Origin of the sequence: Enterococcus sp. DIV0691, from assembly GCF_051711145.1 — a bacterium.
Taxonomy (GTDB): Bacteria; Bacillota; Bacilli; order Lactobacillales; family Enterococcaceae; genus Enterococcus_B; species Enterococcus_B hirae.
In genome coordinates, this window is record NZ_JBIOLY010000001.1 from 1,476,543 (window position 1) to 1,534,213 (window position 57,671).

Genomic DNA, 57,671 nt, shown 5'->3' on the forward strand with positions numbered 1-57,671 from the left:
TTATTGATTCCGGTGCAGGATTTACCGTTTCGGTTAACTGAGCAGCCATCATTAAAGGAAGCTCTAAATCAATTCCTTTTCCTTCAGCAATATGAATTTTAATAGTCTGACCACTCGTTACAGAAGATGAAGCAGTTTGAATTGGCGTCGCAATTGTTTCAGAAGTCTCAACTTCTTTTTTTTCATTTAAATGAACTTCTTTCATTCCTTCAGATACACCTTCTAGTAATTCTTTTGTCAATGGAATCAACGCATCCGTTGTTTCTTTTAATGTTGTACCAAGTACTTGTTCAATTGTTAACACATCTTCAGAAAATTCAAGTAACCCTGATTCTTCCAGATCAAGAAAAATTGCGGGGTCCTCTAGATTTTCTGGCGTAATCACTGTGCCTGCTTCCGCACGACAACAGAGTACAGCTAGATCTTTTGCATGTTCTTGGGCAGTTTCAGCCGTAATAGACATTCGTTAAATCCTCCTAAAATTTAAATTTATTTCGTTGTAGGTAATTTACGATATAGTCTGTGCCCATCTGCCCGAAGTACATGATCTGTATGATGATAAACCGGAACTCCTAACCTAGGAGCTACACCAATAACGGTGTTCGTTCAATCAGAACAAGTTCCAGTCATCACAACTTCAGCACCTGCTTTTTTCAAAGCAAAGACTGTTTGTGCTTGTCCTGGACATATACCTGGCAAGGTACATCTATATCTTCCATTCACTTTTACCATTCGCTTACAGCGTTGTGTAGCAACAACTTCAGCACCCATGTTTTCAGCTATTTCAGTCATTCTTTCTTCTGAACCGCCGCATTCACAAAGTAATAGTCCTATTTTTCGATGTTCTTGAGGAAATGGCATAGCAACCAATACCCCTCCGCTGGTTTTCGTAATGGGGGTTTCTTCCGTGCCGCTATGACCAGTCATTGGTCCACCGATCACAATTTCTCCATGGGGCTCAATAAAACCTCCAACTTGATCAATTAATTGCTTGACAGGTGTTCCAATTGGGACATCTTTAAAGACTGTTTTCTTTTGTTTTACACGACCAGATACCGTAAGATCTTTATCAATAAATGGTTTTCGCTGTTCAATCGCTTCGACAATGCGTTTAATTGTTTCAACATTATCCACTACTGCTCCGATTTCGATTGGTAGTTGACCAGGGTCTAAAGTGATGTTCAACACTTCACGAATCACTACACGTTCATCGCCTGCAGGATAGATGTCAGGTAATTGGTAAACATCTATTGTCGGTTCATTGTTGGTAAACTTTAACAATTGTATGACTAACTCTCGATGTTTTCCTTTAACGGCAATGATTCCTTTGGGTGCTTTCGTAATGCTCATGCAATACTTTATTCCACGAATCAATTGTTTGATTTGACTTTTCATTTGCTTTACATTGTGAAGTAATAAAGCTTCACATTCTGCACCATTTGCGATAAAGATGCCTTCTGGTATTTCACAAGATAATTTTATATCTGTCGGAAACCCAGCTCCACCAGCTCCGACAATTCCGGCTTCTTTGATTGCTTGAATATAAGAGGATGTTTCTGGAATAGGAAGATAACTTGAAAAATTTTGCTTTTCATCAATCTTTAGCACAATCTGATCGTTGGTTACTTCTGATACAACGCCTGAAAAGCTAGAATGAATGTTTGCTCCTAATCCATCTGGTTTAGCAATTTTTTGTCCACGTTGCACATATTCGCCTATTTTTACCATACTCTTTGATGAAGCGCCTACATGTTGTTTTAATGGTATAAGAATTTTTTCCACTCTTTTCACCTCCCTCGTTTTACTTGAACTTGAGTAAACTAGCCACCCACAGCTCATGTTTATAATATCACAATATGGAGGTTTGATGAACGATTTATTTATAAACAATTGTTATTTATAGTTCTATAAACGCTTGTATAACAACAAAAATATATGTATTGTTTTTTATTTAAATATAGATAAAAAATAACAATATGTACTTAATGATTATATACATAGAGTGAGAACTGATGGAAAATCTTTTTTCACTTTATTGAACGACACATATAGTCTATGCAATTTTGATTATCATAATTTTTTCATTTTCATCCATCAAAAAATACAGTTTAGCACGGTTGCTCTTTCAATATCTGTTCTATTCTATTGGCAAAATCAGCTCGATAATCATCTCCTTTTTAGCTAATAAAAAATCAAAAAAATAGGTTGGCCAGCATTAGATATTTTCACAATAAAAAAGGGACTGGGACAAAAGTTGTCTCAGCCTCTTCTAGTATCTCTAAAAACGAATAAACGGTGTTCAAACATCAGCTCCTTGAAATAAGCCTGAATTTTTCAAAACATGAAAAGCTGTTTCAAAAAATTCTTTCTTATTGTCATCAGAGCTACCCGATGTTTTTACGACCTCTGATTCACGGCGTTCAAGAAGCAACTCCTCAATAATAAGGGAGGAGCTAAACGCTTCTTTCACAGCCTCTTTTCATGCGAATCTTAATTAATATTTTTTATTAGGTTTCTCCCCTTATGCACGATGCATTGGAAGATCATTATTACTTGGTTGAACAAGTAAGTATTGGATAACATCAATGTTACTTGATTCAAAAGATGCTGCACAAGCTTGAAGGTAAAGATCCCACATTCGATAGAAGGAATCGCCCATAGTTTCTGTTACCTTGTCTTGTACTTTATGGAAATTATTTGTCCAATGTTCTAAAGTAAGCTGATAGTCCCGGCGCAAACTTTCTAAATCAATTAACTGTAAATCATTATCCGTAATATCTGTTACGATTTCTGCTAATCCTGGAATGTATCCACCCGGGAAAATATATTTGTTGATCCATGCATTAACTGCCCCACCTTGCTGACGAGTAATACCGTGAATCAACGCTGTTCCTTTAGGAGCTAGTAATTTTTGGATGACACCAAAATACTCTTTTAAGTTGTCTGCTCCCACATGTTCAAACATCCCGACACTTGTAATATGATCAAACGTTTCATCTTTAAGATCACGATAATCCATTAATAAGACCCGACATTTATCTTCCAGATGTTCTTCTTTGATCCGATTAGTAATATGGTTATATTGTTCTTCACTCAAGGTAATACCAGTTGCTTTTACATTGTATTCTTTGATAGCTGTAAACATCAAGGTTCCCCAACCACAACCGATATCTAATAACGTATCATTATCCTTGATGAAAAGTTTATCTAAGATGTGGTGGACTTTATTGATTTGGGCTTGTTCCAATGTATCTTCAGGTGTCTCAAAATAAGCACAAGAATAGGTTAATGTTGGATCTAGCCACATTTCATAAAAATCATTTCCTAGATCATAATGTGCATGAATATCTGCTTGATTTTGTTTTTTTGTGTGTTTTTGCTTTTTAGGAAGCCATTTTAAATAGTCGCTCCCTCTTAAAAAGCTGTTTGCTTGTTGGTAAGCATCGTTGATCAACGCTTGAATACTTCCCTCAATCTCAATACGATGATCCATGTAAGCTTCACCTAGAGCTAGAGAGGCGTTATTTGTGATTTCTTTCATTGGTATTTCTTCATGGATCTTAATTTTGATTTGGGGAGGATTGTCAGTATCTCCATAGCGTTTTGTCGTACCATCCCAGTAGGTAACTTCAACTGGAAGGGAGAAAGAACGTGAAAATAATTGATTATATACTGTTTTTTCTAACATGATTTTCCTCCTTAGAATTGCTACTATTTAACGTTAATACTAAAAATTAAAAGAATCAACTCAGAAGGGTATTTTTCAGAAAAAAATCTTTGTTACCTATCAAATTTTCATTATTTTCACATTTAATTTCTCATAATTAGTTGATGATCTTAGGCCTTGACTTCATCTTTAAAGCCAGTTTTAGCAAAAATCCATAGCAATAAAAGAACTGAAACAGTTGATTGAATACCTAACATCAAAACAAAATCAAAATAAAAGAATCCAACAATCGTGGCAATAATGGAGCCAACTCCAATCACATTCAACATTAAATTGGCACTTTCTTTGAATGTTTGGATGGAAGAAAAACGACTCTTTCTAGTTAGCCATAAAAAGAAAGAAGCACCAAATAAAATGAAGCTAGTCATTATTAATAAGATGATTCCTAAACTCATACTATAAGATAAAATAATCATTGGACGATTACTGGCGTAAAATTCCTGTTCTAAAAATGCTTGAAACTCTTTTGGCGTTCGGACTGATTCGGGATTGAAAGACGCTTGGTAATTCATTTGATAGGTTCTTATACGCCCCTGTTCTTTTTGCTGGATTGTCCAATGATTTTTTGCGAAATCAATAAAGGCGTTTTTTTCGTTTTTTTGTTCTTTCGTCAATCCTGACCCAATCAGTATTTCGTTATTCTGATAAATCGTTATTGGTGAGTGATTTATTTGCCCATTCTCCATGGGTAATTCTGAAAATTTATTTACTCCATCTTGATCAATTAGTTGGTGAACTGTCAAAAATTGCTCCATAGGGATTGCTTTTACCTGATTGGTATAATACATGGTAATCGGCATAACCATCAACGCGACCAAGAAAAGAAAGATCAGACTCAATTTAGGCCATGACAACTGTCTTCTACCAGCAAATAGACGTCTAGGACTATTTAAATGAGAAAAGTAATTCAAAGGAAATGTTTGCATCAAAACCTGCTCCTAACCTTTTGTGCCACCAGAAGTCAAACCAGTGACAAAGTTTTTTTGTAAAAAGAAGAACAATAAACAAATCGGTAATGCAATGAGGATCGCTCCTGCGGCAAATAATGAAACCCGTTGATTTGTCACATCAGAAATGAATGTTTGCAAACCAACTGCCACTGTTTGATTTTCTGGTGTGCGTAGTAAAAATTTAGCGAGCATGAAGTCTCCAAACGGTCCCATAAAGGCCCATAATGCTTGAACGGCAATCATTGGTTTAACTAACGGTAAAACGATTTGTAGAAAAATCCGGAAATGACCAGCTCCATCTAATTTAGCAGATTCATCTAAATCAAGTGGAACAGTATCAAAATAACCTTTCATTAGCCAAGTATTCATCGGAATTCCCCCACCAATATAGATCATTGTTAAGAACCAGTATCGATCTAAGGCGTTAAGTAGAAAAGCCATGACGTAAAAAGCGGTCAATGCAGCCATCGTTGGAACCATTTGAATCACCAGGAAAAACATCAAGCTTGATTTGCGCCCAATGAAACGGTAACGACTATAAGTGTAACCAGCCAAAGTTACAACAGTCACTTGGATAACCATTGTTAAAATGGAAATAATCAAGGTATTTTTATACCAAGTACCATATAACGTTTCTGAGAATAGCCGTCTAAAATTTTCTAGTGTCCAGTCACTGGATAAATCCAGACTAAAAGCAGCGATATTACCTGATTTAAATGCTGTACTGGCTGTAATCAACAATGGATAGATAATGATGATCGACAAAAGAATCAAAAAAACATAGGTCAAGAATTGTGACAATCTTCGTTGGAATTTAGCACTTGAATTAAATTGTTTCATCGCTTAGTCCTCCATATTAAATGCATTAGTCTTTTTAAACACAAGTAAAGAAACACAAATGACAATTGCAGAAATAATTAGTGTAATGGCTGAAGCCATGGAGTATTGTGGCGAGGTTCCCGTCGTTAGTTTATAGATCCAAGAAATCAAGATGTCTGTTGAACCTGCGCCCCCTCCTACACTTCCAGGACCACCGTTGTTAAATAAATAAATCATCGAGAAATTGTTGAAATTACCAGTATACTGAGTAATAAACGTTGGCGCTGCTACTAGAAAAATAGCCGGTAACGTGATATTAGAGAAACGTTTCCAAGCATTTGCACCATCGATTTTTGCTGCTTCATATAAATCTTCAGAAATGGATTGTAAAATACCTGTTACCATGACATAGATATAAGGGAATCCTAACCACCCTTGAACCATAATGATCGCAACTTTCGTCCAAAATGGATCTGTTTTCCATGAAATCGCGCTAATGTCTACGAATGGCAGATGATTGATAAAAGGAATCACTTGGGTGTTGATCGCCCCCACACTATCATTGAAGATATTAGAGAAACTCATAATTGTTATAAATGCTGGTACCGCCCATGGTAAAAGGAAAATAATACCAAAAAAACGTCTAAATTTAATAAATTTTTGGTGAGCAATAACGGCTGTAAAAATACCTAATGTGATTTGAAGTGTCGTTGCACATAGTGTCCAAATAACAGTCCAAGAAAACACAGAGAAAAAGGTATTACGGTAAGAACTTAAGAAGAAGATACTAAAAAAGTTTTTTACTCCGATCCAATCAATCAAACTAGCAGGTGGGATATGTTTGAAATCATAGTTGGTAAATGCTGTAAATAATGTGACTAGAACTGGAAAAATAATCGTAAAAATCATCAAAAGATAGGCTGGAAGTGTAAGCAAATAAGGAAAACCCTCATCACCAATATTATGTATAACTTCCTTCATCGTTCGGTTGATTTTCTTACCTTCTTTGCGTAAAACTGCGACACGTTTGGCATCTAACAGATTCAGTCCATAGAAAATAAAAAAAATAACCGTAATGATTAGTTGCAGCGTTCCTTGAATCAAAATAAATAAGGAGTGATCCTCCATCGGAACCGTTCCCAGTGTGACTAAGCCAATCAAAGAGTGGAAGCCACCAACTATCAGTTGCAGAATAAATGCTACGAAAATACCTAGAAATACGATTCCTTTGAACGCTTGACCATTAGCAAATTGCCCTAAGCCAGGTATGAGAGACATAAGTGTAATTTTTCTTACATTGATATTATTTTGTTCGTCTTGCATAACGATACCCCCAGTACTACTATTTTATTCTTTGCGCAAGGAAATGAATCAGTCGGCTATCCATAATAGCCATCTATAAGTAACTATTCATAGCAGTTATACATAGTAACTATAAATAGTAGCTATCCATGACAGTCATCAATAATTGCTATCAAAAACCATTTTCCATTCATTTGTAGTCCTCACTCAGTTGCTATAAAAAACTCTGCTCGTAGATGTTATTCACACGAATCAATGTGAAACAGTTAAAGAAAATACACCGTTCAACTGTTTCACCTATTGATCCATGACTTGTTTTATGATTTGGTTGACCAAATGAGATTTAGTGGTCTACTATCACCACATCTAGTAAAAATATCCATTTGATCGTGAATAGAGATCGCTTTGTTACTTTTAATACTTTTGCTCAATCGCTTCTTTTATGGTTTTCACTGCTTGGTTAGCAGATTCTTTTGGCGATTTAGAACCTGAAGCTGCATCAAACATTAAGTTTTCAGCACCAGTCCAAACTTCAGCCATTTCTGGAATATTTGGCATTGCTTGCGCAGTTTCATACTGATCAATCACCGCAGTTGTCAATTCATCATTTTTTGATTTAGCTGTTTCACGTGCTGCTTGATTGGCTGGAATCTCATTGACCATTTCAAAGAATTTTTCTTGATTTTTTGTGTTTGTCACATAGTCTAACCATTTTTGTGATAATTCTTTGTTTTTAGAATAGTTACTTGCTACCCAACCTTTTCCTCCACCAAACGGTTGATAAGATTCGCCGTTGTTCAATGTTGGAATTTTTGCTACCCCATAATTGATTTTGTTGTCTTTATAAGTTTGTGCTTGCCAAGGACCATCAATGATTGCTGCTGCTTTGTTAGACATGAATTGTTGGCTAACGAAATCGCCTGCACTCTTGATATCTTGCATCCCTTTTGGCCAAACATTTTGGAACCAGTTTGTAGCATAAGTGATTCCTTCGATTGATCCTGCATTATTTAGACCAATATCTGATGGATTAGTTCCGTTGTCACCAAAAACATACCCGCCATAGCCTGCTAGTAAACCATAAGAATAATAGAAATCAGTCCATTTTGCTAAGAATCCAGTATTTTTTCCTGCTTCTGATTCAAAGGCAAAGCGTTTGTCTTTGGCTAGATTTTCTAATTCTTTGAAAGTGGTTGGTGCTGCATCTACTAGATCCTTGTTGTAGTACAAGACTAATGTTTCGATCACCGCTGGTTCGCCGTAAATTTTTCCGTCATAGGTCACTTGTGCTTTATCTGTTTCATCATAGTCGGCTTCATTTCCTAATTTGACTTCCGCTAAATGGCCTTGTTGTCCTAACGCACCAATTCGATCATAGGCTGCCATCATCACATCTGGTCCTTTACCGGCAGGTCCATCCAAAGAAAGCGCTTCTAATTGATCGAACATATCTTTTTCAACTAGCTTGATTTTGACATCATTCTCTTTTTCAAAATCACCCTTGATCTCATTGATGTAATCTTTATAACCAGAATCTACCGATACAGTTAATGTTTTTTCATCATTTCCACCGCTAGCTGTATCAGCTTTTCCATTACCACAAGCTGCTAATCCACCTAAAATACCAAGTGACAATAAACCCAACCCTAATTTTTTAACATAGTTTTTCTTCACTTTTTGTTCCTCCACTTCCATAAATGTTGTTTGTATAAAGAGTATACTGTTATAAAACGACAACTTGCAAACGCTTTCTGCTTGTTACCGGTAACAAGTTATTCACACATCAAAATGAATCCGAATTGTTGAATTTCAGCTTTCCCATCATTTAATAATTCACTATTTTGGCTTAAGATAATTTCATTTTTCTGATCAACCAAATAACTTGTGGAAGATTGATTAAAAATAGCATGGATCTTTTGGCCGTTCAATTCACGAGAAAAATGAATCACGTCTTGACTATCATCAATTAGCTCCCAGCAAATCGTACCTGTGATTAAAATTTCAGATAATCGTTTCCGAAGATAAATCAATTCTTTAATAAAACCGTATAATTCCGTATCTTGTTGCTCTTTCTCCCAGATCATACATTTACGACAATCAGGATCATCTTCTCCAGTCAATCCGATTTCCGTTCCGTAATAAATACAAGGTGCGCCTTTTTGTAAAAACATGAAAGTAAGTACAGCTTTCATCAACTCTTTATTTCCATTACACAAGGTTAGGATTCTCGCAGTATCGTGGGAATCTAATAAATTAAATGTTCCTTCGTTTACTTGATCTTGGTACAGCATCTGCTGATGGTTCATGCCACTTGCCATTTGTGAAGCAGTGATTTTTCGTTTGACAAAATAGTCTTTGATTGAGTCTGTAAACGCATAGTTCATTACAGCATGGAACTCATCTCCTTGTAACCAAGCTTGGGATGAATGCCAGATTTCGCCTAAAATATAAATATCTGGTTTGATTGCAGTGACTTTTTCATGGAACAATTTCCAGAAATGATGATCGACTTCATTAGCGACATCTAAACGCCACCCATCAATATCAAATTCTTTCACCCAATAAGCAGCAATATCTAGTAAGTACGATTGAACCTCAGGATTTGCTGTGTTGAGTTTAGGCATGAAAGGTGTAAAAGCAAACGTATCATAAGATAAATTTGCTGCTGTTTCGGGTAAATTCGTCATTTGATAGGCATCCACAGGAAAGGAATGAATATGGAACCAATCTTTATAAATTGATTTTTCGCCATTTTTGATCACATCTTGCCATTGGGGCGAGTCACTACCAATATGATTGAAAACAGCATCTAACATAATGCGGATACCCTTTTTATGCGCTTTTTCGATTAATTCTTTTAACAGACGTTCGTCACCAAAGGCTGGATCAACCTTCAAATAGTCGATCGTATCGTATTTATGATTAGACATAGCTTGGAAAATCGGGCAAAAATAAATACCATTGATTCCCAAATCGACTAAGTAATCGAGGTGATCAATCACACCCTGTAAATCACCACCAAAGAAATCATCTCGGTCAGGTGCTTTACTTCCCCATGGTAGCGTATGAGCTGGATCGTTAGTTGAGTCGCCATTCGCAAATCGTTCAGGAAATATTTGGTACCAAATCGTTTCTTTTGCCCATTGCGGCACTTTGAAACGATCAATTTCATGAAAATAGGGTATCCGGAAATAGTAATTTGCTTCTGCTAAGTTCGCTGGTTCATACGCAAAAATCCCTTGATCCCCGTAAAAACATTCTGTGCCATCAATCCCTACGATATGAAACCCATATTGTAACCTTCTAGTCGAGCTTGTTTGTTCCACTTCCCAGTAATCATGAACTAAAGTACTCAGACTTTTTTTCATTGGTATTTCTTCCAGATACCATTTTTGTGAATCAATCGTATAAGGATCGCCACTAATAAGATAAACTTTTTTTACATCGTCTTTACAGGTACGTAAACGAATTCTGAAAGTATCAGCTGTATATAAAAAAGCATATTCACTTTCCGGTCGATGATAAATTGCTGCGGTGTTCATGTATTTCCTCCTTCATATTTAAGATTACGTGTTCACTATAAAAGAGTGAACAACAAAAGACAACGCTTTCATTTATGTTATCGGTAACAGAATTCTGTTTCCCATGATTATCTCATCAAAAGGAGAAGTTTGGTCAATGGCGACATTAGCTGAATTATCGGTATTGTAGAAAGTGTAATTTTATACTCGCTACTTGCTGATTCATATAAAAAAAGTTCAACAAAAAGAAAGAATCCAAAAGAGAAAGAGCTGCTTTTGGATTCTTTATGATTACTTGGTGTATCTCTCTACGACGACCACAGTGATCATATTATTTGTCAAACGTTTATTATTAAGAAAAAAGGAGTTCCTTTTTGTAGCAATAACGTTCGATTTTTTCTTGATCAAGGACTGCCCCATTTCCTTTTCCTAAGGGAACTGCAAGTTTCCCATCAGTGAGGCAAGCTTTATTTTTGACGATATCATCGTAGTAATAGCGATCTGATGCCGATATATCGCCAGGGAAAGTAAAGTCATTTTGGCTGGCAAATTGTATATTTAAGCAACGTCCTACTCCTGATTCAAACATTCCACCTAGCCACACCGTCAAGTTATGTTCACGACAAAATGTTACGATGGATAATGCCTCAGCGATCCCACCCACTCTGGGGATTTTTAGATTAATCCCACGACAACTTCCCAAGGTATGAGCGGTTTTAACATCATTTAGTGTACGAATATTCTCATCTAAACAAATTGGTGTTTTTAATTGTTTCTGTAAATACGCATGCTCGATAAAATCCCGTTGATTAAAAGGCTGTTCAATCATCGCTAGGTTTAATCGATCCAATTCTAACAATATCGGTAGATCCTTTAATGTATAAGCAGAATTGGCATCTGCCATCAAAAGCAAGTGAGGAAATTCCTTTCGTAATAAGGTTAATGGTTCGATATCGTAACCTGGTTTGATTTTTAACTTCAACCGCGTATAGCCTTGAGAAACATACATTCGAGCTTGTTTTAACAATTTTGCAGAATCTGTGTGGATACCTAAACTAATCCCAACTGCTAATTCTGTTTTCGTACTTTTGAAAATTTCTCGGAGACTGACATTCTTTCTTCTGGCATATAAATCCCAAATAGCAGTTTCCATGGCTGCTTTTGCCATAAAATTCCCTTGCACTTTCGTCAATCGTCGCTGAACTTCGAAAGGCTCTTTGATTGGAGACATAGTAAGTAAAGGAATCAATTCATTTTTGATGATCAAGCGACTCATGTCGATCGTTTCTTCAATATAGTCCGCTTGTTGGAAAGAAACCAACTCTCCTACTCCTTGATTGCCTAATTCATCCTCGATTATCAATAAATCAAACGCTTTTTCAGTTAGAATTCCATAACTCGTTTCAAAAGGGGTAGTCAAAGGTAATTTAAGTTGTAATTGCTCGATTTTTCTAATTTGTATCACTTTTTTCTTTCTCCATTATCCATTGATTTACTAGGGAAACAAATTTCGTTGGCTGTTCTAGATGAATACAGTGTCCACTTTTGGGAACCAACGCCATGGAAAACAGACTATTTTCTTCAACCAATTTTTTTCCGATTTTTTGAAACTTATCATCATATTCTCCTGCTAAATAAAGGATCGGTCTTTGGATATTTCTAAGCGATGGCCAGTAATTCGTCTGTTGCCCAGTTCCCATGTACATCAAACTAAGCGCCAAACCAATTGGTTGTTGCATAAGTCTTCCTTGGCGAATCTTTCTTCTTGTCGAATCAGGTAGTTCTTTTTGACTTTCAAATAATGGAATCGATTCCCAATAATCCACAAAACCAGACAATGGTTCAGTCATGATCTTTTGCGCTAATAGAAGATCTTTTTTTTGACGTATGAGTCTTTCGCTAAGCGAACTGACGCCTGGTGTACCACTTTCCATAATGATGCCTAAAATTCCTTTTGGTTGTTCAATCAGCCAAGTTAACGCGGTACGGGCCCCCATGGAATACCCCAACAAATAAAAGGCATCGATCTTTAATTGCAGAACCAATTGTGCTAAATCTTGAACAAGTAATGGAAGCTTATAGCGATAAGGATGAACATAAACATCCGTCTTACCATGCCCGATCAAATCGATTGCTAAAACATTTAAATCTTGAAAAGGCAAAGAAAAGCTCATGGAAGTTCCGGTAAATCCGTGTAAACAAATGATAGTAGGTCTCATTGGAGATGTTCGCTGTAACCAACGATAAGCATAATTAACACCATTGATTTTTATTTTTCCCTCACTCATTTCGATTACCGCATCCCTCAATCATGTGTTGCCAAAGCTCTGCTGGTGCTTTTTGTTCGCCAACGACTTCAATCAACGTCCAAGTTGAATTTTTTTTCTCTTCTCTGTTGTCTTTACTGTCTATTCTTTCTCGACTTTCACAAACTATTTGTTCAAATTCAGTCAGCGATTTGGGCTTTTTATAAGCGCCGCAATACAGATCTGCCACTTTCTCCAAGTCTAGATGTAAGGGTGTTGAAAACAAAGGATCAAAAAAGGAGTTATCTAGTTCCCTTTGAGGAAGGAAAGAAAAGATACCTCCCCCGTTATTATTCAAAACGATCACAGTCACCGGCAGCTCAAGTTCTTTGATTATTTGTAATCCATTCATATCATGAAACAAAGCTAAGTCACCAATCAACAAAAACATCTGCTGTTTCTTAGCCGCACAAATACCTGCAGCTGTTGAAACAATCCCGTCAATACCATTTACTCCCCGATTCCCATAGACTGAAAATCGTTGTTTTGAAAAACCAGCGTAGCGATCAATAAAACGAATAGCATTACTATTGGACAAGAAGAGTGTTTCGTCAAACTTTAACAATTGAAAAAGACGCTTACTGGCATTGCTTTCGTTATAGGCATCTAAGGGTAAGGTTGTTTCTATCGTTTGTCGGGCAAGCTTTGCTCTTTCTTGCCAATAGGATAACCAGTTTCTATCTGCATGAGTATGAAATGCTTCATCGCTCATGTTCTTAACCATGCTACAAAACGTCAGTGGATCAATTGGTAAAACATAATTACTTTGATGTAACCAGTCTTTCCAAGATTCGCTTTCATCAATGATGACATAAGTCAGGTCTTTTGACTGCTTTAAATAAAGCATGAGGTTTTTGGCCAATGGCAAGTTACCAAACTGCCAAACGATTTCGGGTGTTTCTAAGCGTTGATCGGCAAAGATCAAATCAACATGAGAAATATAATTGTCGCTTTCTTTCCCGCAATTTCCTAAATTTGTAAGTGGATCACCAAGAATAGGCCATCCTACGATTTCAGCTAGTTCAATCATTTTCGTTGCCTGTTGTGTGGTCAATTCTCTTCCAACAATAATCAACCCTTTTTTGGTCAACCAAGAATCAAGTTCTGGTAACGAAAAGGAAGTTACTTTATTGATCGTTTCCCCTTTTCTTGAATAATGACGTGTAAATGATTGTGATAAATCCGGCAGTAAAGGTTCTCGAAAAGGTAGATTCACATGTACAGGTCCTTTAGGAATTTTTATTGCAGCAGCCGCACTCTCCCAACCCTGAAAAAACGCATATCTTTCAAAAGATTCTCCTTCTTCTGGCAAAGCCATTCCGATATACTTTTTGACATGGCTTCCATACAAATGTTGCTGATCCATCGTTTGTGGTGCTCCTACGCCTTGCGCCTCTGGTGGACGGTCAGCGGTCAACACAACAAGTGGAACATTTGACGCCTCAGCTTCACAAATGGCTGGATAATAATTTGCTGCAGCAGTTCCTGATGTGCAAATCAGACCCACAGGTTCCTTTTGTGCTTTTGCTAAACCAAGCGCAAAAAAAGCAGCCGAACGCTCGTCCACATTGATATAGCAATTGATTTCCGGGTCACGATAAGCCAATAAGGCCAGTGGTGTCGAGCGTGATCCTGGGCTAATGATCATTTCTTTTAATCCACTTTCTTTCAATCCATGGATAAATGCTAATAAATAAGCAGTCAGCTCTTTTGTGTTCGTCATTCTTTTACACCTCGAATCATCGGTTGAAATTTTAGAGCAGTTTCTAAGTATTCCGCTTCAGTCGTTGAATCTGGCACGATTCCACAGCCAGCATACAACTGGACCTCAGTATCACTCACTACTCCAGAACGAATACCAACTGCAAATTCACCAACATCCTCAGTTAAACTACACCAGCCAATTGGACCACCGTATAACCCTCGCCCAATAGGTTCTTTTTCCGCTATCCAATCAATGGCTGCCTGTTTAGGAACACCGCCTAAAGCTGGTGAAGGATGTAGTTGTCGTATGACTTCTAAAAATGAGAAACCGTCCTGACGGCTCCCTTTCAACGTCAAACAAAGATGTTGAATATCTCGGTTTTTTAAAAGACTTTTGTCTGATACTGTTAGTTTCCCCTTAATAAATGAGTGCATCTGTTCTGTTAAACGTTCGACGACTACTTGGTGTTCTCCAATATTTTTAGAGTCTTTTAAAAGTTTTTCTCCCAATGTAACGTCTTCTCTTTCATTTGAACTTCTAGCGATAGAGCCAGCAATGCTAGCGGTCAAGAAATGGGTATCAGTCGCCTGAAGCAAACGTTCAGGTGTTGCGCCAATAAACGCTTGACCTTTTGCTTCTAAAACAAAGAGATAGGTGTTTGGTTGTTGACTAATCAAATGAAGTAAGATTTTTTCAACAGAAAATTCTTTGCCAACTAATTGCATCTGTCTTGCTAAAACCACTTTTTTAAGTGCTGATTTTTTATTTGCTGTGACTTCGATCGTCTCTTCAACAGCTTTTAAGAAATGAGGAACAGCTACTTCAGTTTCTTTTAATATTTGACTTGGCGAAAAATCTGGGACACATCGCTCTTTCATTTCATTAATGAGTCTCATTTTTTCTTTAATAAACTCATCGAGTTCTTTTAAAGATTTAAAATGATTCCTTGCGGTTATTACAACGGTTAGTTGCTGATGATTTTGCTTGATTAATAGTTCGGGTAGAATAAAACAGCCCTCTGCCAATTCTCCCCAAATAGGCGCTTGTTTTTTGTTTTCAGCATCGAAAGGTAATCCTCCAAAAAGAATCGGAGTCTCTTTTTCAGGAACCAGAAACGAAAGTTTTTTAAAAAACTCTTGTTTAGTATTTATCAGGTCTTCGGTGGACCAGTTTCCACGCTTCTTTAAAAGATTACGCCCAAACCCCAAGAAACCGACATTTTTGTCTGGCGTTTGCCAAAAGAAACGTGTGCCTTTAAAGTCACTCGCTTTTGCAAAGAGATTTGCTAACGGTTCATAAGGAATCTTAAAGCTATAACATACATAGTCAGCTTCAGGTACTTCCTGTAGATTTAGATTAAATAAGTTGGTAGTCAATATAGTTCACTCTTTCTTCTGTTAAAAAAAGTCGTTTTAATGGTTTTCCTGAGGCTGTTTTTGGTAGATCATGGATGACAAAAATTTCGTCAGGATGTTTGTAGGAAGCAAGTGGCTCCATGAAATTGTAAATTTCATTAACGCTGACCTTATCTATTAATTTCAAATAAGCTACTGGGCGTTGCCCCCAGTTAGGATCGGCTCTACCAATAACAATAGCCTCTGCAATTTTCTGACTTTTTAAAAAAATTGCTTCAATCTCAGCAGGGTAAATATTTTCTCCGCCAGAGATGATTCGCTCACTCATTCGACTAAGAATTTTTAGTTCACCAGTATCTGTTAAATAGCCCCAATCACCAGTACAAAACCAGCCCTCTTTCGTCCACGAATGTCGATCTCGTCCGTTGAGATATCCTTTAACGATCGACGGACCTTTCAAAAGAATTTCTCCAGATTCATTCGCTTGATCTGTCCCATCGATTTTAATTTGCACACCCATTAGCGGACGACCAACCGTGTCTTTAAACTTTGAATGCATATTGATTTTACCTGCGACAACTTGGGAACATGTTTCTGTCATGCCATAAGACAACATAACGGGTAGCTTCAACTGGCAACAGTCTTCAAGTAAGGTAGATTCAATCGGACCGCCACCTAATAAAACTTGCTTCAAAGAAGAAGGATAACCGTCTTCTGGTACAAACGGCAACAGATCTTTTAACATTTTCGTGACTAACGACAAATAAGCGGTTTTTTCGCTTAAAATCAGTTGGTTGACTTCTGATGGGTGAAATTTTTCACATAAATGAACGCTAATTCCTAAAACAAGGGAACGTAAAAGAATCGATAAACCACTGATATGGTACAACGGGACGCAACAAAGCCAATTCTCGCCAGACTCGATAGCCATACTTTTTTGTGTAGCTAGGCTACTTGCTTGATGGTTTGAAAAAGTTTGAGGTACTCCTTTTGGCTTTCCAGTAGTCCCAGATGTATACATGATCGAGGCTATTTGCTCCAATTGATAGCCGAAATCAATTGGTGGTTCATTAATTCTCCCGATTAGTTCCTTTTTTTTCGGGAAAGAAATGATGGTTACATTTTCAAAGGAAAAATGTTCAGGATGCTCAGTGATCAATAGTCGTGTATTGGCATTTTTTAACTGATAAGCTAGTTCTTCACTGGTTAACCTTGTATTTAGAAATTGGATCTCCATTCCTAATTCCCATAGAGCTAAGATCGACTGATACATCATTGTCTGATTGTCGCTCAAAATGGCTACTCTTTTAATAGTTTTTTGTTGATTGCTTATAAAACGTTTGAAATAATAAGCAAGTTGCTGTACATAGTGATTCAATTCACTAAACGTTAGACAAACATCTTTCGTATAAAAGGCTGGCTGATCTGGCTGTTCTAATGCTTGTCGTTGCAACCAACTATTTGGTTTTTGTCTAGGGAAATTTAGGAAATTGGTCAAAGTCAGGATCTCTCTTTTCTTTGAATGCATCTCGTCCTTCTTGAGCTTCAGCCATCGTGTAGTAAAGTAAAGTGGCATCCCCTGCTAATTGTTGGATCCCCGCTAGTCCGTCTGTATCTGCGTTCATTGCAGCCTTGATCATTCTTAATGCTAAAGGACTTTTCTTCAACATTTCTTCTGCCCACTCTATCGTTACGTCTTCAATTTCGGCTAAAGGTACCACTGTGTTGATCCAATTCATTGCTAAAGCTTCTGTTGCGGAATACTGTTTCGTCATAAACCAGACTTCTTTTGCTTTTTTATGACCGATCACTCGAGCTAGATAACCTGATCCATAACCGCCGTCAAAACTTCCTACATTCGGACCTGTTTGTCCAAATTTCGCATTTTCAGCGGCAATTGTGATGTCACAAACAAGTTGTAAGACATTGCCTCCACCGATCGACCAACCTTTGACCATAGCAATCACAGGCTTTGGAATGACCCGAATCAAGCGTTGGAGATCTAGCACATTCAAGCGAGGGATTTGATCATCACCTACGTACCCGCCATTTCCTCGAACTTTTTGATCTCCACCAGAACAAAATGCTTGATCTCCTGCCCCGGTTAAAATAATCACACCAATATCTTGCCGCTCTCGACAAATAGTAAAAGCTTCAATCATTTCAAACACTGTCTTTGGAGTGAATGCATTGTGTACTTGAGGTCGATTAATTGTTATTTTTGCTATTTTACCATGTTTTTCAAAAAGTATTTCTTCATAGTCTTTAATTGTTTGCCATTCTCTCATTTTATTCCTCCTCTAAGTTGAACATTCTTATTATACACAAAAGCCAAAGAAAACGTTTGTAATTTTATATTTTTTAAGAATTTCTGTTATACTATTCAAAAAACAAAAAAAGGAATGAAACCTAAAAATGAATTTAATCGAATATTTACAGATTGAGACAATGTCTATCTCAAAAGAACAGGTTGAATTGTTACTACCGATTTCTGACATCCATCTCCAACCTTTTGGCTTCCTTCATGGCGGAATCAACGGTATCTTGATTGAAACCGCTTGTAGTATTGGTGCTAACCAACATTTAAGCTCGCCACAATATGCGGTAGGTGTAGATTTACACGTCAACCACCTTAACAGCGCTCAAAATGGGCAATTACGAGTGATCGCACGTCCGACTAAAATTGGACGCTCTATCCAATTTTGGGCAGCTGAAATTTATTTAGAAAAAGAAAACAAACTAACCCCTGCTCATCTTATTGCCAATGGTTCTTGCACACTAACTGTTCGTAACGAATCGACATGACGTTGCATTTATGTCCAACCTTTCATTCATTAAATTTCCATCTTTATTTGCTCTTTATCGAAATAAGGAAAAGCAAAAGACATCTTTCATTTTTATTTCAATCGATAAAAAATATTAATATTCACTATCTATAGCAACATAGTGAACTCATAGCTCCTCTATTTCTCGACCCGAAATGTTAGACTAACCTAACATTTTTTTAAAATATTAGTTAACTTTAGGTGAATATTACGTTATAATGAAAAAAGCACCAAAAAATTAAAATACAATAATGAATGGATGTGAATGGATGAAGCAAATGAAAACGATGATTTGGACATACATAAAAATAATGTTTGCCTTAACCATTTTAGGCGTAGGTATCAATATGTTTTTAGGGCCTCACCATATCGCAGCAGGCGGTGTGAGTGGTTTAGGTATTCTCTTAGAATCGGCTTTAGGTTTTGATCGTGCAATGGTCATTTTAGTATTAAATATCATCATGTTGGTATTAGCTCTGGTATTTCTTGGAAAAAAACCTTTTTTCAAAGTGCTTTTTGGAAGTCTTGTCTTTCCGCTGATTATTGCGGTCGTCCCTGAAATGATGGTTACGTCGGATCGTTTACTTTCAGTGATCTTTGGTAGTGCGATCTTTGCTCTGGGTGTCGCTATTTTATACAAAAATAATTCTTCAAGTGGCGGAACAACTATTCCACCACTGATCTTCAAAAAGTACTTTCATTTGAATACTTCGATTGGTTTATTGGTAACAGATGCGTTTGTTGTATCACTTAATTTATTTATTTTTGGGTTTGAAGAATTTTTATATGCCATTCTTTCGATCGTCATTACCTCGATTGTAATGTCTTATATTGAAACAGGAATGAATCGTAAAAAATCGATAATGGTGATGAGCGAAACTTCTATCGAAGAAATCCGCCAACGTTTAAGTGCGGAAATTGGTCGTGGCTTAACTTTATTAGAAGCAAAAGGTGGCTACAACCGCAAATCTAAAGAAGTTTTATTGATCGTCGTAACAGACCAGGAGTTTTCAAGAGTCAAACCATTGATCGAAGAAATCGACCCTACTGCTTTTGTGATTGTCAGCAGTGTAGCTGAAGTAACTGGTAGTGGCTTTACTTACCATCCAATTGAGTAATAAGAAGCTTATTCATAAATACTTCCTCTTCTATTTTTGTATTTCTTCTAAAAATTGATTCTGCTTAAATAATTTATCTAAAACGAGTGATGCCATAACGCGTAGTCGCTCGTTTTTTTATGCCCATGCTGAAACGAATTAGTTGCCTTTCTCAATTAAGTTGTATACAATTTAATTGTACAAAATCAAATTTAAAGGAGTGTTTTTTATGAAAAAAATGTATTCTACAAAAATGATCAATACTGGTGGTCGTTCAGGTGAAGTTCATAGTCCAGATCATTCATTTGAACTTGCAATTGCGGCTCCTGGACGTCGTGTAGCCGATGCAACGAATCCTGAGCAATTATTTGCAGCAGGTTTCAGTGCTTGTTTCAATAGTGCGTTAGAATTGATCAAAAATCAAAAAAATATCTCTGGTGCTTCTACCATCAGTGCTCAAGTATCTTTGTATGCTGAAAATGAAATGAGTTTTGTTTTAGGCGTTGAAATTGAAGGTCATGTTGAAGGTCTCTCTTTAGAGGAAACACAAGAATTATTGGAAGCAGCTCATAAGGTTTGCCCATATTCTAAAGCAACTGCAGGTAATATTGAAGTGACATTGACTGCTGTTAACAGCTAGACATTTATTATAAAATCAGCTATGCTAACAAGGAACTACGATAATCGAGGTGGAGAAAATGGAAGATTTATATTTAGAAAACCAGTTGTGCTTTCCTTTATATGCCACCTCTAAAGAAATCATTCGCTCGTACAACCCTTTGCTGAAGCCTTTAGATTTAACTTACACGCAATACCTGGTAATGCTTGTTTTATGGGAAAACCAACAAGTCACAATGAAAGAACTTGGTAGCTTACTTTGTTTAGATTCTGGAACCTTGACGCCCGTCATAAAAAAAATGGCTGACAAAGGCCTACTTCAAAGAAGAAGAGCAGATAAAGACGAGCGTATTACGATTCTATCACTGACTTCTAATGGAAAAGCTTTAGAAGAAAAAGCAAAAGATATTCCTGCTAAAATATTAGCGAGTCTTCCACTTGAACCGGATGAGCTTGTTCTTTTGCAAAAACTCAGCAAGAAAATGCTAACTAATTTTCGGGAAAAACACTAGGAACTAAACAGTCAAACTGCAGACATTGCTCATCAATGTCTGCAGTTTTTATTTTTTTCTTCCTAATTCCCTATTTCCGCTTTATAATCAAATATGTACGCTATGACTTAAATTACTTGGAGGTTGTTGATTTGTCTGTTTACCAACGCTTTTTGGCGAATGAAAAAATTCGTCGTATGACTGTTCTATTAATCATTATTGTAGTCCTTTTTCTTGTAAGAAGCATGATTACAACAATTTTACTAACTTTTATTTTTACGTATTTAATGATTCACTTAGTGCAAATTATCCAACGATTCATTAAGGTTCCAACCGGAGTATTAACCATTATTGTTTATGCTCTTGTGGTTTACCTAATCTATTTAGCATTTACAATTTATATCCCCGTCTTGGTACACCAAACATTTGACATGGTCAAATCAGTCATCAATTTCTATGAACATCAACCCAAAGACGCTGATCCGGTTTTACTTTATATCCATAATTACATTGAAAGAAATGATTTCTTTGAACAATTACAAAATGGTGCATCAATTGCTTTAGGCTATTTGCAAGACTTTGGTAAGATGGCTGTCGCCTTTACTATGTCTTTTATCTTAAGTTTCTTTTTTATGATCGAAAAGAAAAAAACAATCCTATTTTCCCGCTTATTCTTAAAAGGCGAATTTTCTTGGTTCTTCCAAGACATTTATTACTTTGCTGATAAATTTGTCAATACCTTTGGATTAGTATTAGAGGCACAGTTCATTATTGCTTTATTAAACACGATCCTCACAACGATTGCTTTAGCTGCTTTTGGTTTCCATCAGTTGCTTAGTTTAGCAATTATGATCTTTATTTTAAGTTTGATCCCAGTTGCTGGTGTCATTATCTCTTGTGTGCCCTTATCCTTTATTGCATATTCTCAAGGTGGCATAAAAGATGTGGTTTACATCTTATTAACGATTTTAATCGTCCATTTACTTGAATCTTATGTTTTGAATCCAAAATTGATGTCTAGTAAAACAGAATTACCGATTTTCTATACCTTTATTGTATTATTGATCAGCGAACGCTTTTTAGGAGTATGGGGTTTGATTGTTGGTATTCCAATTTTTACATTCTTATTAGATATATTAAAAGTGAAAGAAATTCCCAACCATCCCCTCAAAGAGTGACTTTCTTTGAATCAGAACCTGTAAGATTTACTTCAGTTTAATTGTCATAAAAATTTTGTGACGTCTCTAGCTCTGAGAAATAAGTCGAAGAATCCCTTCTAGTTAGGGCATTCTTCGGCTTATTTTCCGCTAAAATTTTCTAGAACACCGCACACTTGTCTTGTTAATCCTTACAAAGTAAATCCATCTTAGAAAAGATCTTTTTTTATAACAGGAGTTTTTTTAATCAAAAATCAGTTCTTCTGGTAAAAAATTAAAATTGGTATTATCATTAATTTATATTAATAAAAGGAGGAGATGTATCATGTGTACATCCATTGTTTATGCAACTAAAGATCATTATTTTGGACGAAACTTAGATTTAGAGCTTTCTTATGGACAAGTAGTGACAATTACGCCTAGAAACTATCCTTTTAAATTTCGTCGAACGGATCCTCTACCCTCTCACTATGCGTTAATTGGTATGGCTGCAGTTGTTGATAATTATCCGTTATATTTTGAAGCAACAAATGAAAAAGGACTTAGCATGGCAGGTTTGAATTTCCCTGAAAATGCTCATTACTTTGAAGAAGACTCTGGTAAAACCAATATCTCACCATTCGAATTTATCCCTTGGTTATTAGGAAAATGCGCAACAATCGATGAGGCAAAAAAATTACTTGCTGAGATCAACTTAGTAAATATCAATTTTAGTGAAGAACTTCCACTTTCTCCTCTTCACTGGATGCTTGCTGACCAAAATGAAGCTCTCGTGATCGAATCAACCATTGATGGTTTGAAAATTTACAATAATCCAGTCGGTGTATTAACAAATAATCCACCTTTTGATTATCAATTGTTCAATTTAAATAACTACCGTCATGTTTCTCCTACTGTATCTTCCAATCATTTTGCGAAAAATCTAGAGTTGGATGTGTATAGTCGTGGAATGGGTGGATTAGGCTTACCAGGCGATTTATCATCTGCTTCTCGTTTCGTAAAAGCTGCCTTTACAAAATGGCAATCAGTCTCAGGAGATTCAGAGATGGAGAGCGTGAACCAATTTTTCCATATATTAACATCCGTGGAACAACAAAAAGGATTGTGTGATGTAGGAAATGGGAAGTTTGAATATACGATCTATTCGTCTTGTTGTAACATGGACAAAGGGATCTATTACTATACTACTTACAACAACCACCAAATCACCGCAGTTGAAATGCATAAAGAAAATCTCGAAGGCACTGAATTGATTACTTATCCAGTGGTTGATCAAGAACAAATACATTATTTAAACAAATAAAAAATAAGTGATTTAATACTTATGGTTCATCACTTATTTTTCTAGTAATTTTCTATTTTATAAAGAAGAGAATGAGGATGTGCTCCTCATTCTCTTCTTTTAATAATAATGTTATTTGTTTGCTTTAACTTTGTTTTTCACTATTTCGTAACTTTCTCACTCCGAAAATAGAGAAAATGATAAGTGTAAACCCAAGATACATAAAGCTTGGTGTTGCTTTATCTGCTGTTTTAGGTAATTGACCACTTATACCATTACCAAGAGATTTTTCATTATCTGAGAAATTATCATTGTTTATTTCATAATTGTTTTCATTTTTAGGCGTTAAACTACCTGATAAAGACATCTGATGCGATTTTTCTTTGATCATATCTGGCAAAATTACTTGATTTTTCGTATTAACGTCAATTAAAGATTCCCGCACAGTTGGAAATTCTTCTTTCTTAGGAATCTCGATTTCCACTTGAGGTTTTTTAATTTCATCTGGTGTTGGATCAGTCGGTTCAACTGGATCTGGTTTTTCCTCCGGTGTTGGATCAGTCGGTTCAACTGGATCTGGTTTTTCTTCTGGCGTTGGATCAGTCGGTTCAACTGGATCTGGTTTTTCCTCCGGTGTTGGATCAGTCGGTTCGACTGGATCTGGTTTTTCCTCCGGTGTTGGATCAGTCGGTTCGACTGGATCTGGCTTTTCTTCTGGCGTTGGATCAGTCGGTTCGACTGGATCTGGTTTTTCTTCTGGCGTTGGATCAGTCGGTTCGACTGGATCTGGCTTTTCTTCTGGCGTTGGATCAGTCGGTTCAACTGGATCTGGTTTTTCCTCCGGTGTTGGATCAGTTGGTTCAATTTCTGGTAATTCGGTAAAATTATCCTCATCAACATTAAGCATTTCTTCAACTGTCTGACGTTGACTATAAGGCGTAAGATGCTGATTATCTGTCGGACTGCCATCAGCTACTTTGATCGTAAATAATGCTGGCTTTGTTAAATGTTGATTTAATGTTACAGTAAAGGTAAAACTAGCCTTATGTCCATTAATCTGAAGCGTAGTTGGATCGTACCCAATCGTCAATGCTGGATCAACATTCTCAAATACTACATTGGATTGTGAGATTGGTTGTCTATCGCCTGAATAGCTGACACTGGCTTTGACTGGTACCGTTTTTCCCACCGGAAATTTCATGATTCCTGAATTTGTTGTGGAAAATTCATCCTGTAGTGTGATACAATTCACGTTTGCCCACCCAGGCTCTTTCGTTTTAGTAACGATTGGGTGGTGCTCTTCAATCTTTACTTGTTGCGTTGCTTCGGCAGTTACCGATAGGCCTGTCAAAGCAACAGTAGCCATTATAAGTTTTAAGTGATTCATTTTTACATCTCCCCCGTTTCAAACACTTTTGGCTTGCAATACATAAGATAATACAAACGGCTAAAATATTATTACTGTTTTTTTGTTCAAAATAGCTAATTTTTTAGTAAAATGCTGGATGGAAAATCAAATGGAGGAATAACATGCAAACACAAGAAGCAATCAAAAAGTATCTTTTAAATAAAAAAAGTGTTACCAAGCTCAATATTTTTCTTTTTCTTGCAGAACACCCATTCTTCATTACCACTCACTACCTCGCTGATTATTTTGAGATGTCTGATTCTAATTTTTTGCTTTATCTTCAAGAATTAGAACAGGATTTTATGACACTTGATTTAGAAGATGTTTCTTTGATCAGGCAAAAGAAATTTGTCCATTTAGATTTAAAGAATACAGATAGTGCAAAATGTTATTATGAATTATTTGGTAAATACTGTTTAGAATCGACAAATTTTAAAATTTTAACAGCCCTGTTAGAACCAACTGGTCATTCCATTGTTAGCATTAGTCAAACAACAAATTACAGCTCCTCTTATCTTTATTCCAAAATGAAAGCTGTCAATCAGTTCCTTAAATTGTATGGGATTGCATTTAAATTTACAGCTAAAGGAAAAAAAATCGTAGCAGGAACGGAAGTACAGATCCAGTATTGTTTTTTAGATGTTTATTGGAATATTTTTTCAAATACTTCTGTCCCCTATGGCATTGAGACCCCACAATCTATTACGTATGAACTAACAACTTATTTTAAACAAGAATTACTTGATGCCCTAAGTGGAGGGATGAAAGAGAAATTATTTTTACTATTAAAAATCTGTGTAGAGAACTTTCCAGTTACATCGTTGAAGAATGTCCAAAGAGAGTTTAAAGAATATGACTATATTGAATACTTGGTTACTCCAGAATTTGATTTGCTTAACGATCATTTATCTATTTGTCATGAACAGCGGGTTTTAATCAACCTGTTAGCAAGATTAGCGATCTCAAAACTAGAAAGTGACGAGCTTAGCTTTCAACATTACCAAATGTTACTAGAAGCTAATGTTCCTTACATCGTTTACTCTAAAAAGCTAGTGGAGTCTTTTAGCCGACACTTTCATTTAAAAGTACCAGTCAACCAACAAAAACTTTATGCCTTGAACTTTGCTCGAAATAAACTTTTCAGTACTTTTTTGAATCCTGATCAACCCAATACTCCTTTACCTACCTATACTTTATATGAAGGAAAAGAAAATTTTGAAAACTTACAAAATGAGATCAAACAATTCTACGTCACTTTTAGACAAAAAATCAGTAAAGAGCTGCCAGATCTATTGATCAAAGAAAATATGCAATGGATCGTTGAAGACTTACTTCATTTGTATGATCGCTTTAAACCTCAACACTCGATCGTCATAGGTATCAATTACACCAAGGATTTTTATGTGAGTAAAGATTTGATGGTCAAAATCGAGCAGATCTTTTCTTCCGAGTCGATCATCATCCAAAAAATTATATGGAAGAATGTGATATCATCGTCAGTGACTGTCCCTTAGAGCATCTGCCGTCACATATCAAAAAAATCTATTTATTGGACAATTATGTGACACCGCAAGAATGGAAAAAAGTAATTACTCAAATTGCTGGATATATATTTGAATTAAAACAAGAAAATGATTATACATCTTGCACACCATTTTCTAATAAATGATCCAATGCAGCCGTTCATGAAAAAATAGTCGACGAATCCTACTAGACAAAGGAAGCAGCCACTATTCCCATGTACGGCTTTTTCTATTGCACCTATAAATAACCTCCTATTTTTACGAGACATTCTTAAAATAACCAAAAAACCTTTGACTTTGCAACCGTTATTAAATTATATTAATTATAAATAAAGTAAAATAAATTGGAGGTTTTCATATGTCATTGATTGGAAAAAAAGTTGGAGAATTTACCGCACAAGCTTATAAAAACGGAGAATTTATCGATATCAGCGATGCTAATCTTACTGGTAATTGGAGTATTATTTGCTTTTATCCAGCAGATTTCACTTTCGTATGTCCGACAGAATTAGAGGATTTACAGGAACAATACGATGAATTAAAATCACTAGGCGTCCAAGTCTTTTCTTGTTCAACGGATACCCACTTTACACATAAAGCATGGCATGACTCATCTGAAGCTATCGGAAAAATAGAATATGCCATGATTGGCGACCCTTCTCACCACATTTCTCGTCTATTTGATGTATTGAATGAAGAAAGTGGACTTGCACAAAGAGGAACTTTTATCATAGATCCAGATGGTATCGTACAAGCAATGGAAATCAATGCTGATGGTATTGGACGTGACGCAAGTGCCTTGATTGACAAAATCAAAGCCGCACAATACGTACGTACGCATCCTGGTGAAGTTTGTCCAGCGAAATGGAAAGAAAGTGGTGAAACACTAAAACCTAGTTTCGATCTTGTTGGAAAGATTTAGAGGATGAGCCGATGTTAGATAAGGAAACGAAACAAAATTTAGCTCAGTATCTTGATTTAATGGAAGCACCAGTCGTTTTTTCGGTTAGTACAGATGACACAGCCAATTCCCAACAACTATTCGAGTTTGTAAACGAAGTGGCAGATATGACTGATAAAATTACGGTTGAACAAAAGACGTTGCCACGTACCCCTAGCTTTGAAATCAATTCTTTACAAAAGACTAGCGGGATCACTTTCGCAGGTATTCCTTTAGGCCACGAGTTTGCATCTTTCCTCCTTGCTTTATTACAAGTAAGTGGACGACCACCTAAAATAGCTGATACTTTGATTCAATCCATTTTAGAAATTAATCAACCTCTACATTTTGAGAGCTATGTCAGTTTAACTTGTCACAACTGCCCTGATGTTGTTCAAGCGTTAAACATTTTAGCGGTTTTGAATCCGTTGATCACCCATACGATGATCGAAGGTGGGATGTATCAGCATGAAATCACTGAAAAACAAATCATGGCCGTGCCAACCGTTTATTTAAACGAAAAAGAATTTGCTAGTGGACGAATGACGATTGAACAAATTTTAGCAAAAATAGCTGGCCCGAATCTAATGGAACAAAAGGAAATCAATACAAAAGAATTATTTGACGTTCTAGTTATCGGTGGCGGTCCAGCAGCAAGCAGCGCAGCGATTTACGCAGTTAGAAAAGGCCTCCGTACTGGACTCGTAACTGATACACTTGGCGGTCAAGTCGTAGAAACGTTAGGCATCGAAAATCTAATCGGTACACCTTACACAGAAGGTCCACGATTGATGAAACAAGTCGAAGAACATTTACGGTCTTATCCTGTTGATGTTATGACAAATCAACAAGTTGTATCACTAAACAAAGGAGCAGATCTCTTTGAAATCAATTTAAAAAGCGGCAATCAGCTGAAATCAAAAACAACGATTGTTGCAACAGGAGCTCATTGGCGTTCAATCAATGTTCCTGGTGAAAAAGAATTTAAAAACAAAGGAATTGCCTATTGTCCTCATTGCGATGGTCCCCTCTTTGCCGGAAAAGAAATCGCAGTGATTGGTGGCGGAAATTCAGGGATTGAAGCTGCCATTGATTTAGCTGGGTTGGCGAAACATGTATATATTTTAGAGTTTCTTCCGACACTTAAAGCAGACCAAGTATTACAAGATAAACTAGCTACTTTAACAAATGTCACTGTCATTCTAAATGCCCAGACGAAAGAAATCAGTGGTCAGACAAAGGTTGATTCGTTGAGTTATATCGACCGTTCCACCCAGGAAGAACACACAATAGCTGTTTCAGGTGTGTTTATTCTGATTGGTTTGGTTCCTAATACGGATTGGTTAGTTGGAACACTAGAGTTAAATGATCGAGGAGAAATCATCACTGATGCCCATGGTGCTACCAGTGAAGCAGGACTTTACGCTGCTGGTGATTGCACAGATAGTGCTTATAAACAGATCATTATTGCTATGGGTTCGGGTGCTACAGCAGCCCTTGGTGCATTTGACTATTTGATGAGAAAAGAATAACTTTGCTACAAATCTCAAAAGGTTAAGACAAGTTTATTCATCAACTTGCCTTAGCCTTTTATTTATTCTTTTTTTACAATTGCGATAAGTACACATTTATTGAACAAACGAATATAATAAAAGAAAACTTATCGTAGGAGGTGCTATCATGAATCAACGAATTTTCACCATGAGTTTCTCAAGTGTCTACCCTCTCTATGTAAAAAAAGCTGAGAAAAAAGGACACTCTCGGTCAGAAGTGGATGAAATCATCCGCTGGTTGACTGGTTATACCGAAGAAGAATTACAAAAACAACTGAAAAATGAAGTAACGTTCCAAGTCTTCTTTGAACAAGCACCCAAACTGAATCCAAACAGACAGTTGATAACTGGGGTGATTTGTGGTGTGCGAGTGGAAACGATCAAAGACCCACTGATGCAGGAAATACGTTATTTAGATAAGCTAATTGATGAACTTGCAAAAGGCAAGAAAATGGATAAAATATTAAGAAGCTAAATAAAAAAACAGGTTTTTGTTTGGTAGAATAACCGTTTACCGTTACAATAGAATAAAAGGAGGTTATGTTATGTTTGAAATGATACGAACGAATTTTCAGCGTTACGCATTGCTAAGGTCAGCCATTTACATCATTGCCGGACTTGCAATTGTGATCAATCCGACAGCTGTATTCCATTTTATTGGCTACCTCATTACAGCGTATTTTGTTTTATTAGGAGTTTTGAATCTTTTAGAAGCAAATAAAAACCGAAAACAAACGGGTGCATGGGGATTTGGTTTAATTAGCGGGATTGCCTTTTTTATTCTCGCACTAATCGTGTGGGTCTTTGCAGCAGCAATCGTCTCGCTCTTACCAGTTATCTTAGGTTTAGTTATTATCCTAAAAAGTCTCTTTCAATTATTCGTCGGACTTAACACCCGTTCGAAAGGTTGGAGTGCTTATAGTATTCTCTTATTGATTGGTGGTTTGATTTTATTATTCAATCCATTCAAAAGTGTCATGATACTCTTCCAATTATTTGGTGGGCTATTAATTTTCATGGGTATCTCAGAAATCATTACCTATTTCAAAGTGAACAAGAGATATTCATAAGGAAAAAAGAGGTTGCATGTGTATTAGTTTGCTTAACTAGAAGATAGAAAAAGCTAATTTTCTAAAAGCTTTTCATTTCTAAGAGTAAAACTTTCTGAATGCTGCCTCTTTTTATTTGCTCTTAAAAATTTTTCATTTTCGAGTCTCTTTTTGCAGTTTTCTAGATAATCTCTTTTCACCACAAATAAAATAATTAATGTTATTATATATTTGAGACTATTGAATAAAGAAAGGTTTGACTATCTTATGGAGTTTATTGGTATTTTATGTTTAATCCTTGTTGCAACTACAATTGGTTCGCATATTTCAAGAAGATTTGGGATTCCGGCTGTTATTGGGCAATTGTTAGTTGGTGTATTACTAGGACAAGCAGGACTTGGCTGGGTTCATCCAAATATTTTAGTTCATGATTTTTCTGAAATTGGTGTCATTTTGCTGATGTTCTTAGCAGGTTTGGAAAGTGATTTATCCTTATTGAAAAAATATTTTAAACCAGGAATGTTTGTAGCACTTTTAGGAATCCTCTTCCCTGTCTTTTTCGGTTGGCTTACTGGCGAGGCGTTTCAAGTAGCGAACAATGAAGCAATCTTTTTTGGGATTATTTTAGCTGCGACTTCTGTTAGTATCTCTGTCGAAGTACTAAAAGAACTGAATGTTGTGAATACGAAGGAAGGATCAACGATTCTAGGTGCCTCTGTCGTTGATGATATTCTGGTGGTTCTAGTGCTAAGCTTCAGTTTATCTTTTTTAACAGGTAAGTCTACGAGCAACCTACCTCTTCCTTTACTCTTGTTGGAACAACTATTCTATTTCTTATTTATCTTTTTATTAGTGAAATGGATCGCTCCATTTTTAATGTCTCTAGCAGAAAAAATCTATGCGAATTCAGCCATTATCATTATGTCATTAGTCATTTGCCTAGGAATGTCTTATTTAGCAGACCTGATTGGGTTAAGTTCAGTAATTGGGGCATTTTTTGCGGGGATTGCAGTGAGTCAAACAAAAGTAAAACATGAAGTTTACAATAATGTTGAAGCTTTAGGATATGCAGTATTCATCCCCGTCTTTTTTGTGAGTGTTGGTTTAGAAGTAGATTTTTCTAACTTTAGTGAACAGATACTATTTATTTTGATTTTGACACTCGTAGCGATTCTGACTAAACTTATTGGCGGATATATTGGAGCAAAATTCTCTGGTTTTTCTTCCAACAGTGCACTAATGGTAGGAGCTGGTATGATTTCTCGTGGTGAAATGGCACTGATTATTTTACAGATCGGACAACAAAGCAACTTGATTGAAAATCACTACTACTCTCCTTTAGTGATCGTTGTTTTGTTAAGTACTCTGATCTCACCTCTGATTCTTAAATATTTCACTAAAAAAGTATACGCCAATTAACTTACTATCTATCAATGAATGTTGTGATGATAATGTCCATTCGTTATACTAGAGAAAAAGGACGGTGAAAAATGGACTCAAGACTTAAATTGATTAGTGAGATGGTCGATCTGACTAACGAGATCACTTGGCGTAATAAACCAAAATTAGAACAAGTACTCGAAGGCTATTCTTTAAATGAGATCGACTTAATCGAAAAAGTAGCATCAATTCCAAATCCAAATGTAACCAAATTAGCAAATGCTAGTTACATGACTCGTGGAGCGATTAGTAAGCTAACTAAAAAAATGATCACTAACGGCTTACTTGAAAGCTATCAGAAACCTGAAAATAAAAAAGAGCGTTACTTTCGCCTGACAGCTGAAGGTCAGCGTATTAACAAAATGCATCAAAAGCTCCATGAAGAATTTCTTAAAGAAAATGAGGTCGTTTTTCAACAAATGACTAAGGAAGAGTTTGATACTGTTTTTCGTTTTATCGGTCGCTTTAGAGAAAATTTAAAAAGAACAAAACTAGAAAAATAAAGTGCATGTGTAATCAACCGTGATCTTAAGATCACGGTTGATTTTTTGCTCTCTGCTTCGTTAGATTTCATTCTTCTATCGTAGTATCTCTCTGTTTATTGTTGACAAGGAAACAATAAACGTATACCATATAAAATGTTTCCTGGGAAACATTTTATAGCTAAGGAGTTTTGATATGAATACAACAATCAACAAACATGCACTCGTTTTTGGTTTCACTTCGGTCTTTTTGATTGGATTAGGGTTAACAATCGTTAATCCGGTCATCCCATTTATGGTAGAGCAATACACAAAAAACACACAGCAACAAGCAACCACGGTGACACTACTCAGTGCGATCTATGCTTTTTCCATGTTTTTAGCCGCCCCTATGTTAGGCGCACTCAGTGATCGATTTGGTCGGAAAATTATTTTGATCAGTAGTTTGTTTGGCTCTGCGATTGGGTACTATTTATTTGGCTTTGGTGGAGCTTTATGGATACTTTTTCTTGGTAGAATAATTGAGGGGCTGACCGGCGGCGAAATCTCAGCTATTCTTGCCTATTTTGCTGATTTGACGCCAATTGAAAGTCGAACAAAATATTTTGGATGGATTAGCGCGACTGTTGGGATTGGAACTGCAGCAGGTCCTTTGATTGGTGGGTTCTTGGCACAGTACGGACCAGCAACTCCCTTATACGTTGCCTCCTTTTTGTCTTTGAGTAATGCGGTTTACGGTTATTTTTTCATGCCTGAAAGTTTGACTAAACGTGAACGTACAAGAAATCTTTCTCTTCAGCAAATCAATCCCTTCAAGCAATTCCAATTGGTTTTCACTTTTCGATCAGTCAAATGGTTATTGATCACAGGTTTTTTGATTTGGCTACCCAACGGCTCATTCCAAGCGATTTTTGCACAATTTTCAATTGATACTTTCCATCTATCGCCAATTATCATCGGTTTTACTTTCTCGTTAATTGGCATTATGGACATTTTTGCTCAACTGTTGATTATGCCGATTTTATTAAAATTTTGGCGAGAAAACCAGATCATCACTATGGGTATTATCAGTGAAATGATTGGTTATTCTGTCATCATCCTTTCTGCTTTTTATAGCTCGATCCCCTGCTTTATCATCGGCATGGTCTTTTTCGGGCTAGGAGATGCGATTTTTAGTCCTTCCTATAATGGTTTGATTTCAACGTATGCTAGCAAAGAGGACCAAGGAAAAATCCAAGGGGCTTCACAAAGCATCCAAGCATTAGCTAGAGTGATCGGTCCGATGATTGGTGGTCAACTATATGCTACTTTCCATCATACGATGCCATTCATTATTGGATTCATTTTATTAGGTTTAGCTACTTTTATCGTTAAACCAAAAGTAAAAAGATCATTCTAAAGCATCCCTATATAAAAAAACTAATCGAGTGACTGTAGTATTCTAAATAATTTAGGTTTCCTAGCCCAAATGTAAGTAGTGACTACAGTCATTGATTAGTTTTATTCATTCGTCTATTGATAGTTTTGATTCAAGTATTGGAGCAACTCAGGTGCACGTTTCGTTGCAGAATCACCTTCTGCTTTATCTTCTAACATGCTGATCATGAGATAACCATTTGTATCAGGATTCACAGCAAATAGGAAGCTATTTTCTTGTCCTTTTTCATCTTGTTTTTCTTTGATTTCCGCTGTACCAGTTTTTGCTGCTATCGGTATGCCTAAAGCAGCTAAAGAATGAGCGGTACCATTCGTATCTTGAACAACATCTTTCAAATCTGGCAGAATCGTCTGTACAGCTGTTGAAGCAATGACATTTTGTTTGACTTTCGTTTCTTTATCTATCTCTAATTTTGGATAAACAAGATTTCCATTATTAGCAAAAACAGAATACATCGTTGCTTGTTGGATCGGATTGATTAACAGTTCTCCCTGCCCATAACCAGTATCTGCTAATAAGATTTCTGACTTAAAACTATCCTTATTTGAGATTTGTGCGGGATTCATGCTGATCGGCAAATCTAAGTCTTCCCCAAAAATGAATTTATTTAATCCTTCGCGGAATTTCTTCTCACCCATTTTCAAGGTTTCTTGAGCCATATAGATATTATCTGAATAAATCATTGCGTTTCTCAGATTGACTTGAGGCACATCGCTGACACGAGTAACTTGATACGATCCCCATGATTGGTCTTTTTGCCATTTCAATCCATTGATCGTCAATACTTCGTCTGGATTCAGCGTTTGATTATCTAATCCGATTGCGGCAGTAATCATTTTAAATGTAGATCCGGGAGCGTAACCGGTAGCAAAACGACTAATAAATGGTTGATCTTTATTTTCAGTATAGGCTTGATAATCTTCTTGGGAGATCCCATTTGTCATTTTGTTTGGATCATAACTTGGAGAGCTCGCTAATACTAACAACTCACCCGTTTTTGGCGAAGTCGCTACTGTTGAACCCGCTTTTCCACCTAAACTATCAAATGCGATTTTTTGAGCATCGGCATCAAGAGTCAATTTGATATCCTGACCATTTTTCACTTCTTGATCGATCAATACTTCTTTTTCTGCCCCATCAGCATCCGTAATACTCAATTTCCCCCCATTGGTGCCACGTAGTTCTTTGTCATAAGTCATTTCCAGACCAGAACGACCAATTTTACCATTACTACTTAATTCAGCATTCTTTTTGATATCTTCTGCTGAGATATCACCAACATAACCAATCAATTGCGCTGCTGCTTCGCCTAACGGATAGGTGCGACCATCAACTTCTTGGATCGCTGCTCCGCTTGGCAATTCGGGGGTTTGTCCATCAATGATTTTTAGAGGAACAAAGTAGTCCGGTTGTACCCAACTTTGAGAGATAGCTTGATTGATTTCATCTTCTGAAAGATCGAAAGCTGCAGCAATTGCTTTGATGTTTGCTGTTTTCTCTTCTTTTTCTCCTAGCTTTCTAGGAACGATCCCTAACTGTTTCAATTTGCCCGTCGTTGCTAATTTCTTTCCATTTCGATCAAGGATATCGCCTCTTTTAGCTTCCTCACTAGTCAGACTTACTTTGTCCGTATCTTCCATTTGAGGAAAAATCAAGTTCGGCTGCCAGTTGATTTTGATCTGATCATTTTTATTTGTCAAAGTTCCTTTATATGATAGGTCTTTTAATTCGCCTAAGCTTGTATTCATTTTAGCTTTATAAGAAAAAGAATAGGTTTCACTATCTTTTTTCGTCACTTTTAAATTAGAGATTTCCAAGCCTTTTATGGCCACAGCTCCGTAAATGTTTTGGTATTTTTCAAGAGCTTCTTTTTCAGAAATTGTCTTCTTAGTCTGTGAATCAATTTGCGTGTATGACATCGCCTTTTTGTAATCGCCAGTACTTAAACGTTCCGCAAACTGTTGGATCGTTTTTTCTCCTGCTGAAACCACTTGCTCTTCTTGCGTTTTTTGATAGTAAAAATACCCGCCACCAGCCGCAAGAACCAAAACAAGGGCGCTTGTTAGATAAACACCAGTCTTGTTCCTACGATGATTGTCACTTCGTTTCATTTTGTCCCTCCGCTCACATTTTCTTGATTTAACTTCTATCCATTTTACCATAAGAAAAGAAGCTAGAACACAACGACAATCGCTTGTTTCTAACTTCTTACACTTTAAATAAAATGTAAATCTATTGGTCTAAAAACTGATTGATTGCTAATTGATTTTTTTCTAAATCAAGTTCTAGTACACTACCAGAAGGTGTGTAATCATTAAAATTCCAACTACCTTCAACTGGTACAGATAACGTATCAATTGGTTTGTCATCTTTTAAGAAATCAATACCACAATCAATTAATACACTTTCAGGTAAATTCGTTTTAATACTTCCCAAGAGTTGACCGATTGCTTTTGGTAATTTAAGGATGGAAGTCACATCTTTTAATTGCTTAGAAATTGCTTTGATCACTTGTTGTTGTCTTCTGATCCGTCCAAAATCTCCTTCAGCATCTTCTCTAAAACGCGCATATTGCAATAAGGTATTCCCATCCATCGTTTGTTCACCTTTTTTGATGTATACACCATCCAAGTCTAAATCTTTCTCAGCATTGATATCTACACCGTTAGGGAATAGCTCATTGACACAATCAATGAAATCTTGGAAGGTGATACTTGCATAATAAGGTGTTTCAAATTTGAAATTTTCTTTCAATGTTTGGTTCAAAAGATCAATCCCGCCATATGAATAAGCTGCGTTGATTTTATCTTGACCATGCCCAGGTATATCTACATAAGAATCACGCATAATCGAAACCAATTTTGCTTTTTTAGTTTTTTGATTATACTGAGCAATCATCAAAGAATCTGAACGTCCATTCTCTTCTTTCGACCGGGCATCAGAGCCAATCAATGCCACATTGATAATCTTAGGAACACTTTTGGCTTCTACTTTTGGTACAACGTCTGCTCGACTCGTTGAAGAATAACCATGAACAAACTCAAAAGAAAAATAGCCGATGACAATGACGACTGCCGTCAATAGACCTAAAATCACTTTTTGAAATGTTTTCATTTTCGATTCCTCTTTCTAACCGAACCTCTTACTTGAAATATAGCCATTTTTTTATTATGATAGTCCAATTGAGAGATTCTTAATTGTTCTTGTTTAACAGTTCAGGTTTCTTGAGTTGTAACCTCTCAACCTGCTTATTTTTCTCTTTCACTTGTCGAGACGAGATATTCAAAGCTAATCCAATAGCAAAAGACAAGATTAAATAGCTTGTTCCTCCGTAGCTGACAAATGGCAATGGTACACCTGTCATTGGAATTAAACCAAGGATACTTCCAATATTGATACTTGTCTGAACGAGTATCCATGTCCCTACACCAATTAAGATCAAAGTTGCCTGTTGGTTCTTTTGTTTCGTACTCTTTTGGAAGATTCGCATACATAATAAGAAAAGCAAAAACAAAACAAGTAATGCGCCTATCAACCCAAACTCCTCAGCAATGACTGAGAAAATAAAATCTGTTTCGGATTCAGGGAGATAACCTTTTTTAGTAATACTATTCCCCATTCCTCGACCAAATAGGCCACCGTTGTATAGTGCATAGTAAGAGTTACTCATCTGGTATCCTGCACCATGTTCATCTAAAAAAGGATTATGAACCATTGCGATTCGGTCATAAGCGTGTTCAAAAAATGAAGGTAACAAATGATGCTTTTCAAGTAGTAAAACTAAGCCAGCTACTAAGATCAAGCTAGCAATCGCTGCTCCGATAATTATCAGCCCTTTTTTAATGGGAATAGCTGCAGCCCAAAAGATAGCTCCAGCAATAGCTAAAATCATCAGTGCTCCCGCAATTTTAGGTTGAAACAAAACAAGCACGGCAATTCCGCCCACGATTAACACTGGTATATGAAGCTTCTCAGGAACACTGCGGTCATTTCTAAAAAAACGACTTAAATATAAAATCAAAAAAATGGTTGCGATTTCTGACGGTTGAAATTGGATTCCAGCGATTGAAACCCACCGCTGGGCACCATTAACTGTTACAGCAAAAATCCCGAGTTTCATCATCGCTAATAATAAGCCCGATACAATCAATCCAGCTTTTATTATTCTTGGTTTCAGTAGAACTTGTAATCTGATGGAATAGGTCAATACAATTACGCCCCAACTAAGAATAATAAACAAAAATTGCCGAATAAATAAGCTTTTAGGATCACTTCCTGCTACCAATAAACGATAGGAACTAGCACTATATATCTCTAAAAGACCGACAATTGACAAAGCCAAATAAGGGCCTAAAATCAACCAGTCGATCTTTCTGTTTTTCCACATCGCATATCCCCCTCCTCTTACACAAGTTAGGCGAACACGAGCAGTTAAATATAGAATCAGTTATAGAATATAAGAAAAGGTCAGAAACCTTTTCGAACAAGAATTCTGACCTAGCATCATCTCATCGTCCGAGTTTTAGCACTATACAACGTAAAGAAACACTCTTAGCTATTTGAAAAAGCCTTAATCCGACAATTCCTGTTTGACTCATTGGCGTCTTTCGACGTTTCTGAGCAATAGCATATGTTTGTATAGGAGCCTCACCTAACAAGGTTATTACTATTTTTATTTTTTACAGAGTTAATAGTAAGCTTCTTTAACTATTTTAGCAATCATTTATTTGATAAAAAAACAAAATTAATCAATCTTTAATATATTTCCCCTTTTTAGGAAGTCGTTTAGTATGAAAATACCTTGCTGACTTGATTGATTTTTCTGTTTTATTTTTCTCGTTTTCACTTTTCGGAATAAATTTTCAAGTTATCTTAACATTTACATACCAGTTAATTCATACATTAAAAAGTCTCATATTTGCCTTTTTACTTGCCTATTTTAAATAAAACTTTAAATCATTCGGTTTACCTAAAAAAACTTTATTGTTTTTTATAACTAAAAAATGTTTTAGCTAAATTTTATTTCTTACTCCATTCATGAAAGAAATGAACTTACGCCAATATTATAATAATATTTTTAGGATTATACATCCTCTAAAAATAACATATTTATCGTCATGTGGTTCACTTTGGCCTAGGAATGGTAAAGATTTTCCCTAAGGTTGCATAATCATTCCCTGCTAATCGACTAACTGGTTGTAGTTTCTTGGGATCGATCTTCCCGGATACTGGATCATATACCTCTTCATTTAATTGATACGTATGGATTTTTAATAAGAAAAAATCGGCAGTAACTTCTTGCTCATTCTTAATTTCGAGATGGTCATATAAATCTGTTTCAAAAACAATTTTTGACTCATTGATTGGTGGAATTGAACCATTCCTATTTATTTTCGTAGTCAAGTTAGTCAAGGTTAGTTCACTTTCTTCTTGCGGAAGAGTTGCTGCTGTTTTATTGACCTCCACCACATTTTGCTCATCTAAAACTTGGATAATTGCTTCTTTCCTTATTAAGATATTTTTAGCAGTATCTTTCATCTGCTCATTTTTTCTTTGGACAGCCAACGAAACGATGGGTGGATTTGAACTAACGATATTAAAATAGCTGAATGGCGCAATGTTTAAGTTCCCTTTCTCAGTTAATGTTGAAACAACAGCTACTGGTCTGGGAATAATTGAACCAATCAGTAATTTATAATTTTCTCTTTCTGTTAATTGAGATGACAAACGTGTAAACATCTACTCCCCTACTTTCATTTGACAGAATCAAAAGCTGTTCTCCTGTCTAGATTTAGTCAGACACTATTTTTTACTATCTATCATTGTTCTTTTTTTGTCAAGAATCCGTCTTGGAAGCGTTGCTTATTACGTTTTTGCCTCTATATAAAGAGCTGTGCATTGTTTAGCAAGTATTTATTTTGCTGTTTATGGCTATTTCAACTAAAATAATATGGAGGAGGCGTTTTCATGAAACCTTATTCAATCCTATGGTTATTCCCTACGTTATTGGTATTTGCAGGATGTGCCGATCATTCCTCTCAATCAAATGGTACTAATACTAGCACGAATTCGATTGTTTTGGATTCTACAACTTCTGCGCCTTTACCAACTAATCCCAACCATCCATCAAAGGAGGAAACACCAATGTCAATTGCTCCAGGTCGCTTGTTACAAGCTGTTAGTGCCGAGGATTTAAATCTAGTTCAAACGTTGTTAGACCAATCAACTGCGATGATTGATGAACAAAATGAAAAAGGAGAATCCCCATTATTGATTGCTGTCCACCATAATATGATCGATATTGCAAAAATCCTCATTGATCACGGTGCGAACATCAACTTACAAGATCATATTCAAGATAGCCCTTACTTATATGCTGGCGCACAAGGAAAAACTGAGATTCTTACTTATATGCTTGAAAATAGTGAACCTGATCAGTCGATCGTTAACCGTTTTGGTGGTAATGCATTGATACCAGCTGCCGAAAAAGGACATTTAGCCAACGTCAAACTTTTGCTAACTGATGGTCGTGTTGATATCGACCATCAAAATCATTATGGCTATACTGCCTTGATTGAAGCTGTGGCTTTGCGAGATGGCTCAAAGATCTACCAAGACATCGTCCGAGAATTATTGGCTCATGGTGCAAATAAAGAATTGCGTGATAATCAAGGAAAAACTGCCGAAGATTATGCCAGAGAATTAGGATATGATCAACTACTATCTCAATTAACTTGATTACAGGGTAAACAATAATTTCCAAATAAAAAAGCTGATGATCGATGTTTTATAACAAAATGACACTTTTGTTTATAGCTTAGACATTTGCTTTTTTGTTTTACTTTCACGATCGTCTCATCGTTTTTGTCTGAACCATGTTCGGTTTACTTTCTGATCAGCTAAGCTTTTTGGTATGGAACGTCACATCTGCGCCTTTACTCATACGCAGTTTTTCTATCACGAAACCTTCGTTAAACAAAAGATTTCACTTAAGATGAACCTGTTTCATTATGGTTACAGGTCACTCCACTGCTGGTAATACATACGTTTTTATTTCTAATACTTGAATGATATTATCTAAATCTGCCACTTTGACTACCATGGTTTGATCAGGTCTACCAGGTGCAAATACTAATTTTTCCTGAGCGAATATTTCTTCATCAATAATGACAGGAACAGATGATTCATAACCAAATGGTGAAACAGCACCTGGCTTTTGTCCCGTTTCCGCTTCCATTTCTTCAGCCGAAACAACTGACACTCTTTTACCAATCAGTTTGCTTAATTTTTTAAAGTCGCTTCTTTTAGTCGTGAAGGTTAAAAAAATGTAGCGATTGTTTTGTTTATCTTTTAGATACAAGCTCTTCGTCTCAGTACCACTAAACCCTTGTTCCTCTTTTACAACTAACGCATCCTCATTGGTAAAAATTGGGCGATGGCGATAAAGTTCAAACGCAATCTGGTTTTGTGTAAATATTTCTTGCAAATCAATCAAAAAAATACCTCCTTAAAAATAGATTATTTCTTTACTTTTCTATTTTATGGGATTTTTATCGATAAAAGCAATGTTTATTTCATTACTCGTTCGGTTTATCCCTAACTTTGTTTACATAATATAAATATAGTTTATTTAAGTCGGATTTCTTAAAAAAAACAGAGTAAATTCGTTTGATATCACGAATTTACTCTGTTTTTTTCTATTGATTTAAACTGCTAAGACTATCTGCTACGATTTGTTTTGGTGTCAAATGATAACGTTCATACAATGTTTGAACAGGTACACTATCAGTAAATTCTTTTTGAGAACCAAAGTTTAGAACTTGGATTGCTGAATCTCCATAATAACGACTGATTTTTTCACCAAATCCGCCCGAAAGACTACCATCTTCTAAAGTGATAATCAATTGGTGATTTTCTTTTAATTCTTCTAAAGTTTCATGATCAAGTTCGGTGATCGTTCCAGGGTTAATCAAAGTGCCTGAAATCCCCTGATTCGCAAATTCTTCTAAAGCTTGTTTACCTAATTCAAGGAAGCCACCTAGTGCTAAGATTGCAACTTTATCTCCAGCAACCAAGCGTTGGTAACTTGGAATAGCGTTGGTAACTTGGAATAGCGTAGTCTTTTGCGATTGCTTCACCAGATGTCACACCATGAGCAGGGATTCTAATAGCAACCGGTGAATCGGTTTGCGCTAAACTCCAATCCAACATCGAAAGTAAGTCTTCCTTCGTAGCTGGCGCTAAATATTTAATATTAGGAATACTTGAAAGATAAGGAATATCAAAAGTTCCTTGGTGGGTACGATCACTTCCTGAAATGCTTGCTCCACCAATTAGAATGACTACTGGATTTTCGTTGATCGCTAAATCATGAGATAATTGATCATATGCTCGTTGTAAAAACACACTTGAATGGAATACCACAGGTCGAATCCCTTGAGATGCTAAAGCAGAAGCAAATGTGATCGAATGTTGTTCTGCAATCCCCACATCAAAGTAGTGTTCTGGATGTTTTTTTTGAAATTCCTTTAAGCCAAACATTCCTGGAATCGCAGCATTCACAGCCACGATAGGCGTTGCACTTGTTTTCGTTTTTTCATCAAGATAGTTCATCATTATTTGATTAAAACTTTCACTAGTAGGAGCATTTTTCGCTTCGCCTGTTTCTAAATCAAACGGTACATGCCAATGATATTTCATTTTGTTTTCGACGGCTGGCTCATAGCCATGACCTTTTTCGGTGTGAACATGTAAAACGATTGGATGGTCAATGTCTTTAATTTCTCTGAAAACCTCAATTACTGTTTCTAAATCATTACCATCCGCAATGTAGCGATAATCATACCCCATCGCTTTAAATAAATTATCATTACTTGTCCCATTGCTTTCACGAAGCTCTGCTAAATGACGATATAAACTTCCCTGATTCTCATCAATGGACATTTCATTGTCATTCACTAAAACGATCAAATTAGAATTGATTGTTCCACCATTATTCAAACCTTCAAAAGCTAAGCCTCCACTTAAGGAACCATCCCCGATAAAAGCAATGATATTTCCTTTCTCCTGTTTCAAATCACGGGCTTTTGCAAGACCGACCGCTAAACTGATCGAAGTTGAAGTATGCCCCACAGTAAAATAATCATGTTCACTTTCATGTTGATTGGAATAGCCACTAATTTCGTGGTAGCTTCCCTCCTCAAATCCATTTTTACGACCAGTTAATAACTTATGTCCATAAGATTGATGGGAAACGTCCCAAACAATTTTATCCTTGGGCGAGTCAAACACATGGTGGAAAGCAATTGTTAATTCCACGACACCCAAATTTGGTCCGACATGTCCTCCGATCGCACTATTTTTTTGTAAAATCTTTTCTCTCATTTCTGTAGCTAATTCAGACATTTCGTCTATCGTTAGTTTTTTTACCTCTGTTGGACCATTGATTTGGTCTAAGATGTTTGTCTTTATACTCACTATTCTCTCTCCTTTTGCAATAACATGTCCGAAAAGAATAACTCATTTCGGTCTTACTAATTCTTACCACAAAAGATATTGTACTACTTGGAGTCAACTCTAAGTCAAGAGGATTTTGAGTAAAACTTCACAATAACAATGATATTTTTATTCTAAACAGCTTACACGAATAAACTTTACTAACTGGACCGAATTTTTTTAAAGTAGATAAAAAAAGCTGAGACAATAATTGTCTCAGCTTCTGATTTTATTTATGATCGATCAAATGATCCGATCAATTTCTTACAGTTTACGAGCAAAGAATGATACGACCAATACAAGAATGATTGCACCAATCAATGATGGAACGATTGCCATGCCCCCGATACTTGGTCCCCAAGTGCCAAGTAAAGCTTGTCCGATCGCTGATCCAACTAGACCTGCGACTACGTTAGCAATGATTCCCATTGAAGAACCTTTATTTGTAATAGCCCCTGCAATTGCTCCGATAATACCACCGACGATTAATGACCAAATAAATCCCATTTTAATTTCCTCCTAATTTCTTTTACTAACAATCAATTACTGAACACGTGGTTCAGTGTTTTCTTTCACTTTTTGTGTTCCTTTATTCATAGCTGCTTTTGCTTTATCTGTTTGTTTTGAAGCAAATTGACCAGTTGATTTAGCAGCATCTGTCACTTTGTCTTGGACAGTTTCTTGATCTTTTGCATATTCTTCTTGTGTTTTGATATCAACTACATTCACATTCACTTCGATTACATCTAAATGTGTCATATCATTCACTTCACGGCTGATCAAGTCTTTAATTTGATCATAGATATTTTCAATATCTTTTCCGTATTCTACAACTACATCTAAGTCAACAGCTACTTGTTTTTTACCAACTTCTGCATTGATTCCTGCTGTGACATTATCCGTGTTCACTAATTTTTCAGCAATGTTTGAGAAGAAACCGCCATCTAATGTTAATAAACCGTCAACATCTTTCAAAGCATAACCGATGATTTTTTGGATTACTTTATCTTCGTAAGTTAATTCTCCACGTGAAATATGGTTATTCTCAGATGTCATTGTATTTGTGTTTTTGATTTCTTTGTTTTCCATGTCCAGTTCCTCCTAAGATTTAAAAAATTGATCAAATATTTTTGTTTCTTTCAAATAAAAACCAATGCCTGCACCTATAGCAGTCATGATTAATATTAGAAGTGTTTTAAAAAATCCAACTGTTATCCATAAAACAGCTAACAGTAAGCCAAGTCCCCCGAAGATAATAGGGAGCTTGTACGCTGAAAATATCTCTTTCATGATGGGCCCCTCCTATTCTACTCGAGCGTGCTTGTGTGCATTACTGTCGTAATCTTCAAATCCACTATAAGTAACAGCTACAGCGATGTTTTGTTCAGTACCAAGTACTCGTGCCACTTGTTGTTCAATGTCACGCATCAATTCTCCTGTTTTACCAATTAAAGAGGATGTTCGTTTTAAATCCCCTTTTACATGGACATTGATTTTATTTTTTGTTGAGCGTACTCGAACTTTTGGTGAACCAACAAATTCTTCTTCATGTAATTGTGATCGCACAAGCCCTTCGATTGCTTTCTTGTCTAAAGTCAGTTTTCCATCTTTTTGTTTTAAAACAAACGTTCCTTTGGATTTTGGATAGAAAAGAACAACTAATAACAAAATAAGCACAAGTATAGCAAAAACGACAGCTGTCCAAAATAGATATTGTTGCACGTAGTAGTTCGTTATGACAAAAAATCGAAAACGTTCCAACTGTTCTGGCATCATATACGGTGCGTTGATCAACGCAATCCCTAAAAGCACCGTCAGCAAGAATAAACTTGCAAGAATACCGACGATCTTCCACCCTTTATTCATTCTCCACCTCCTACTTCTAATTGACCGTGATCACACATGTTATTTACAAGATTTAATAGAAAGCGCTACCATGCCATGCTAATACTAATAGCCTTTTTTCACTTTCTATGACAATCATTCATAAATAACGTTTCCCTCCAATAGACTGTGTTGCCTTTTTTCTATTGGGTATATTTAAAGGATAGTAGTCTACATTAAAAAATGCAAAGATAATGCTCAGTTATTATTACAAAAAACTATCAGTTGCTATGAAAATTTTCTAATATTTATCGTTTCCTACTCTCTTTCTTCTTTCTTATCTGTAAAAAACAGATAAAATTTCTTTCCAAATATCTTTTAAATGAATTATACTTAAGTAAAGATCATTTGAAGAAATGGAACGCTTTAGCCATGTTTTTGAAAAAAGGGGTGTTGTGAGATTATGGTAAAGAAAATAATTTATGCTCTAATAACTACCTTAATTTATTTAATCGTTTCTAATGCAGGGAATTTATTTTTTGGAATTTCAAAAGAATTTAGTTGGACAACGACATTATGGGAATCTTTTTTCTTTTTTATATTTGTTTTGCTCTTACAAAATTATCGAAAAAAATAAGTCTTAGGGTCAAAATAGCAACTACTATTTTTGATCCTAAGACTTATTTCGTATAATGAATTCTTTTTATTCCACTAGTATTTCGATTTCCAAGTTTATTTTTCGATTTGTTTCAATGCATCAGGTACTTTTGGTTCATAAATAATTCCTGTACACATTGTTCCTTTACCTATAGCTTCTGTAGCAACAGCAATAGCAACAGTTGCTAAAATTCGCATATATTTTAATTTTCTTGAGCTAATTTTTTTTAACATTTTCTTCATCCTTTCTTTTTTGAACAAACATTAAAAGGGTTGAGATCATCATGCCTAACAACAGTAAGGTACGAATACGGTTATTTGATTGAATCCCACCAAAAATAGTAAGGAACAAACTGACCACTATCATCTGGCTCTTTCCATTTAGCAACGAACTTTTCGCCGGTTTTTGTGCGATCACTATCCCTTTGAACCACAAGATCAAGCAAATCATGAGACTGCAGATCACAAAGCTGGCTCTTGTGACATCTACAGCAAAAGTAGTAACTAGATATGGTAATAAGACAAAGAAAAATAGACTTAAGACCGTACATACATTACTATCTCTTGCATGAAAACTTTTTGTTGTTCTTCTCATTAGTGTAAATGCCAAATGAGTAGTCAAAACCGGCAGAATAATATGAAGACACCCAGCTAAACAGTAGATAAAAAATATCTTTGAACTAATTACCAGAAGAACAGCTAATCCATATTCCATTTTTGCCAAGTCAATTTCTGACAATTGTAATTGTCTTCCTATCCGCTTACTAATTGTTTTTGAAACTTTTTCTTCTAAAGATATAGATTCTTCCGACATTTGATCCGCTCCTTTTCATCTATATTATATTTGTTTTTTTATAAGATAGTTGGTTTTATCAAAAGTGAACGTTATTTGATCAAAAGTGCGGAATACCTGGAGATGTAATCAACAACTGGTTAATTTCTTGAACTGATTTACTACTTTTTTTAAATGACGAGTAGAAACTAAACATTTTGCTCCATTGGCCATAGTGATCACTCGTTCTTTTTTATTGATCTCTTTCACATTCATCAGATTAACTACATAAGATTGATGGCAACGACAAAATACCTCATACATACTTTCTACTTCTTTAATCTTCCCTATATACTCAATTCTGCGGTTATCTAAATAGACGATCAATTTATGGGGTGTTGGACTAGATTCAAAATAAAATATTTCATCGACATATAACTTTACATCAACTGGACCATTCTTAATCCAAATTTGGGGTCTAGTTTCCAGATTTGTATTCAAATAGCGTTCAATTGCGACGTCAATACATTCCGTCACTCTCTTTTGAAAAGTATCCATATTATCTTTGACAATGTAATCTAATGCTTCTACTTTGTATAAAAAAGTTAAATAGACTAGATCTGTATAAGTTGTCACAAAAATGATTTTTGCTGTTGGGTCGTAATCTCTGATTTTTTTTGCTAACTCGATCCCATTTAAATCCGTTTTTAGATCATTATCCAAAAAATAGATTCCTTCTGTTTTATGTTTTGAAATAAACGACAAGATCATCATTGGATCATCCGTAGCAAATTGGAATTGAACATCATAGTCTTTCATCAATAAATAATTTGTAATCATTCGAGTAAGCTTATTACGATGAGCAATTTCATCATCACAAACAAATATTTTTAACATTACTAGCCCCTCATTCCACTAATCGTTATGATTTGTATAAAGCGATTGTTTTCAATTTTTGTTTCTAAAAAAACATTCTCGTTCAAATGAACAAGCTCGTCCAGATTCGTTAGTCCTAGTCCTTGATTTCCTTTTTTAGTAGTAAAATTTACTTTTTTCAATTCATGTAATTTAGGAATACTCGAACGACATTGATTCATTAAGACAAAAAAACAATTTTTGTGTTCCTCCATAATAGTCAATTCAATTTTTCCCTTTTCTAAAAAGGCTGATTCTTCAATTGCATTATCCAGTATAATCCCTAGCATACGAACAAGTGTGACTGTTGAGATAGCGATATCCGTAATGGGTGTTGGAATCATTACGTTTACTTCGACACCCTTTTGGCTAGCCACGTATAATTTACTCAAAATAATGCTTTTTATCTCTCTAATTTTAAGATTTGAAATCGAAGCAATTGGGAGATTGTTTTCTTCAAAAATCGTTTCTGTTGCTTTGATACTTTGATAAAAATACTTTTGCAGCCCTTCAATATCCTTTGTTTGAATATAATCCTCTATTGAAAACAAAATATTCTTATAATCGTGTTTAAATTTTCGTAATGCAAGATAATTATTTTCGATCTGTTCGCTGTATTCAATCAGGTGACGCATTTCTTTTTGCTGTTCTCGTGTTTCGAATTCTTTTTTCTTGATAAAAAGTAGTACACAATAAATTATGGTAGACATTACACCATAAAGAACCGTAAATAATTCATTACTGATAACTAGGAATCTTGCTAAAACAGAAAAACGATCACTACAAATGTTAATAAAATAAACAATAATCGTAAAAAAACAACGATGGCCGCTATTTTTAGAGTCGTTTTATCCCTAATAATCTTTGGTATGACCATTTTTTTTAGAAAAACAGTAACGATCCACAAACAACCTGTTCCTAAAACAGCTGTAAAAAAATCGCTGATATCCCAACCTAAAATTTTATATAGATATTTGGCTGTTCCATCAATGAATATGTAGAAAAATAAAATAATCGAAGGATAAAATATCGCTATATCAATGTTTCGATCAATGATATAGATACTTAGACATAACCCAGCCCATAAGATAACTGTCGCTATGATATTGATCCATTGATATAAAGCAATATAAGCGATTACACTAACAAACGAAAACAACTGAAACTTTTTATTTGATAAAAGATTCCTTAGATAACCAAGAGCCATAAAAACAGTGTAAAGCTGACCAATCAAAATTAGGATAAATAAACTTTCTTCATTTAATTTCATTTAAACTTCCCCTAACAACTTAATAATTTTATCTGAAATTTTTATCCATACTTATATAACAATTTATACTAGCGTATTTTGTTTCTCCACTCTCCACAACCAAACAAAATAAAACAATTAGTTATTTGTACACCTAATTTTAATAACGAAAAATAGAAATAAATTTTCCCAACCAATCATGATCTTCGTTGTTATTTGTGATTTTAGCATATTTACTTTAGATTTGGGAGGGTATAAACATGATAATGATACGTTTTTCTACTTAAAAGTTCTGTTATTTAAAACTATCGCAAATGTAATCTAAATTAAATATCTTTTTTGCAAAAGATATGTTATAATTAATCTATTGCGATAAATATTTTATGCGAGATTTTGATTTGTTTTGATGAAATTTAATCCCACTGGCGTAACTTCAGGGTTACAAGGATGTATTAGTGGTTAGGGAATACATTGTTTAAATGAGAAATAGTCCATTTTTAGTAATAGTTTTACAGCTTTAAAATATAATATGATTCGTTAGAACGCCTTTTCTTTATTGAAAAAGGCGTTTGTCCATCCTTTTATTTATCGTTTATCGATAAATAATTATTGATAATGAACAAACCTCATGCTATACTAATAAAAATTTAGGAGGCATTTTATGAAATCCAAACTGTTCTTTATCCAATTAATCGTTTCTGTTTTTTGTTTTGTTCCCCTTCTCTTGGGAACGCTATTAACTATTCAATTGAGTACAAATCCTACAAATCCATTTAGCAACTGGCAAACTACACTATTTATTCTAGTTCTTTACCTGATCCTTCTAGTGACTTTGTTGCTCAATTTCTTCCTGCTCCGCTTAGTCAAAACCTTCCCTTCAAAGGAAACTTTTACTAAAAAGAGTCTAAAGCTTAGCAGTAAAATCCGATCTTGCCTTTTATGTATCACGATCCTTGCATTTGGTATTTTGCCAAAATTTTACCAAATAGCTGATATGAGCGATAGTCCAGGAATCCTACTCATCGCTTTCGTCTTACTCTTTATCCCTTTTTTTATCTACATCCTTTCAAGCATTTTGATCGATTTACTTAAACAAGCCATTTATTTAAAAAATGACTATGATCTAACAGTGTGAGGTGTCGAATGTCTATTATTATCAATTTAGATGTCATGTTAGCTAAGCGAAAAATGAGCGTGACCGAACTGAGTGAAAAAGTAGGTCTTACGATGGCTAATATCTCTATTTTAAAAAATGGTAAAGCAAAAGCGATTCGGTTTTCTACGCTCGATAAGATTTGCGAAGTTTTAAACTGCCAACCAGGTGATATCCTCGAATATCAAGATACAAGCCAAATGAGAGAGTAGCTCATTTCTTTAGTTGAGTGACACCAATGAAAGCTAACTACTTTCTAATCAATCTGAAGACCGACAAAAAAGCCCACGTCAGCTGTAGTCTAGCTAACGTGGGCTTTTTAATAACTGATTATCTTATTTTTTAGAATTTTTATTTGCTTTTCTTTTTCTCCAAAACAGGATGATTCCCGCTAAACTAACAATCAAGACACCTGATACAGTAAAAACCGTATTTTTTGTTTCATTGGTTTTTGGTAAATTACCATTTTTTGCGCCACTTGTATTGTCTCCATTTGAGTTCTTTTTTTCTGAATCTGTTCCTGTGATCTCTTTATCTTCAGTCATGCTATCTTCTGTACCATCTTCTAAAGCACCATCCGTCCCTTTTTCCACCACTTCATAAGCCGCTTCAGTTTCAGTAGAAAAACCACCATAGGAACGGTCAGCTTTCACGACTAGTTTAGCAACACGATACCCCAAAGAAGAAGTATCGATTTCTGTTTCAGGATCTAATGCAACCGTATAAGCAGTTTTCGGCAGCTCTTTGCCATTGACTTTAACTTCTTTCAAAAGATTTTTAAGGTCCACACGTTTCGTATCGATAACTATTTTCGCTTCTGCTGGTGTCACGGTAAAATCTCCTGTTGGTTCAAACCCATATTCAGTCACATTGTAATACGCATAATTGGAACCATAAGTGTAATTTCGCTCTTCTTCTTCTGCCATCAAGACATTCCCACTTGGATCGGCATGATACACTTTAATTTGATCTCCCACCGAAACTTTTAATGGTTCCCCACTATTGAATCTATTAATCGATTGTTCAATTGTTTGCGTACCGCGAACTTCGTATTTATATTTACTGCTGTTATTTGTAAAAACTTCAATCCCATAGTAAATTTCCATGTCATCATATTCTGTGATACGGTTCGATAAGTCACTTCCGTCTTCTCCCTGTAATGATTGGAGTTTGATTTGTTTGTTTTCTTTTATCAAACTGTAGGCACCTACAGTATCGCCATCTTGATTTTTTAGTTGGATCGTACTTCCCCACTTCACTTCGTAAGGCACTTCCACTTCTGTAGAAGTCACCTCATCTGCGGTAGACAATTTCACTTTTAACATTTTCTGTCCAGTGGTATTTGTATCAAAGTCAGAAACTTGTTCGACATCATATAATGTCGTCTCTAATTTTTGACCATTGAAAGTGACATTTTTAATCAAATCCATTCCATCAATGTCACTGGTATCTTCGCCCAAGGTAAATTCATGCGAAACTGTTTCAGCCCCCATCTCAGTGATGGGAACAAATTCTTGACTGGCCACTTGATAATAGGCGTAGTTGGAACCCGCTGTATAATTTTTCGTCAAGTCATCTCGCATCAATAAATTATTTTTCGCCTCTGCATGATAAACTTTTACGATGTCCCCTTCCTCAATCGGTAATGGTTGGCCATTATTAAACCCGTTGATCGCCTGCCACACTGTCATATTGCCTGTCACATCATACTGGTATTTTATTTGTTCCGATAATCGAGTAGTCGGATCTAAGTCCATAATATTTTCGACAGTGACACCTGTTTTTTCTTCGGGCTGATTTTCTGGATTTCCTACTATTTCGATTCGATAGTAAGTATCGCGACCAAAGGCACTATTCACATGATCCGATAAAACGGTGGAATCATCCCCTTTGCCAGCTTGGATCGTCCACTCTCCATCTTGTTCCACAATACTATAAGCGCCCACATTCTGGTCATCAAACCCTTTAAGTAAGAAAGTACTTCCCCAAGCCACTTCATAAGGAACATCTAGTTCAATATCTGCTGAGCCATCTTCTGGCTTAAGATTTAATTTGACTTCTCTTTTACCAACAGTAGAGGTGTCCATTTTAGAAAGTTGCGTAATCTTATAATTTTTGCTTTCCACCCGTTCACCATTGATCGTTATATTCGCTAATAGCTGACTCAAGTCTATATTTTGAGTGTTTTCCATTAAAGAAAAAACTTTATTTGGTCCTACAGCTTCAATTACCGGCATGGGCTCAAAACCATAAGAAGTTATGCGGTAATTAGCATATGGAGAACCATAGGTATAGTCCTTTTCTGTTTCATTTACCAGTAAGACAGAACTACCGTCTGAACGTTGGGGATGATATAGTTTTATAATATCACCTGCTTGGACATTCAATTTTTGTTTCGAGCCAAAATTAGCCATTACCTCTTCTAAAGTCGCATAACCCGGTATCTCTTGCGAGTAAACAGATCGCCCTTCACGCACTATTTCAATGGAATAGTAAAGTGAAGAATCGGTACTAATTGGTGCATTAAGATCGGTTTTTAATCCTTGGTTAAAGACTAATACCCGATTCGTACTGGAAGTTCCCGCATATAATGAAAAGGCCCCGGCTGATTGTCCATTCTGAGCTTTTATCAAAATAGTTTTCCCCCATTTGACTTCATAGGGAACGTCAAGCTCTTTTGACACCAGCCCATCTTTCGTATCAATACGTACCTTGATCGTTTGTGAACCAGCTACCGAAGTATCGAAATCACTCATTTGTTTGACTGTATATAAATTACTAGCCACTATCGTTCCATTGACCGTAATACTATTGATCAACTTCGATCCATCAACGTTACTGCTGTCTTCACCCAAGGTAAATTCTTGAGGCATCGAATCAGCCGCAACCGCTAAAATTGGTTCCAAGCCATATTCAGTGACTTCATAATACGCATAATCGGAACCCATCGTGTAATCCTTGACTAATTCGTCTTTCATTAATAGATTTTTCCCAACAGAATCGGCATGGTACACTTTGATCACGTCGCCTTTACTAACCGTTAGCGGTTGCCCATTATTGAAGCCCTGGATGGATTCACGAATTGACTGATTGCCTGCCACTTCATAACGGAACTTGTTAGTTGTCCCCTGTAAAATTTCAATGGAGTAAAAGGTATCTCTACCAAAGTAGTTATTGACTGGCTCGTCTAATTCTGTACCTTCTACGCCCTGGCTAGCTTTAATCTGCCATTGTTCATTACTTTTTAGTAAACTGAATGCACCAACAGTCGATTCTTTCAACCCCTTTAGAACGAAAGTATCACCCCATTTCACTTGATAAGTGACTTCAACTTCTTCAGAGACTAAACCATCTTTTGTGGTAATATTGACTCTCATCGTTTGCTTACCAACTGTTCGAGTATCCCCCCCATCGATAAGGTTGATTTTATACTGTTCATTCGAAGTTAATTGATCATTAAGACGTATATTTTTGATGAACTCTTGTGGATTCAATTGGTTGATATCTTCGCCTAAAAAAAATACTCTTGCGCTTTCAGCTGTTATTACGGGTGCTGGGTCTAAACCATACGCTGTTACACGATAACGAGCATTCTCTGTTCCGTATGTAAAATCTTTTTCTTCTTCATCAATCATCACGACCGAGCTATTAGCTGTTTTCCCTGGGTGTGTGATTTGGATGATATCATCTATTTTAACGTCTATTTTATTCTCTTTATCTCCGAAAGCATTCATAATTTCTTGTAAAGTTGCCCGATTTGTTACTTCTTGCGTATAGATCGTTCTCTCATTACGTAAAATATCCAACCGATAATACAGTTTAAATGGATCTTGTAATTTTCCTACCGCCACGTTTAACGGTGATTCTAATCCTTGGCGAATCGAAAGAGCTGCGGAGTCATTATTTGAGTTACTGACATCAAGAGTGAAAGCACCTGCAGAATGGCCATCAATTGAACGCATTAAGATGGTATTGCCCCATAATACGTTGACTGTAGTGGTTCCTGTTCCTTTAATCCAGACACTCGCCTCAGAAGTTTTTTTCTTAACTGTAATGTTTACTTCTTTTTGACCAATAGTCTGAAAATTTGTATCGGTTGTTTCGTCCACGACCAATTCTAACTCATTAACGTCTACTTTCTCACCTAACAGTGTCACTTCTTCTATATAATTTTTAAAATTTGAACTTAAAGAAGGGTAGGATACTCCTAATATTCGTTCTTCTAATGGTTTTAATTTAACTTCTAAACCTGGATTGGAGATAACTTCAATTTGTACTGCACTATCTGCAGTACGCCCATCTGAGGAAGTCGCTTTCGCCAGACAAGTTTGAACACCCTCTTGATTCATATCAGGGGCTTTGACCCATTCAATTTTATATGTAGACTCTTCATAATGATTCACCACATTAAAATAATCGGCTGCTTTTGGAACAGCACCATATTGTATGACTTTATGTTCTCCTGCTTTTGGTAACATCTCTAGCGGCAAAGGCATAATCGTAATCGGCACAGTTACTTCAAGCGTTCGTCCAGAGTCATCCCTGACTACTATTTTCGCTTCTTGCACTCCTGGCTGACTCGTATCAGGAGATGTTTTCCATTCATATTTTACATTTCCTCGAGTATTCTCTACTGACTCAATATATTCTACAGCTTTAGGTACCTCATCACCTTGTTTAAGCGTATGTGCGCCATCTTTTATTGAAGCTTTCAATTTCCCAATACTTGATTCTGCATCAGGAAAATCTACTGAAAAATCAATTGCATCATATTCTTTAACTATCCCATAAAAGTAAGTAGGGTAATAAAAGATTTCCATAGGGAAAATCTCGGGTTGGTTTGGCGCAATTTTCAGACGAGTGAATGTAACATGATAACCCGTAGCATCTGATTGAACCAATTTCATTCGCCAATTTCCGCTTTTTGAATCTACACTAAAATATTTACCTACTGGAATAGTTCCATTATGTGGTGCCCCTTGAGGTAATAAATATATTGTGTCCCTCTTTATCAGAACACCATCACGAGGGAGATCAGGGTCATAAGGTGGCGTATCACCTATAAAGGTACCTCCCTGTTTGGTATAATCAAATTCTGAAACAAGTCTATATTTTAAATATACTTGTTCATCTACTTTATAATTTAAGTTACTCTCATTTATTGTAGTTATTATCATACTATTCAAATATTTCCCTACATACGCAGAAGATGTCTTCCTAAGTTCTCCACGTTGATAACTGGTTAGCACAGAGTCTCTAGAAGAAATTGTTGTATTTTTTTGATCATCTTCTGGATCTACTATATTATCATTCTCTGCTTTTTCACTTGTTTTTTTTTCTTTTCCCTGATTTATTTTTTCAGTTCTTTTTGATTTTTGACTTATAGCTCTGATTTCATTTGTAGGCAACATCGAACCTGCTCCCACGATAGTCCCACTATTCGTTTGACCGAGTATCAATGCAAAAATCAACGCACTTTTCAATAATCGTTTTTTATCTTTCAACATAATCCTCCCTTGATTACTCTATTAAGAAAAAAATTTTTCTTTCATCAAGAAGCATATAAGGAATTATTTTATCGTACAATGTCATATTTTACCAACAAACCAAGAAAAATAGACTTACTTCAAATTGTTATTTTTTAAATTGTACTATAAATGTAAAAGGAAATGAAAAAAACTGATATTTATGGGATTGATGAATCATCATTGATTTTTCCGTTTCATTTCAGATAGTAAAAATGCTGAGGAAAACTGATATTACAATAAAATTCACTTTAGATAGAATTCACCCTCCCTCTATATGTGGTTAATGAATAAATTTCAACAGGAGGATTATCGTAGTAACTTGAAACCGATATGTACGTTTAGTTAAGCAGACATCATTTTTAATTTTGTTATAATAACTATAATTTTAGTTATACATACAGTAAAATCGTTGAAAAGCTATTTTCCAAAGCTTAAAAAAGAATTTTTTCGGATATTGATAGACGATAGATGTTATCCTCAGACTTGTAAAGAGCTTTATTCGTGCAAATAGTAAGCCCAGTGACGAAGTGCCAAAAAAAGCACTCATTAGTTTTCGTAAAACTTCTAATGAGTGCTTTTTTTATTTCAATAGGATTATACTACTTTTTTGGTTCTTCTTTTGTTTTTTTCTTTTTCCAAAACAGAAACATTCCTACCAAACTAATTAGTAAGGTACCTAATAGAGGGAACATCGCATTTTTGGTTGCATTGGTTTTTGGTAAATTACCACCATTTGCTTCTTCTGTTCCTTCACCTTCCCCGTTGGTTTCTGCTTCTGTATTTCCTTCGCCTGAACTTTCTCCTAACGCTCCTGGTGTTCCTTCTTTCACTACTTCATAAGTCGCTTCAGTTTCAGTAGAAAATCCACCGTAAGAGCGGTCAACTTTGACCACTAATTTAGCGACACGATTTCCTAAACTTGAAGTATCGATTTCGGTTTCAGGATCTAATTTCACTGTATAGGCGTTTTTCGGTACTTCTTTCCCGTTGACTTTCACTTCTTTCAAGAGATCTTTAAGATCCACTTGTTTGGTATTGATGATTATTTTTGCTTCTGCCGGTGTCACGGTAAAGTCTCCAGTTGGTTCAAAGCCGTATTCGGTCACATTATAATACGCATAATTGGAACCATAGGTATAATTTTGCTCCGTTTCTTCTGCCATCAAGACATTCCCGCTTGGATCCGTATGATACACTTTGATTTGATCCCCTGCAGAAACTTTTAATGGCTCCCCACTATTGAATCGCTCGATTGCTTGAGCAATCGTTTGTGTGCCTCGCACTTCGTATTTATATTTACTAGTGTTATTTGTAAAGACTTCGATCCCATAATACACATCTGCATCGTTGGCTTCAGTGACTCGACTAGCTAAGTTCGTTCCTTCTTTTCCTTGTAACGCCTGGAGTTTCAATTGTTTTTTGTCTTTTGTTAACCCGAAAGTACCAACGGTTTCACCTTTTTTATTTTTGAGCTGGATCGTACTTCCCCATTTGACTTCGTAAGGTACTTCCACATCCGTAGAAGTGACACCATCTGAGGTAGACAATTTCACTGTTAACATCTTCGCTCCAGCGGTATTCGTATCAAAGTCAGAAACTTGTTCGACATCATATAATGTCGTATCTAATTTTTGACCATTGAAAGTAACATTTTTGATCAAATCCATTCCATCAATATCACTGGCATCTTCGCCTAATGTCAATTCTTGTGAAATTGTTTCAGCTTTCATCTCAGTGATCGGTTCAAATTCTTGATTGGCTACTTGATAATAGGCATAATTTGAACCCGCTGTATAATTTTTCGTCAAGTCATCTCGCATCAATAAATTATTCTTCGCCTCTGCATGATAAACTTTTACGATATCCCCTTCTTCAATTGACAACGGCTGCCCATTATTAAACCCATTGATAGCCTGACCCACAGTCATGTTTCCAGTCACATCATACTGGTATTTTATTTGTTCCGATAATCGAGTCGTCGGATCTAAGCCCATAATATTTTCAACGGTAACACCAGATCCTTCCTTCGGTTGATTTTCTGAACTTGCTACTACTTCGATCCGATAGTAAGTATCGCGACCAAAAACGTTATTCACGTGATTGGTTAAGACGGTGGAATCCTCTCCTTTGCCAGCTTGGATCGTCCACTCTCCGTCTTGTTCCACAATACTATAAGCGCCCACATTCTGGTCATCTAACCCTTTAAGCAAGAAGGTACTTCCCCAAACCACTTCGTAAGGAACATCCAGTTCGATATCTGCGGTCTCATCGGCTGTCGTCAGTTTTAATCTGACTTCCTTTTTACCCACAGTTGCGGTATCTAATTCAGAAAGTTTCTCCACTGTATAGTCTTCACTCGTAACAATTTCGCCATTGATCGATACTTGTGCTAACAATTGACTCAAGTCCGTCGTTTTCGTATTCTCCTTTAATGAGAATGCTTTGTTGGAGCCAACAGCTTCAATCACTGACATCGGTTCAAAACCATAGGAGGTTACTCGATAGTAGGCATATTGCGACCCGTAGGTATAATCTTCTTCCATTTCATCTACCATTAACACCAAACTACCTTCTGAACGTTGAGGATGATACATTTTAACGACATCACCAGCTTGGACATTTAACGTTTGTTTCGTCCCGAAATTGTCCATTACCTGTTGGAGAGAAGCACGTCCCGGTACCTCTTGTAGATAAACAGAACGACCATCTCGCAATACTTCAATGGAATAATAAAGTGAAGAATCGGTACTAATTGGTGCATTGAGATCGGTTTTTAATCCTTGGTTTAAGACTAATACACGATTCGTACTGGAAGCCCCCGAATGTAATGAAAACGCCCCGGCTGATTGACCATTTTGAGCTTTCATCAAAATCGTATCGTTCCATTTAACTTCATAAGGAACCTCGATTTCTTTTGAAACGAGTCCATCTTTCGTATCAATACGCACGTTGATCGTTTGTGATCCTGCCACCGAAGTATCGAAATCACTCATTTGTTTGACTGTATATTGATTACTTCCCACTGCCGTTCCATTAATCGTAATGCTATTGATCAACTTCGCACCATCAACGTTACTACTATCTTCACCT

At 36.0% G+C, this 57,671-nt stretch carries 48 protein-coding genes, 2 pseudogenes and 1 riboswitch (2 of these 51 cut by a window edge); of the genes and pseudogenes, 17 read left to right on the forward strand and 33 right to left on the reverse strand.

Annotated features, from left to right (window positions below; all coding sequences use genetic code 11):
- The 15 genes from prdA to menB form a co-directional block, all read right to left on the reverse strand.
- Positions 1 to 463, reverse strand: the 5' portion of a protein-coding gene (gene prdA, locus IGJ11_RS06660; protein WP_161652419.1) for a D-proline reductase (dithiol) proprotein PrdA. Its footprint begins 1,433 nt before the window's first position; 463 of the gene's 1,896 nt are visible here — the first part of the coding sequence; the start codon lies at positions 461 to 463; its stop codon lies off the left edge, out of view.
- Between the two features lie 26 nt (positions 464 to 489).
- Positions 490 to 1,782, reverse strand: coding sequence for a proline reductase-associated electron transfer protein PrdC (gene prdC, locus IGJ11_RS06665; RefSeq protein WP_179299865.1), 1,293 nt, complete (start codon positions 1,780 to 1,782; stop codon positions 490 to 492).
- A 517-nt stretch (positions 1,783 to 2,299) separates the two neighbouring features.
- Positions 2,300 to 2,470, reverse strand: coding sequence for a hypothetical protein (locus IGJ11_RS06670; protein ID WP_207432158.1), 171 nt, complete (start codon positions 2,468 to 2,470; stop codon positions 2,300 to 2,302).
- A 51-nt stretch (positions 2,471 to 2,521) separates the two neighbouring features.
- The gene (locus tag IGJ11_RS06675) at positions 2,522 to 3,688 is read right to left on the reverse strand and encodes a class I SAM-dependent methyltransferase (RefSeq protein WP_010719132.1); all 1,167 of its coding nucleotides are present in this window, start codon (positions 3,686 to 3,688) and stop codon (positions 2,522 to 2,524) included.
- Between the two features lie 149 nt (positions 3,689 to 3,837).
- On the reverse strand, positions 3,838 to 4,653 hold the full coding sequence (locus IGJ11_RS06680; RefSeq protein ID WP_126343881.1) for a maltodextrose utilization protein MalA: 816 nt from the start codon (positions 4,651 to 4,653) through the stop codon (positions 3,838 to 3,840).
- A gap of 12 nt (positions 4,654 to 4,665) precedes the next feature.
- A complete protein-coding gene (locus IGJ11_RS06685) occupies positions 4,666 to 5,517 on the reverse strand; it encodes a sugar ABC transporter permease (protein ID WP_010719130.1) in 852 nt (283 codons plus the stop codon).
- Positions 5,518 to 5,520: 3 nt separating this feature from the next.
- Complete coding sequence (locus tag IGJ11_RS06690) at positions 5,521 to 6,819, reverse strand: carbohydrate ABC transporter permease (protein WP_010719129.1); 1,299 nt, start codon at positions 6,817 to 6,819, stop codon at positions 5,521 to 5,523.
- A gap of 393 nt (positions 6,820 to 7,212) precedes the next feature.
- Positions 7,213 to 8,472: an extracellular solute-binding protein gene (locus tag IGJ11_RS06695; RefSeq protein ID WP_010737611.1), complete on the reverse strand. Its 1,260-nt coding sequence runs from the start codon at positions 8,470 to 8,472 to the stop codon at positions 7,213 to 7,215.
- 98 nt (positions 8,473 to 8,570) lie between these two features.
- A complete protein-coding gene (locus IGJ11_RS06700; RefSeq protein WP_010719127.1) occupies positions 8,571 to 10,340 on the reverse strand; it encodes a glycoside hydrolase family 13 protein in 1,770 nt (589 codons plus the stop codon).
- Between the two features lie 331 nt (positions 10,341 to 10,671).
- Positions 10,672 to 11,781: an o-succinylbenzoate synthase gene (menC, locus tag IGJ11_RS06705; protein ID WP_251849227.1), complete on the reverse strand. Its 1,110-nt coding sequence runs from the start codon at positions 11,779 to 11,781 to the stop codon at positions 10,672 to 10,674.
- Positions 11,771 to 12,607 carry a 2-succinyl-6-hydroxy-2,4-cyclohexadiene-1-carboxylate synthase gene (gene menH / locus IGJ11_RS06710; protein WP_207432154.1) on the reverse strand — a complete coding sequence of 279 codons (837 nt, stop codon included), beginning with the start codon at positions 12,605 to 12,607 and terminating at the stop codon, positions 11,771 to 11,773. Before menH ends, menC begins: the two co-directional genes overlap by 11 nt.
- Positions 12,600 to 14,348: a 2-succinyl-5-enolpyruvyl-6-hydroxy-3-cyclohexene-1-carboxylic-acid synthase gene (menD, locus tag IGJ11_RS06715; protein ID WP_207432152.1), complete on the reverse strand. Its 1,749-nt coding sequence runs from the start codon at positions 14,346 to 14,348 to the stop codon at positions 12,600 to 12,602. Before menD ends, menH begins: the two co-directional genes overlap by 8 nt.
- Positions 14,345 to 15,706 (reverse strand): isochorismate synthase, encoded by a 1,362-nt coding sequence (locus IGJ11_RS06720; RefSeq protein WP_207432150.1) that lies wholly within the window; start codon positions 15,704 to 15,706, stop codon positions 14,345 to 14,347. The genes menD and IGJ11_RS06720 overlap by 4 nt, the downstream gene beginning before the upstream one ends.
- Complete coding sequence (menE, locus tag IGJ11_RS06725; RefSeq protein ID WP_207432148.1) at positions 15,687 to 17,213, reverse strand: o-succinylbenzoate--CoA ligase; 1,527 nt, start codon at positions 17,211 to 17,213, stop codon at positions 15,687 to 15,689. The genes IGJ11_RS06720 and menE overlap by 20 nt, the downstream gene beginning before the upstream one ends.
- A complete protein-coding gene (gene menB, locus IGJ11_RS06730) occupies positions 17,158 to 17,973 on the reverse strand; it encodes a 1,4-dihydroxy-2-naphthoyl-CoA synthase (protein WP_207432146.1) in 816 nt (271 codons plus the stop codon). Before menB ends, menE begins: the two co-directional genes overlap by 56 nt.
- Positions 17,974 to 18,100: 127 nt before the next feature.
- Here menB and IGJ11_RS06735 point away from each other — a divergent pair, with 127 nt between their 5' ends.
- From IGJ11_RS06735 to bsh, 6 genes are all read left to right on the forward strand, one after another.
- Positions 18,101 to 18,490, forward strand: coding sequence for a PaaI family thioesterase (locus IGJ11_RS06735; protein ID WP_010719120.1), 390 nt, complete (start codon positions 18,101 to 18,103; stop codon positions 18,488 to 18,490).
- A gap of 289 nt (positions 18,491 to 18,779) precedes the next feature.
- Complete coding sequence (locus IGJ11_RS06740; RefSeq protein ID WP_010719119.1) at positions 18,780 to 19,628, forward strand: YitT family protein; 849 nt, start codon at positions 18,780 to 18,782, stop codon at positions 19,626 to 19,628.
- Between the two features lie 208 nt (positions 19,629 to 19,836).
- Positions 19,837 to 20,247: an organic hydroperoxide resistance protein gene (locus IGJ11_RS06745; RefSeq protein WP_010719118.1), complete on the forward strand. Its 411-nt coding sequence runs from the start codon at positions 19,837 to 19,839 to the stop codon at positions 20,245 to 20,247.
- 58 nt (positions 20,248 to 20,305) lie between these two features.
- Positions 20,306 to 20,737 carry a MarR family winged helix-turn-helix transcriptional regulator gene (locus IGJ11_RS06750; protein WP_034698048.1) on the forward strand — a complete coding sequence of 144 codons (432 nt, stop codon included), beginning with the start codon at positions 20,306 to 20,308 and terminating at the stop codon, positions 20,735 to 20,737.
- A gap of 131 nt (positions 20,738 to 20,868) precedes the next feature.
- Positions 20,869 to 21,894 carry an AI-2E family transporter gene (locus tag IGJ11_RS06755; RefSeq protein WP_010737621.1) on the forward strand — a complete coding sequence of 342 codons (1,026 nt, stop codon included), beginning with the start codon at positions 20,869 to 20,871 and terminating at the stop codon, positions 21,892 to 21,894.
- A gap of 304 nt (positions 21,895 to 22,198) precedes the next feature.
- The gene (gene bsh / locus IGJ11_RS06760) at positions 22,199 to 23,176 is read left to right on the forward strand and encodes a choloylglycine hydrolase (RefSeq protein ID WP_034866541.1); all 978 of its coding nucleotides are present in this window, start codon (positions 22,199 to 22,201) and stop codon (positions 23,174 to 23,176) included.
- 124 nt (positions 23,177 to 23,300) lie between these two features.
- Here bsh and IGJ11_RS06765 read toward each other — a convergent pair whose 3' ends face one another.
- Positions 23,301 to 24,542: an LPXTG cell wall anchor domain-containing protein gene (locus tag IGJ11_RS06765; protein ID WP_286011555.1), complete on the reverse strand. Its 1,242-nt coding sequence runs from the start codon at positions 24,540 to 24,542 to the stop codon at positions 23,301 to 23,303.
- Between the two features lie 143 nt (positions 24,543 to 24,685).
- Here IGJ11_RS06765 and IGJ11_RS06770 point away from each other — a divergent pair.
- From IGJ11_RS06770 to IGJ11_RS06805, 8 genes and pseudogenes are all read left to right on the forward strand, one after another.
- A pseudogene (locus IGJ11_RS06770) lies at positions 24,686 to 26,232 on the forward strand (helix-turn-helix domain-containing protein).
- 212 nt (positions 26,233 to 26,444) lie between these two features.
- On the forward strand, positions 26,445 to 27,008 hold the full coding sequence (gene ahpC / locus IGJ11_RS06775) for an alkyl hydroperoxide reductase subunit C (protein ID WP_010737626.1): 564 nt from the start codon (positions 26,445 to 26,447) through the stop codon (positions 27,006 to 27,008).
- Positions 27,009 to 27,019: 11 nt separating this feature from the next.
- Positions 27,020 to 28,558, forward strand: a complete 1,539-nt coding sequence (gene ahpF, locus IGJ11_RS06780; protein ID WP_207432138.1) for an alkyl hydroperoxide reductase subunit F — start codon at positions 27,020 to 27,022, stop codon at positions 28,556 to 28,558.
- A 148-nt stretch (positions 28,559 to 28,706) separates the two neighbouring features.
- Positions 28,707 to 29,054, forward strand: a complete 348-nt coding sequence (locus tag IGJ11_RS06785) for a DUF2200 domain-containing protein (RefSeq protein WP_010737628.1) — start codon at positions 28,707 to 28,709, stop codon at positions 29,052 to 29,054.
- 70 nt (positions 29,055 to 29,124) lie between these two features.
- On the forward strand, positions 29,125 to 29,649 hold the full coding sequence (locus tag IGJ11_RS06790) for a DUF308 domain-containing protein (RefSeq protein ID WP_251849141.1): 525 nt from the start codon (positions 29,125 to 29,127) through the stop codon (positions 29,647 to 29,649).
- A gap of 246 nt (positions 29,650 to 29,895) precedes the next feature.
- The gene (locus IGJ11_RS06795) at positions 29,896 to 31,047 is read left to right on the forward strand and encodes a cation:proton antiporter (RefSeq protein ID WP_010719107.1); all 1,152 of its coding nucleotides are present in this window, start codon (positions 29,896 to 29,898) and stop codon (positions 31,045 to 31,047) included.
- Between the two features lie 71 nt (positions 31,048 to 31,118).
- The gene (locus tag IGJ11_RS06800) at positions 31,119 to 31,571 is read left to right on the forward strand and encodes a MarR family transcriptional regulator (protein ID WP_063627145.1); all 453 of its coding nucleotides are present in this window, start codon (positions 31,119 to 31,121) and stop codon (positions 31,569 to 31,571) included.
- Positions 31,572 to 31,746: 175 nt separating this feature from the next.
- Positions 31,747 to 32,949 carry an MFS transporter gene (locus tag IGJ11_RS06805; RefSeq protein ID WP_207432134.1) on the forward strand — a complete coding sequence of 401 codons (1,203 nt, stop codon included), beginning with the start codon at positions 31,747 to 31,749 and terminating at the stop codon, positions 32,947 to 32,949.
- A 113-nt stretch (positions 32,950 to 33,062) separates the two neighbouring features.
- Here IGJ11_RS06805 and pbp4 read toward each other — a convergent pair whose 3' ends face one another.
- The 4 genes from pbp4 to IGJ11_RS06825 all read right to left on the reverse strand — a co-directional run bounded on the left by pbp4 (position 33,063) and on the right by IGJ11_RS06825 (position 38,727).
- A complete protein-coding gene (gene pbp4 / locus IGJ11_RS06810) occupies positions 33,063 to 35,099 on the reverse strand; it encodes a penicillin-binding protein PBP4(5) (protein ID WP_207432131.1) in 2,037 nt (678 codons plus the stop codon).
- A gap of 121 nt (positions 35,100 to 35,220) precedes the next feature.
- Positions 35,221 to 36,102 (reverse strand): LCP family protein, encoded by an 882-nt coding sequence (locus tag IGJ11_RS06815; RefSeq protein WP_207432130.1) that lies wholly within the window; start codon positions 36,100 to 36,102, stop codon positions 35,221 to 35,223.
- 79 nt (positions 36,103 to 36,181) lie between these two features.
- Positions 36,182 to 37,375, reverse strand: coding sequence for an FtsW/RodA/SpoVE family cell cycle protein (locus IGJ11_RS06820; protein WP_034698076.1), 1,194 nt, complete (start codon positions 37,373 to 37,375; stop codon positions 36,182 to 36,184).
- A gap of 113 nt (positions 37,376 to 37,488) precedes the next feature.
- A riboswitch (M-box (ykoK) riboswitch) is annotated at positions 37,489 to 37,654 on the reverse strand.
- 458 nt (positions 37,655 to 38,112) lie between these two features.
- Positions 38,113 to 38,727, reverse strand: a complete 615-nt coding sequence (locus tag IGJ11_RS06825) for a flavin reductase family protein (protein ID WP_207432124.1) — start codon at positions 38,725 to 38,727, stop codon at positions 38,113 to 38,115.
- 228 nt (positions 38,728 to 38,955) lie between these two features.
- Here IGJ11_RS06825 and IGJ11_RS06830 point away from each other — a divergent pair, with 228 nt between their 5' ends.
- Positions 38,956 to 39,726 carry an ankyrin repeat domain-containing protein gene (locus tag IGJ11_RS06830; protein WP_053766841.1) on the forward strand — a complete coding sequence of 257 codons (771 nt, stop codon included), beginning with the start codon at positions 38,956 to 38,958 and terminating at the stop codon, positions 39,724 to 39,726.
- A 283-nt stretch (positions 39,727 to 40,009) separates the two neighbouring features.
- Here the strand turns inward: IGJ11_RS06830 and IGJ11_RS06835 are convergent, their stop codons facing one another.
- The 11 genes and pseudogenes from IGJ11_RS06835 to IGJ11_RS06885 form a co-directional block, all read right to left on the reverse strand.
- On the reverse strand, positions 40,010 to 40,483 hold the full coding sequence (locus IGJ11_RS06835) for a YbaK/EbsC family protein (protein ID WP_063627150.1): 474 nt from the start codon (positions 40,481 to 40,483) through the stop codon (positions 40,010 to 40,012).
- Positions 40,484 to 40,685: 202 nt separating this feature from the next.
- Positions 40,686 to 42,465: pseudogene (locus IGJ11_RS06840) on the reverse strand (1-deoxy-D-xylulose-5-phosphate synthase).
- 282 nt (positions 42,466 to 42,747) lie between these two features.
- Positions 42,748 to 42,990 carry a GlsB/YeaQ/YmgE family stress response membrane protein gene (locus IGJ11_RS06845; RefSeq protein ID WP_010719097.1) on the reverse strand — a complete coding sequence of 81 codons (243 nt, stop codon included), beginning with the start codon at positions 42,988 to 42,990 and terminating at the stop codon, positions 42,748 to 42,750.
- 36 nt (positions 42,991 to 43,026) lie between these two features.
- Positions 43,027 to 43,572, reverse strand: coding sequence for an Asp23/Gls24 family envelope stress response protein (locus tag IGJ11_RS06850; RefSeq protein ID WP_010719096.1), 546 nt, complete (start codon positions 43,570 to 43,572; stop codon positions 43,027 to 43,029).
- Between the two features lie 12 nt (positions 43,573 to 43,584).
- Complete coding sequence (locus tag IGJ11_RS06855) at positions 43,585 to 43,773, reverse strand: DUF2273 domain-containing protein (RefSeq protein ID WP_010719095.1); 189 nt, start codon at positions 43,771 to 43,773, stop codon at positions 43,585 to 43,587.
- A 12-nt stretch (positions 43,774 to 43,785) separates the two neighbouring features.
- Positions 43,786 to 44,349 (reverse strand): alkaline shock response membrane anchor protein AmaP, encoded by a 564-nt coding sequence (gene amaP / locus IGJ11_RS06860; RefSeq protein ID WP_010737641.1) that lies wholly within the window; start codon positions 44,347 to 44,349, stop codon positions 43,786 to 43,788.
- Positions 44,350 to 45,039: 690 nt separating this feature from the next.
- Positions 45,040 to 45,198, reverse strand: coding sequence for a cyclic lactone autoinducer peptide (locus IGJ11_RS06865; RefSeq protein WP_010737642.1), 159 nt, complete (start codon positions 45,196 to 45,198; stop codon positions 45,040 to 45,042).
- Positions 45,182 to 45,778, reverse strand: a complete 597-nt coding sequence (locus IGJ11_RS06870; RefSeq protein WP_053766837.1) for an accessory gene regulator B family protein — start codon at positions 45,776 to 45,778, stop codon at positions 45,182 to 45,184. The genes IGJ11_RS06865 and IGJ11_RS06870 overlap by 17 nt, the downstream gene beginning before the upstream one ends.
- A gap of 108 nt (positions 45,779 to 45,886) precedes the next feature.
- Positions 45,887 to 46,633 (reverse strand): LytR/AlgR family response regulator transcription factor, encoded by a 747-nt coding sequence (locus tag IGJ11_RS06875; RefSeq protein WP_251849143.1) that lies wholly within the window; start codon positions 46,631 to 46,633, stop codon positions 45,887 to 45,889.
- A gap of 2 nt (positions 46,634 to 46,635) precedes the next feature.
- Entirely contained in the window at positions 46,636 to 47,361 is a 726-nt protein-coding gene (locus IGJ11_RS06880; RefSeq protein ID WP_438772460.1) for a sensor histidine kinase, read from the reverse strand.
- A gap of 50 nt (positions 47,362 to 47,411) precedes the next feature.
- The gene (locus IGJ11_RS06885) at positions 47,412 to 47,921 is read right to left on the reverse strand and encodes a hypothetical protein (protein ID WP_438772461.1); all 510 of its coding nucleotides are present in this window, start codon (positions 47,919 to 47,921) and stop codon (positions 47,412 to 47,414) included.
- Between the two features lie 640 nt (positions 47,922 to 48,561).
- Here IGJ11_RS06885 and IGJ11_RS06890 point away from each other — a divergent pair.
- Positions 48,562 to 49,035 (forward strand): DUF2975 domain-containing protein, encoded by a 474-nt coding sequence (locus IGJ11_RS06890; protein ID WP_010719090.1) that lies wholly within the window; start codon positions 48,562 to 48,564, stop codon positions 49,033 to 49,035.
- An 8-nt stretch (positions 49,036 to 49,043) separates the two neighbouring features.
- Positions 49,044 to 49,265 (forward strand): helix-turn-helix domain-containing protein, encoded by a 222-nt coding sequence (locus IGJ11_RS06895; RefSeq protein WP_010719089.1) that lies wholly within the window; start codon positions 49,044 to 49,046, stop codon positions 49,263 to 49,265.
- Positions 49,266 to 49,388: 123 nt separating this feature from the next.
- On the opposite strand, the gene IGJ11_RS06900 is transcribed toward IGJ11_RS06895, so the two are convergent.
- Both IGJ11_RS06900 and IGJ11_RS06905 read right to left on the reverse strand, forming a co-directional pair.
- The gene (locus tag IGJ11_RS06900; protein WP_207432118.1) at positions 49,389 to 54,557 is read right to left on the reverse strand and encodes an LPXTG cell wall anchor domain-containing protein; all 5,169 of its coding nucleotides are present in this window, start codon (positions 54,555 to 54,557) and stop codon (positions 49,389 to 49,391) included.
- Positions 54,558 to 55,180: 623 nt separating this feature from the next.
- Positions 55,181 to 57,671 carry the final stretch of an LPXTG cell wall anchor domain-containing protein gene (locus IGJ11_RS06905; RefSeq protein WP_207432116.1) on the reverse strand. 2,702 nt of this gene lie beyond the right edge of the window, so only the last 2,491 of its 5,193 coding nucleotides appear in the window; its start codon lies off the right edge, out of view — the gene reads right to left on this strand; it ends in the stop codon at positions 55,181 to 55,183.

Coding starts and splice junctions, on each gene's coding strand:
- IGJ11_RS06885 (WP_438772461.1), bottom strand. CDS start 47,921: ATGAAATTAAATGAAGAAAGTTTATTTATCCTAATTTTGATTGGTCAG.
- IGJ11_RS06765 (WP_286011555.1), bottom strand. CDS start 24,542: ATGAATCACTTAAAACTTATAATGGCTACTGTTGCTTTGACAGGCCTA.
- IGJ11_RS06825 (WP_207432124.1), bottom strand. CDS start 38,727: ATGTTTACACGTTTGTCATCTCAATTAACAGAAAGAGAAAATTATAAA.
- IGJ11_RS06800 (WP_063627145.1), top strand. CDS start 31,119: ATGGACTCAAGACTTAAATTGATTAGTGAGATGGTCGATCTGACTAAC.
- IGJ11_RS06815 (WP_207432130.1), bottom strand. CDS start 36,102: ATGAAAACATTTCAAAAAGTGATTTTAGGTCTATTGACGGCAGTCGTC.
- IGJ11_RS06875 (WP_251849143.1), bottom strand. CDS start 46,633: ATGTTAAAAATATTTGTTTGTGATGATGAAATTGCTCATCGTAATAAG.
- IGJ11_RS06785 (WP_010737628.1), top strand. CDS start 28,707: ATGAATCAACGAATTTTCACCATGAGTTTCTCAAGTGTCTACCCTCTC.
- ahpC (WP_010737626.1), top strand. CDS start 26,445: ATGTCATTGATTGGAAAAAAAGTTGGAGAATTTACCGCACAAGCTTAT.
- IGJ11_RS06685 (WP_010719130.1), bottom strand. CDS start 5,517: ATGAAACAATTTAATTCAAGTGCTAAATTCCAACGAAGATTGTCACAA.
- IGJ11_RS06750 (WP_034698048.1), top strand. CDS start 20,306: ATGGAAGATTTATATTTAGAAAACCAGTTGTGCTTTCCTTTATATGCC.
- menB (WP_207432146.1), bottom strand. CDS start 17,973: ATGAGAGAATGGCAAACAATTAAAGACTATGAAGAAATACTTTTTGAA.
- IGJ11_RS06895 (WP_010719089.1), top strand. CDS start 49,044: ATGTCTATTATTATCAATTTAGATGTCATGTTAGCTAAGCGAAAAATG.
- pbp4 (WP_207432131.1), bottom strand. CDS start 35,099: ATGAAACGAAGTGACAATCATCGTAGGAACAAGACTGGTGTTTATCTA.
- IGJ11_RS06880 (WP_438772460.1), bottom strand. CDS start 47,361: ATGTCTACCATAATTTATTGTGTACTACTTTTTATCAAGAAAAAAGAA.
- IGJ11_RS06735 (WP_010719120.1), top strand. CDS start 18,101: ATGAATTTAATCGAATATTTACAGATTGAGACAATGTCTATCTCAAAA.
- IGJ11_RS06890 (WP_010719090.1), top strand. CDS start 48,562: ATGAAATCCAAACTGTTCTTTATCCAATTAATCGTTTCTGTTTTTTGT.
- menD (WP_207432152.1), bottom strand. CDS start 14,348: ATGACGAACACAAAAGAGCTGACTGCTTATTTATTAGCATTTATCCAT.
- IGJ11_RS06690 (WP_010719129.1), bottom strand. CDS start 6,819: ATGCAAGACGAACAAAATAATATCAATGTAAGAAAAATTACACTTATG.
- menH (WP_207432154.1), bottom strand. CDS start 12,607: ATGAGTGAGGGAAAAATAAAAATCAATGGTGTTAATTATGCTTATCGT.
- IGJ11_RS06865 (WP_010737642.1), bottom strand. CDS start 45,198: ATGTTAAAAAAAATTAGCTCAAGAAAATTAAAATATATGCGAATTTTA.
- IGJ11_RS06675 (WP_010719132.1), bottom strand. CDS start 3,688: ATGTTAGAAAAAACAGTATATAATCAATTATTTTCACGTTCTTTCTCC.
- IGJ11_RS06680 (WP_126343881.1), bottom strand. CDS start 4,653: ATGCAAACATTTCCTTTGAATTACTTTTCTCATTTAAATAGTCCTAGA.
- IGJ11_RS06795 (WP_010719107.1), top strand. CDS start 29,896: ATGGAGTTTATTGGTATTTTATGTTTAATCCTTGTTGCAACTACAATT.
- menE (WP_207432148.1), bottom strand. CDS start 17,213: ATGCATTCAAAGAAAAGAGAGATCCTGACTTTGACCAATTTCCTAAAT.
- IGJ11_RS06845 (WP_010719097.1), bottom strand. CDS start 42,990: ATGGGATTTATTTGGTCATTAATCGTCGGTGGTATTATCGGAGCAATT.
- IGJ11_RS06740 (WP_010719119.1), top strand. CDS start 18,780: ATGAAGCAAATGAAAACGATGATTTGGACATACATAAAAATAATGTTT.
- bsh (WP_034866541.1), top strand. CDS start 22,199: ATGTGTACATCCATTGTTTATGCAACTAAAGATCATTATTTTGGACGA.
- IGJ11_RS06805 (WP_207432134.1), top strand. CDS start 31,747: ATGAATACAACAATCAACAAACATGCACTCGTTTTTGGTTTCACTTCG.
- ahpF (WP_207432138.1), top strand. CDS start 27,020: ATGTTAGATAAGGAAACGAAACAAAATTTAGCTCAGTATCTTGATTTA.
- IGJ11_RS06830 (WP_053766841.1), top strand. CDS start 38,956: ATGAAACCTTATTCAATCCTATGGTTATTCCCTACGTTATTGGTATTT.
- IGJ11_RS06700 (WP_010719127.1), bottom strand. CDS start 10,340: ATGAACACCGCAGCAATTTATCATCGACCGGAAAGTGAATATGCTTTT.
- amaP (WP_010737641.1), bottom strand. CDS start 44,349: ATGAATAAAGGGTGGAAGATCGTCGGTATTCTTGCAAGTTTATTCTTG.
- IGJ11_RS06745 (WP_010719118.1), top strand. CDS start 19,837: ATGAAAAAAATGTATTCTACAAAAATGATCAATACTGGTGGTCGTTCA.
- IGJ11_RS06850 (WP_010719096.1), bottom strand. CDS start 43,572: ATGGAAAACAAAGAAATCAAAAACACAAATACAATGACATCTGAGAAT.
- IGJ11_RS06870 (WP_053766837.1), bottom strand. CDS start 45,778: ATGTCGGAAGAATCTATATCTTTAGAAGAAAAAGTTTCAAAAACAATT.
- IGJ11_RS06820 (WP_034698076.1), bottom strand. CDS start 37,375: ATGTGGAAAAACAGAAAGATCGACTGGTTGATTTTAGGCCCTTATTTG.
- IGJ11_RS06790 (WP_251849141.1), top strand. CDS start 29,125: ATGTTTGAAATGATACGAACGAATTTTCAGCGTTACGCATTGCTAAGG.
- IGJ11_RS06855 (WP_010719095.1), bottom strand. CDS start 43,773: ATGAAAGAGATATTTTCAGCGTACAAGCTCCCTATTATCTTCGGGGGA.